This window comes from Sinorhizobium chiapasense (assembly GCF_045277575.1).
GTDB lineage: Bacteria > Pseudomonadota > Alphaproteobacteria > Rhizobiales > Rhizobiaceae > Ensifer > Ensifer chiapasense_A.
On sequence record NZ_CP144206.1, the window covers coordinates 1,487,244 to 1,543,227 of the forward strand.

54 protein-coding genes (2 of these 54 only partly in view) are annotated in these 55,984 nt (G+C 62.2%); 21 read left to right on the forward strand and 33 right to left on the reverse strand.

Annotated elements, in window-relative coordinates; all coding sequences use genetic code 11:
- The 4 genes in view from QM996_RS25650 to speB are tightly spaced (at most 4 nt apart) and all read right to left on the reverse strand, a layout consistent with a single transcriptional unit that may run on beyond the window.
- On the reverse strand, positions 1-64 hold the start of the coding sequence (locus QM996_RS25650; protein ID WP_334196737.1) for a polysaccharide deacetylase family protein. The gene continues 827 nt to the left of window position 1, outside the view; 64 of the gene's 891 nt are visible here — the first part of the coding sequence; its start codon is at positions 62-64; its stop codon lies beyond the left edge, outside the window.
- Positions 61-798, reverse strand: a complete 738-nt coding sequence (locus tag QM996_RS25655; RefSeq protein ID WP_334196738.1) for an SDR family NAD(P)-dependent oxidoreductase — start codon at positions 796-798, stop codon at positions 61-63. The genes QM996_RS25650 and QM996_RS25655 overlap by 4 nt, the downstream gene beginning before the upstream one ends.
- On the reverse strand, positions 795-1,577 hold the full coding sequence (locus QM996_RS25660; protein WP_334196739.1) for an SDR family NAD(P)-dependent oxidoreductase: 783 nt from the start codon (positions 1,575-1,577) through the stop codon (positions 795-797). The genes QM996_RS25655 and QM996_RS25660 overlap by 4 nt, the downstream gene beginning before the upstream one ends.
- A 4-nt stretch (positions 1,578-1,581) precedes the next feature.
- Positions 1,582-2,553, reverse strand: a complete 972-nt coding sequence (gene speB / locus QM996_RS25665; RefSeq protein ID WP_334196740.1) for an agmatinase — start codon at positions 2,551-2,553, stop codon at positions 1,582-1,584.
- A gap of 90 nt (positions 2,554-2,643) precedes the next feature.
- Here speB and QM996_RS25670 point away from each other — a divergent pair, with 90 nt between their 5' ends.
- Positions 2,644-3,576 (forward strand): LysR family transcriptional regulator, encoded by a 933-nt coding sequence (locus QM996_RS25670; protein ID WP_334196741.1) that lies wholly within the window; start codon positions 2,644-2,646, stop codon positions 3,574-3,576.
- 47 nt (positions 3,577-3,623) lie between these two features.
- On the opposite strand, the gene QM996_RS25675 is transcribed toward QM996_RS25670, so the two are convergent.
- On the reverse strand, positions 3,624-6,074 hold the full coding sequence (locus tag QM996_RS25675) for a GcvT family protein (RefSeq protein WP_334196742.1): 2,451 nt from the start codon (positions 6,072-6,074) through the stop codon (positions 3,624-3,626).
- 88 nt (positions 6,075-6,162) lie between these two features.
- Positions 6,163-6,945: a DeoR/GlpR family DNA-binding transcription regulator gene (locus tag QM996_RS25680; protein ID WP_173520048.1), complete on the reverse strand. Its 783-nt coding sequence runs from the start codon at positions 6,943-6,945 to the stop codon at positions 6,163-6,165.
- Between the two features lie 214 nt (positions 6,946-7,159).
- Between QM996_RS25680 and QM996_RS25685 the strand changes: the two genes are divergently transcribed.
- Complete coding sequence (locus tag QM996_RS25685) at positions 7,160-8,197, forward strand: GlxA family transcriptional regulator (protein WP_173520049.1); 1,038 nt, start codon at positions 7,160-7,162, stop codon at positions 8,195-8,197.
- 71 nt (positions 8,198-8,268) lie between these two features.
- Here QM996_RS25685 and QM996_RS25690 read toward each other — a convergent pair whose 3' ends face one another.
- The 7 genes from QM996_RS25690 to QM996_RS25720 all read right to left on the reverse strand — a co-directional run bounded on the left by QM996_RS25690 (position 8,269) and on the right by QM996_RS25720 (position 18,625).
- Positions 8,269-10,278, reverse strand: coding sequence for a putative 2-aminoethylphosphonate ABC transporter permease subunit (locus QM996_RS25690; RefSeq protein WP_334198671.1), 2,010 nt, complete (start codon positions 10,276-10,278; stop codon positions 8,269-8,271).
- A gap of 8 nt (positions 10,279-10,286) precedes the next feature.
- Positions 10,287-11,456, reverse strand: a complete 1,170-nt coding sequence (locus QM996_RS25695; RefSeq protein WP_334196743.1) for a putative 2-aminoethylphosphonate ABC transporter ATP-binding protein — start codon at positions 11,454-11,456, stop codon at positions 10,287-10,289.
- Positions 11,457-11,536: 80 nt separating this feature from the next.
- Entirely contained in the window at positions 11,537-12,547 is a 1,011-nt protein-coding gene (locus tag QM996_RS25700) for a putative 2-aminoethylphosphonate ABC transporter substrate-binding protein (RefSeq protein WP_246304709.1), read from the reverse strand.
- 375 nt (positions 12,548-12,922) lie between these two features.
- Positions 12,923-14,377, reverse strand: a complete 1,455-nt coding sequence (gene phnY, locus QM996_RS25705; RefSeq protein WP_334196744.1) for a phosphonoacetaldehyde dehydrogenase — start codon at positions 14,375-14,377, stop codon at positions 12,923-12,925.
- A 10-nt stretch (positions 14,378-14,387) separates the two neighbouring features.
- Entirely contained in the window at positions 14,388-15,650 is a 1,263-nt protein-coding gene (gene phnA, locus QM996_RS25710; protein ID WP_334196745.1) for a phosphonoacetate hydrolase, read from the reverse strand.
- 17 nt (positions 15,651-15,667) lie between these two features.
- Positions 15,668-16,870, reverse strand: a complete 1,203-nt coding sequence (locus QM996_RS25715) for a 2-aminoethylphosphonate--pyruvate transaminase (protein WP_173520054.1) — start codon at positions 16,868-16,870, stop codon at positions 15,668-15,670.
- Between the two features lie 102 nt (positions 16,871-16,972).
- Positions 16,973-18,625 carry a Na/Pi cotransporter family protein gene (locus QM996_RS25720; RefSeq protein WP_173520055.1) on the reverse strand — a complete coding sequence of 551 codons (1,653 nt, stop codon included), beginning with the start codon at positions 18,623-18,625 and terminating at the stop codon, positions 16,973-16,975.
- 118 nt (positions 18,626-18,743) lie between these two features.
- On the opposite strand from QM996_RS25720, the gene QM996_RS25725 reads away from it, so the two are divergent.
- Positions 18,744-19,619, forward strand: coding sequence for a LysR substrate-binding domain-containing protein (locus tag QM996_RS25725; protein ID WP_334196746.1), 876 nt, complete (start codon positions 18,744-18,746; stop codon positions 19,617-19,619).
- Positions 19,620-19,699: 80 nt separating this feature from the next.
- Here QM996_RS25725 and pta read toward each other — a convergent pair whose 3' ends face one another.
- The 8 genes from pta to tauA all read right to left on the reverse strand — a co-directional run bounded on the left by pta (position 19,700) and on the right by tauA (position 28,291).
- Positions 19,700-20,719: a phosphate acetyltransferase gene (gene pta / locus QM996_RS25730; protein WP_334196747.1), complete on the reverse strand. Its 1,020-nt coding sequence runs from the start codon at positions 20,717-20,719 to the stop codon at positions 19,700-19,702.
- Positions 20,719-21,756 carry a YeiH family protein gene (locus QM996_RS25735; RefSeq protein WP_334196748.1) on the reverse strand — a complete coding sequence of 346 codons (1,038 nt, stop codon included), beginning with the start codon at positions 21,754-21,756 and terminating at the stop codon, positions 20,719-20,721. The genes pta and QM996_RS25735 overlap by 1 nt, the downstream gene beginning before the upstream one ends.
- A gap of 71 nt (positions 21,757-21,827) precedes the next feature.
- Positions 21,828-23,603, reverse strand: coding sequence for a sulfoacetaldehyde acetyltransferase (xsc, locus tag QM996_RS25740; RefSeq protein WP_334196749.1), 1,776 nt, complete (start codon positions 23,601-23,603; stop codon positions 21,828-21,830).
- Between the two features lie 35 nt (positions 23,604-23,638).
- Complete coding sequence (locus QM996_RS25745) at positions 23,639-25,039, reverse strand: NAD(P)/FAD-dependent oxidoreductase (protein WP_334196750.1); 1,401 nt, start codon at positions 25,037-25,039, stop codon at positions 23,639-23,641.
- Positions 25,040-25,057: 18 nt separating this feature from the next.
- Positions 25,058-25,444 (reverse strand): nuclear transport factor 2 family protein, encoded by a 387-nt coding sequence (locus tag QM996_RS25750; protein ID WP_334196751.1) that lies wholly within the window; start codon positions 25,442-25,444, stop codon positions 25,058-25,060.
- A 111-nt stretch (positions 25,445-25,555) separates the two neighbouring features.
- Complete coding sequence (locus QM996_RS25755) at positions 25,556-26,383, reverse strand: ABC transporter permease subunit (RefSeq protein ID WP_334196752.1); 828 nt, start codon at positions 26,381-26,383, stop codon at positions 25,556-25,558.
- Entirely contained in the window at positions 26,376-27,188 is an 813-nt protein-coding gene (locus QM996_RS25760; RefSeq protein ID WP_334196753.1) for a taurine ABC transporter ATP-binding protein, read from the reverse strand. Before QM996_RS25760 ends, QM996_RS25755 begins: the two co-directional genes overlap by 8 nt.
- A gap of 86 nt (positions 27,189-27,274) precedes the next feature.
- Entirely contained in the window at positions 27,275-28,291 is a 1,017-nt protein-coding gene (gene tauA / locus QM996_RS25765) for a taurine ABC transporter substrate-binding protein (RefSeq protein ID WP_334196754.1), read from the reverse strand.
- A 143-nt stretch (positions 28,292-28,434) separates the two neighbouring features.
- On the opposite strand from tauA, the gene pdxR reads away from it, so the two are divergent.
- On the forward strand, positions 28,435-29,916 hold the full coding sequence (gene pdxR / locus QM996_RS25770) for a MocR-like pyridoxine biosynthesis transcription factor PdxR (protein ID WP_334198672.1): 1,482 nt from the start codon (positions 28,435-28,437) through the stop codon (positions 29,914-29,916).
- 148 nt (positions 29,917-30,064) lie between these two features.
- Complete coding sequence (locus QM996_RS25775; RefSeq protein ID WP_334196755.1) at positions 30,065-30,433, forward strand: hypothetical protein; 369 nt, start codon at positions 30,065-30,067, stop codon at positions 30,431-30,433.
- Between the two features lie 149 nt (positions 30,434-30,582).
- Here the strand turns inward: QM996_RS25775 and QM996_RS25780 are convergent, their stop codons facing one another.
- The 3 genes from QM996_RS25780 to QM996_RS25790 form a co-directional block, all read right to left on the reverse strand.
- A complete protein-coding gene (locus QM996_RS25780) occupies positions 30,583-30,846 on the reverse strand; it encodes a hypothetical protein (protein ID WP_334196756.1) in 264 nt (87 codons plus the stop codon).
- A 286-nt stretch (positions 30,847-31,132) separates the two neighbouring features.
- Positions 31,133-31,732, reverse strand: coding sequence for a general stress protein (locus tag QM996_RS25785; RefSeq protein WP_334196757.1), 600 nt, complete (start codon positions 31,730-31,732; stop codon positions 31,133-31,135).
- A 15-nt stretch (positions 31,733-31,747) separates the two neighbouring features.
- Positions 31,748-32,068: a PepSY domain-containing protein gene (locus QM996_RS25790; RefSeq protein WP_334196758.1), complete on the reverse strand. Its 321-nt coding sequence runs from the start codon at positions 32,066-32,068 to the stop codon at positions 31,748-31,750.
- A gap of 196 nt (positions 32,069-32,264) precedes the next feature.
- Between QM996_RS25790 and QM996_RS25795 the strand changes: the two genes are divergently transcribed.
- A complete protein-coding gene (locus QM996_RS25795; RefSeq protein WP_334198673.1) occupies positions 32,265-32,561 on the forward strand; it encodes a PRC-barrel domain-containing protein in 297 nt (98 codons plus the stop codon).
- Positions 32,562-32,654: 93 nt separating this feature from the next.
- Here QM996_RS25795 and QM996_RS25800 read toward each other — a convergent pair whose 3' ends face one another.
- Positions 32,655-33,152: a YciE/YciF ferroxidase family protein gene (locus QM996_RS25800; protein WP_334198674.1), complete on the reverse strand. Its 498-nt coding sequence runs from the start codon at positions 33,150-33,152 to the stop codon at positions 32,655-32,657.
- Between the two features lie 310 nt (positions 33,153-33,462).
- Here QM996_RS25800 and QM996_RS25805 point away from each other — a divergent pair, with 310 nt between their 5' ends.
- The 3 genes from QM996_RS25805 to QM996_RS25815 all read left to right on the forward strand — a co-directional run bounded on the left by QM996_RS25805 (position 33,463) and on the right by QM996_RS25815 (position 37,153).
- Positions 33,463-35,373 (forward strand): ABC transporter ATP-binding protein/permease, encoded by a 1,911-nt coding sequence (locus QM996_RS25805; RefSeq protein ID WP_500270390.1) that lies wholly within the window; start codon positions 33,463-33,465, stop codon positions 35,371-35,373.
- 113 nt (positions 35,374-35,486) lie between these two features.
- Positions 35,487-36,527, forward strand: a complete 1,041-nt coding sequence (locus QM996_RS25810) for a glutathione synthetase (RefSeq protein ID WP_334196760.1) — start codon at positions 35,487-35,489, stop codon at positions 36,525-36,527.
- Positions 36,528-36,685: 158 nt separating this feature from the next.
- Complete coding sequence (locus QM996_RS25815) at positions 36,686-37,153, forward strand: NUDIX hydrolase (protein WP_334196761.1); 468 nt, start codon at positions 36,686-36,688, stop codon at positions 37,151-37,153.
- Here the strand turns inward: QM996_RS25815 and QM996_RS25820 are convergent.
- Together QM996_RS25820 and QM996_RS25825 are read right to left on the reverse strand one after the other, a co-directional pair.
- A complete protein-coding gene (locus QM996_RS25820; RefSeq protein WP_334196762.1) occupies positions 37,150-37,344 on the reverse strand; it encodes a hypothetical protein in 195 nt (64 codons plus the stop codon). The two genes, QM996_RS25815 and QM996_RS25820, sit on opposite strands and share 4 nt — an antisense overlap.
- A gap of 149 nt (positions 37,345-37,493) precedes the next feature.
- Complete coding sequence (locus QM996_RS25825) at positions 37,494-38,777, reverse strand: DUF763 domain-containing protein (protein ID WP_334196763.1); 1,284 nt, start codon at positions 38,775-38,777, stop codon at positions 37,494-37,496.
- Positions 38,778-39,032: 255 nt separating this feature from the next.
- Between QM996_RS25825 and QM996_RS25830 the strand changes: the two genes are divergently transcribed.
- Positions 39,033-39,212, forward strand: coding sequence for a hypothetical protein (locus tag QM996_RS25830; RefSeq protein ID WP_500270391.1), 180 nt, complete (start codon positions 39,033-39,035; stop codon positions 39,210-39,212).
- A 351-nt stretch (positions 39,213-39,563) separates the two neighbouring features.
- On the opposite strand, the gene QM996_RS25835 is transcribed toward QM996_RS25830, so the two are convergent.
- The 4 genes from QM996_RS25835 to QM996_RS25850 all read right to left on the reverse strand — a co-directional run bounded on the left by QM996_RS25835 (position 39,564) and on the right by QM996_RS25850 (position 43,201).
- Positions 39,564-41,171, reverse strand: a complete 1,608-nt coding sequence (locus QM996_RS25835; protein WP_334196764.1) for a copper resistance CopC/CopD family protein — start codon at positions 41,169-41,171, stop codon at positions 39,564-39,566.
- Positions 41,172-41,215: 44 nt separating this feature from the next.
- Positions 41,216-41,746, reverse strand: coding sequence for a YcnI family copper-binding membrane protein (locus tag QM996_RS25840; RefSeq protein ID WP_334196765.1), 531 nt, complete (start codon positions 41,744-41,746; stop codon positions 41,216-41,218).
- 278 nt (positions 41,747-42,024) lie between these two features.
- The gene (locus tag QM996_RS25845) at positions 42,025-42,465 is read right to left on the reverse strand and encodes a hypothetical protein (RefSeq protein WP_334196766.1); all 441 of its coding nucleotides are present in this window, start codon (positions 42,463-42,465) and stop codon (positions 42,025-42,027) included.
- A gap of 175 nt (positions 42,466-42,640) precedes the next feature.
- On the reverse strand, positions 42,641-43,201 hold the full coding sequence (locus QM996_RS25850) for an NADPH-dependent FMN reductase (protein ID WP_334196767.1): 561 nt from the start codon (positions 43,199-43,201) through the stop codon (positions 42,641-42,643).
- Positions 43,202-43,682: 481 nt separating this feature from the next.
- Between QM996_RS25850 and QM996_RS25855 the strand changes: the two genes are divergently transcribed.
- From QM996_RS25855 to QM996_RS25890, 8 genes are all read left to right on the forward strand, one after another.
- On the forward strand, positions 43,683-45,026 hold the full coding sequence (locus QM996_RS25855; RefSeq protein WP_500270392.1) for an extracellular solute-binding protein: 1,344 nt from the start codon (positions 43,683-43,685) through the stop codon (positions 45,024-45,026).
- A 74-nt stretch (positions 45,027-45,100) separates the two neighbouring features.
- The gene (locus QM996_RS25860; RefSeq protein WP_334196768.1) at positions 45,101-45,991 is read left to right on the forward strand and encodes a carbohydrate ABC transporter permease; all 891 of its coding nucleotides are present in this window, start codon (positions 45,101-45,103) and stop codon (positions 45,989-45,991) included.
- Between the two features lie 7 nt (positions 45,992-45,998).
- Complete coding sequence (locus QM996_RS25865; protein ID WP_334196769.1) at positions 45,999-46,886, forward strand: ABC transporter permease subunit; 888 nt, start codon at positions 45,999-46,001, stop codon at positions 46,884-46,886.
- Positions 46,887-46,928: 42 nt separating this feature from the next.
- Entirely contained in the window at positions 46,929-48,050 is a 1,122-nt protein-coding gene (locus QM996_RS25870) for a sn-glycerol-3-phosphate import ATP-binding protein UgpC (protein WP_334196770.1), read from the forward strand.
- Positions 48,051-48,080: 30 nt separating this feature from the next.
- Positions 48,081-48,995 (forward strand): TIM barrel protein, encoded by a 915-nt coding sequence (locus QM996_RS25875; protein WP_334196771.1) that lies wholly within the window; start codon positions 48,081-48,083, stop codon positions 48,993-48,995.
- A gap of 431 nt (positions 48,996-49,426) precedes the next feature.
- A complete protein-coding gene (locus QM996_RS25880) occupies positions 49,427-50,998 on the forward strand; it encodes an AbgT family transporter (RefSeq protein WP_334196772.1) in 1,572 nt (523 codons plus the stop codon).
- Between the two features lie 6 nt (positions 50,999-51,004).
- Positions 51,005-51,679 carry an iron-sulfur cluster-binding protein gene (locus QM996_RS25885; protein WP_334196773.1) on the forward strand — a complete coding sequence of 225 codons (675 nt, stop codon included), beginning with the start codon at positions 51,005-51,007 and terminating at the stop codon, positions 51,677-51,679.
- A gap of 11 nt (positions 51,680-51,690) precedes the next feature.
- Complete coding sequence (locus tag QM996_RS25890) at positions 51,691-52,641, forward strand: beta/alpha barrel domain-containing protein (RefSeq protein WP_334196774.1); 951 nt, start codon at positions 51,691-51,693, stop codon at positions 52,639-52,641.
- Positions 52,642-52,683: 42 nt separating this feature from the next.
- Here QM996_RS25890 and QM996_RS25895 read toward each other — a convergent pair whose 3' ends face one another.
- Positions 52,684-53,079 carry an Lrp/AsnC family transcriptional regulator gene (locus QM996_RS25895; RefSeq protein WP_334196775.1) on the reverse strand — a complete coding sequence of 132 codons (396 nt, stop codon included), beginning with the start codon at positions 53,077-53,079 and terminating at the stop codon, positions 52,684-52,686.
- Positions 53,080-53,283: 204 nt separating this feature from the next.
- On the opposite strand from QM996_RS25895, the gene QM996_RS25900 reads away from it, so the two are divergent.
- The 3 genes from QM996_RS25900 (at position 53,284) to QM996_RS25910 (ending at position 55,561) form a co-directional block, all read left to right on the forward strand.
- Positions 53,284-53,604 (forward strand): DUF1330 domain-containing protein, encoded by a 321-nt coding sequence (locus tag QM996_RS25900; protein ID WP_334196776.1) that lies wholly within the window; start codon positions 53,284-53,286, stop codon positions 53,602-53,604.
- Between the two features lies 1 nt (position 53,605).
- The gene (locus tag QM996_RS25905) at positions 53,606-54,343 is read left to right on the forward strand and encodes an SDR family oxidoreductase (RefSeq protein ID WP_334196777.1); all 738 of its coding nucleotides are present in this window, start codon (positions 53,606-53,608) and stop codon (positions 54,341-54,343) included.
- 114 nt (positions 54,344-54,457) lie between these two features.
- Positions 54,458-55,561 carry an aminotransferase-like domain-containing protein gene (locus tag QM996_RS25910; RefSeq protein ID WP_500270393.1) on the forward strand — a complete coding sequence of 368 codons (1,104 nt, stop codon included), beginning with the start codon at positions 54,458-54,460 and terminating at the stop codon, positions 55,559-55,561.
- Positions 55,562-55,638: 77 nt separating this feature from the next.
- Here QM996_RS25910 and QM996_RS25915 read toward each other — a convergent pair whose 3' ends face one another.
- A protein-coding gene (locus QM996_RS25915; RefSeq protein WP_334198676.1) for an aspartate/glutamate racemase family protein crosses the window boundary here: on the reverse strand, positions 55,639-55,984 show its final stretch. 377 nt of this gene lie beyond the right edge of the window; 346 of the gene's 723 nt are visible here — the last part of the coding sequence; its start codon lies off the right edge, out of view; the stop codon is at positions 55,639-55,641.

Below are 55,984 nucleotides of genomic sequence, written 5' to 3' on the forward strand. Positions count from 1 at the left end.
TGTCGAAGGTGATAGAGGCGGCGCACTTGGCGCCATTCGGCCAAGGGATGGGGTTGCGGATCATGGCATGATGCTCCCGCCGTTGCTGCCGATCCCCTGACCGGTGAAGTAGCGTCCTCCGGCCCCGGCAAGGAACAGCGCGAGTTCACCGATTTCCTCCGGCTTGCCGAAGCGGGCAAGCGGGATCGCCAACTCCCGAGCACGCCATTCCGCGCTCATATGGGCGGCACCCAGCATGTCCGTATCGATCGGACCTGGGCAGATGGCGTTGACGAGGACGCGTGGCGCGAACTCCTTCGCCCAGGAACGCACCAGGCCGAGCACGCCGTGCTTCGAGGCGACATAGGGCGAGAATGTCTCGCGGCCATAATAGGCCATGTCGGAAGCGATCATGATCAGCCGGGCCGGCGCCTCGGCCGTTCCGTTCATCAGCCCGAGCGCCATTTTGCCGACGAGGAAGCTGCCGCGCAGGTTGACGGCGATTACCCGGTCGAAATCGGCAACCGGCGTTTCGAGCAGCGGCGCCTCGTGGATGACGCCGGCGCAGTGAACGACGACATCCAGTCCACCGAACGTCTGCCGCAGCGCCTCGCCGACGGCGGCGACGGCGCCTTCGTCAGAAACATCGCAGGCGAGCGTGAGCGCCTCGGCCGCTCCTGCCCGTGCGGCCGCCGCCGCGGTCTCCTCAGGTTTGCGGATGTCGGCAAGCGCAACGCGCGCGCCGGACGCGGCGAAAGCCAGCGCACATGCGGCGCCGATGCCACGATAGGCGCCGGTGATGAGAACACGCGTGCTCATGCCATCACCTCGCCGCGGTCGAGCATCAGTGCCTGGCCCGTCATATCCTTGGCGCCGTCAGAGGCGAGGAAGAGATAGGGAGCAGCCAGATCCTCCGGCTCGAGCAGCCCCGGCAGAACCTGTGCGCCGACGATCTCGGCCAGGAGATCTTCTTCGCAGCGCCCGGTACGCAACGACATGTTCCTGAGCGACAGCATCGCTGCTTCGGTGCGCACCCAGCCCGGGCAGACGGCGTTGACGCGGATCCCCTTGCCGGCGAGTTCCTTCGCCATCACGCGGGTAAAGCCGAGGTTGGCATGCTTGGAGGCGATATAGGCCGAGAACTCCGGCACCGCGACCCGGCTCCAGATCGACGCGGTGACGACAATGCGGCCGCCGGCCGCCATATGCGGCACCGCGTGGCGGGTGACGTAGAAGGTGCCGTTGGTGTTGATATCGGTGATGCGGCGGAACGTGTCCTCGACGGCATCACCTTCTTCGGTGAGTGGCGTGATGCGCTCCAGCCCGGCATTGTTGACGAGAACGTCGATCCGCCCAAGCGGCGCAAGTGTCGCCTTCACCGCGGCGCTGTCGGTGATGTCGCATTCGAGCGCGGCGATCCTGCGGCCGAAACGAGCCGACATTTCGCGGGCTGCCGCATGGATGCCGGCGCCGGAGGAGAGGATGGTCACTTCGGCTCCGACAGCAGCAAACCCCTCGGCCACGGCGCGGCCGATACCGCGGCTCGCGCCGGTCACCAGCACGTGTTCGCCGGAAAAATCGTAACGGATGCGCCCCATGGTCTCAGCCCCTCTTCGCGTGCATGACGCGGCCGATCAGGTTCATCAGCACCTGCGCGGCGAGGATCGACGTGGAACCGGAATGATCGTAGTCCGGCGCAACCTCGACCAGGTCGATACCGACAATCGTGCCGCGCTTGGCAAGTGCCGCAAGGATCTCCAGAACTTCGTAGTAGATGAAGCCGCCATGGGACGGCGTGCCGGTGCCGGGCGCGATCGAAGGATCGAAACCATCGATGTCGATGGTGACATAGTAGCGGACGCCCGACGGTACGCGCGCGACGACAGCTTCCGTTCCCAATGCGCGGATCTGGCGCACCGAGAGGATGTCCGAGCCCATGGCGCGGGCATCCTCATATCCCTCCTTCGCAGTCGAGGAGACGTTGCGGATGCCGAGTTGCGAAAGGCCGCTGACATAGGATTTCTCCGCCGCCCGGCGCATGGGGTTGCCGTGGCCGTAGCGAACCCCATGGCGCTCGTCGACGAAATCGAGATGCGCGTCGATCTGGACGATGTGGATCGGACCGTTCCGGGCGCAGTCCTCAGCGAACGCATTGATGCAAGGGATGTTGACGGAATGGTCGCCGCCCAGCACCACCGGCAACGCACCCGCGGCCAGGATCTTGCGCACCCCGAATTCGATATTGGCGTGGCTCTTCATCGTGTCGGTGTGCACGATGTCGGCGTCGCCGATATCGACGATCGAAACCTTGTCATTCGGCAAGTAGGTAGCGTCGTCTTCGTGGTCATAGGCGCCGCCGTGGCCAAAGGAAAACAAGGTCGAGGCCTCGCGGATGGCGCGCGGTCCGAAACGGGTGCCGGCACGCCATTGCGTGCCGCAGTCGAAGGGCGCACCCAGGATCGCGATGTCGGCGTTTATCGCGTCCCAATCCGGCTGATAGGGATATTTGCCGAAGGTGCAGATGCCGACGAAGGGCAGGTTCAGTCGACCGGAATCGTAGGAATTGCTCGCCATGTGTCTCCTCCACAGGTGAAGGAGTGTGCGGAAGGCCGATACCTTTAAAAATATCTATGATTGGATGTTTAGTTGTGACTTAATCAATGCATGATCAACAAGGTTCGTCACCGCGTTCTCAATCTGTCGCTCGGCGACACGGAGCTCAGGCTGCTGCGCGTCTTCGCCTCCGTCGTCCAGTATGGCGGCTTCTCTTCCGCGCAAACCGCGCTTGGAATGACGCAGGCAACGATCTCCACCCATATGCGCCATCTCGAGGATCGCCTGGGCTTGCGGCTCTGCAGCCGCGGGCGCAGCGGCTTCCTGCTGACGGACGAGGGGCGCCTCGTCTATGAGGCGACGCTGGAACTCTTCGGATCGCTGGAGAAGTTCCAAAGCCGGGTCGGCGAGGCGCAAGGTGAGCTGAGCGGCAGCCTGACCTTCGGCACCGTGGATGCCATGATCACCAACAGGGATCTCGATCTTCAGGGCGCCCTTGCCGCCTTCCATCGGCAGGCGCCGCGCGTGCATCTCGAAATCGACGTCGCCGCGCCGCAACTCCTGCAGCAGGGGCTGCTGAGTGGCGGCTATCAGATCGTGCTGATGCCATCGGTCGGTAGCGTCACGCCACATTTCCGTACCCAACCGGTCTTTTCCGAGGTTCAGAAACTCTATTGCGCGCAAGGCCACCCGCTCTTCGGCGTCGCGGATGGGGCAATCACGACGGAGCTTCTGGAGGCGCAGTCCTTCGCTGGCCGTACCTATATGCTGAACGAGACGATTTGCGGCGTGAACTTCCGCTGGGCGGCAGCCACGCCGCATATGGAGGGAACGCTGCTGCTTCTCCTCTCCGGCGCCTATATCGGCTTCCTGCCAGATCATTATGCCGAGGAATGGGTGCGCAGCGGTCGCCTTCGGCTGCTGGCGCCGGAGCGTATGGCCTTCGAGGACATGTTCCACATCGCTCACCCACGCAACAAACCGTCGCGCGCCGCCGAGACGCTGGCGCGCGCCATTGTCGAAAGTGTGCGCACCCATCGTTGACGGCGGCGGCCGCAGCCCACGCGAAGCGCCTGCGGCCGACACGATCATTAGCCCTTCACCCGGACCGCTTTCGGATCATAGGCTGCTGTAAGGTGCGCAGTGACCGGGAAACGGTCGCCGGCGAGCTCGACCTCGAAGCGGCCGGACTCCACGAAGGCCCGGTCGACACCAGCCGCATGCTCGATCAGTGCCAGCGCCACCGAGCGACCAAGGGTATGACCGTAGGCGGCCGAGCGCACCTCGCCAACGGGCTTCCCATCCCGAAGGATCAACTCGCCACCCCAGAGCATGGGCAAGGGATCATCCACGGTAAATTGAAGGATGCGGCGGGAGGGTGAGCCCTTCACCTTTGCGGCAAGATAGGCCTCCCGGCCGATGAAGCCCCCAGCCCTGTCGACAGCCACGGCGAAGGCGAGCCCCGCTTCGCAAGGATTGACGTCCGGCGTGAGTTCGCGGCTCCAGGCACGGTAGCCCTTCTCCAGCCGGAGCGCCTCCAAGGCATAGTAGCCGCAATCGGTGAGCCCGAAATCACGGCCCGCCGCGTGCAATGCCTCGTAGACGCCGACCGCGAATTCCGTCGGTACGATCAGTTCCCACCCGAGTTCGCCGACATAGGTCATGCGGTTGGCATAGGCGGTGGCGTAGCCGATATCGATTTCGCGGATCGTGGCGAAGGGAAAGCCCTCGTTCGAGAGATCCGCGGAGGTAAGGCGCGAGAGTACATCGCGCGACTTCGGCCCCATCAGGGCGAGAACCGCATAGGCGGAAGTGACATCGGTGAGCGTCACATGGGCCTCAGCGGCAACGTTCTTGCAGATCCAGTCCGCGTCATGCACCGCCTGCGCCGATCCGGTAATCAGCAGGAAGCGGTCGGCGGCAAGGCGCATCACCGTCAGGTCGCTCTCATATCCGCCTCGCTCATTCAGGAGGCCGGTATAGACGGAGCGGCCGATCTCCACGTCGACCTCGGCCGCACAGATGCGATTGAGTGACGTCACCGCATCGCGCCCCTGGACCAGCAGCTTGGCGAAGGAGGTCTGGTCGAAAATGCCGGCTGCCTCGCGCGTCGCTTTCATCTCGCGCTTTACCGCCTCGTGCCAATTCTGCCGGCCAAAGGCGTATTCCGTCACGGGTCTTTCACCCTCGGCGGCAAACCAGTTGGCTCGCTCCCATCCCATCTTCGAGCCGAAGCAGGCCCTCTTGGCGGCGAGCCGATCATAGAGCGGCGACCGGCGGAACGGACGCGCCGTATCCAACTCCCGGTTTGGCCAGGGCATCGCATAATGCAAGCCGAGTGTCTCCTTGACGCGATCGTGCAGCCAGCGCGGGTTGTTGTTGAAGCTCGCGAAGCGGCGGATATCGACGGGCCAGAGATCCATCGTCGGGGCGCGGTTGACGATCCACTCCGCGAGCGCTCGCCCTGCCCCGCCGGCGCTGGCGATGCCCATCGAATTGAAGCCGGCGCCGACAAAGAAGTTTCTCAGTTCGGGCGCCTCGCCCAGAATGAAATTGTTGTCCGGGGTGAAGCTCTCCGGGCCATTGTAGAACTTCTTCACCTCCGAGGTCGCCAGCTGCGGCACGCGCTGCAGCGCGTTGTGCATGAGGATTTCGAACTGGTCCCAATCATCCGGCAGCAGAGCGAACTCGAAATCGTCGGGAATGCCCGCCATGCCCCAGGGTTTGGCCTCCGGCTCGAACCCGCCCATGACCAGACCGCCGACCTCTTCCTTGAAGTAGATGTAACCATCGGGATCGCGCATGACCGGCAGATCGGGATGCACGCCGTCAATCCGGCCTGTGACGATGTACATGTGTTCGGCCGAGTGCAGCGGCACGGTAACGCCGCACATCTGGCCGACCTTGCGCGCCCATTGGCCCGCGCAGTTGACGACGATCTCGGCGGTGATGGCCCCACGGTCGGTTTCCACGGCCGTGACGGCGCCGTTGCGGACGGAAATGCCGGTGACCCGAACGCGTTCGAAAATGCGCGCACCGCGACTGCGTGCGCCTTTGGCGAGCGATTGCGTGAGATCGGTCGGATTGGCCTTGCCGTCGCCCGGCAGCCAGACGGCGCCGACGAGGTCGTCGATCGCCATGACCGGCCACAGATCCTGCGCCTCCCTCGGCGAGATCACCTCGATCTCAACGCCCTGCGCGCGTGCTGAAGCAGCGGTGCGTTTCAGCACCGTCATGCGTTCCGCCGAGCGCGCGACGGAGAGGGAGCCGCAATTCTTCCAGCCCGTAGCAAGCCCCGTCTCCGCTTCCAGCTCGCTATAGAGCTTGGTCGAATATTTGATGAGACCCGTCATATTGGCCTGGCTGCGCAATTGCCCGACCAGGCCCGCCGCGTGCCAGGTGGTGCCGCCGCTCAGTTGCCCCTGCTCCAGAAGGATGACATCCCGCCAGCCGAGCTTGGTCAGATGATAGGCGACCGAGCAACCGATAATACCGCCACCGACGATGACGACCTGGGCTTGTGTTGGAAATTCCTGCGCCATGAAACGACCCTCCCGAAACCATGGAAGGCCATACGGTAACAAAACGCCGCCAAAGAACAAGACAAAATGTTACAAAAGATTACATCTTCTATTCTGCGACGATCAGAACCGGCCCCTTGCGCTCCAGTGCCTCACGGATCGCCTCCGGCGGACGACGATCAACGATCACCCCGGCGGCAGCCTCGAACCGCGGGATGCGCAGCGGCGTCAGCCGTCCGAACTTGGAACTGTCGAGCACGAAATAGGCCTTGGCAGCCGTCGCCACCATCCGGGAGCGCTGCTCGGCGCCACTGCGGGTAAAGTCGGTCACCTCGCCATCCGGCGACAGTCCGCCACCGCCAAGGAACGCAACGTCGACGCGGAAGTGAGCGATGGCTTCGAGCGCATCGACGCCGACAGCCGCCTCCTCGTCCGGATCGATTTCGCCGCCAAGCATATGCACGCGGACCCGGGGTTGCCGGCACATCAGCAACGCGATCGACAACGAAGTCGTGCAAATCGTCAGGTTTTTCCGCCCAGACAGCGCATGGGCGACCGCCAGCGTCGTCGTGCCGGAGTCAAGGAAGACGACCATGCCGTCGCGCACCAAGCCAGCGGCAGCACGACCGATCGCCGCCTTCGCCCCGGCATTTTCCTCCCGGCGCTCGACGAACGCCGCTTCCGTCGGCTCAAAGAGGGTGGCGCCGCCATGCACGAGATCGAGCTGGCCGCGATCGGCAAGAAGCTTCAGATCCCGGCGGATCGTCTGACGCGAAACATCGAAGAAATCGGCAAGCTCGGTGATTCCAACCGTGCCGTCCTGAGCAAGGCGTCGCAGGATTTCGCCGTGACGGCGTGGTGCAAGGGCTCGGGCGCTTTGCGAGTCTGACATATGGCTATCTGTGTTCATTTTTGTCGTTTTGGCAAGCCGGGCGGCAACATCGCTGCCACTGCGGGATCATTCTCGCTCATTACCAGCAGAAGTTCACGCAGTTTTGCCGATATCTCGACAAGAATACGCTTGGAGATGTCCTTATATGTTGCATAATGTAACCATTCCTTTCACTCACGTTCCAACCCGTCGCTTCGCGATCAGGAAGGTGACAATGCAACAGGCCAGCATGGGCGCCCGCCACTTCATCTTCTATCTGCTCGACGGTTTTGCCCTGCACGGCTTTTCCGCGGCGATCGAGGCGCTGCGCCTCGCCAACGATGTGGCAGGTCGGCCAGTGTACGGATGGCAATCTGTAACGGCGGATGGTCATCCCGCGGTCTCGTCCTGCGGCACACGCATTGCTGCGACGGGATCGCTGGTGGACGAGCGTGGTCGTATGCATCGCGGCGGAGAACCGCCGTTCGTCGTCGTCTGTGGCGGCCGCGCAAAGCCGCCGGATGACAGGGCGCTGGACGCATGGCTTCGGCTTTGCGCGCGGAGCCACCGGCCACTCGCCGCGCTTGCCGGCGGTGTCTACTGCCTGGCTCGCGCCGGCCTGCTCGACGAGCGCCGTTGCGCCGTCCACTGGGAACATTTCCCGGATTTTTCGGAGCGGTACGTCGCGGCCAAGGCGCACCAAACTGCGTTTGAGATCGACGGCAGCATTTACACCTGTGCCGGCGGCAACGCACCGTTCGACATGTTCCTGCGCATCATCGAAACGGACCTCGGTCGGGACGTGACCAACCGCATCTGCGAGACAGCACTTTGCGAACGGCTTCGCGAGACGGGCGAACGCCAGCGGCTTCCGTTGCAGGCACGCCTCGGCATCGACAACCCATTGCTGATCCGGATTATCGAGCAGATGCAGGCAAACCTCGCCGAGCCACTGAAACTTGCCGACATGTCGCCGGCAACCGGCCTTTCCCGACGCCAGATGGAGCGCCTGTTTCGAAGGGAAATGGGGCGCACGCCAGCGCGCTACTATCTCGAGCTGCGGCTGGAGCGCGCCCATCTCCTTCTGCTCACCTCGTCGCTTCCCGTCATCGAGATCGCCGTCGCCTGCGGCTTCTCCACCGCCTCGCATTTTTCCCGCACCTATCGGGAGCGCTACGGCATCACGCCGCTGCGCACGCGTATCGCCGAAATGGAGCGGCTTCATAAAGGTGGTGGGTTGAGGATGGAGAAGGAAGAGCGTCGGGTGGCCTGAAAGGCGCCACGTCCATGGCGCCTTCCTTCGGGATAAAGTCTTGTTGGAGCGGGGCTACCCGCCGCGATTGGCTATCGCCAAGCCTGGGTGCGGGCCAGCAGACCGCGGGCGATCAGCGCGTGAACGAGCTTGGCAACGACGTTCGTGTAGAAGATCATCATGCCCATGGCGGCGGCCGGCGCGATGTCGCCCGCATCGTCCATGTTCAGCACCGCAACTGAGGCAAGCTTGGTGTCCGTCGCATAGAGAAAGACGACCGCCGAGACCGTCGTCATCGCATTGACGAAGAGATAGATCGCGATGTTGAGGATCGCCGGAAGGCAGACCGGCACGGTCACGCGGAACAACAGCCGATGGAACGGCTGCTTGAGGGAGGCGGCGACGGATTCGAATTCCGGATCCATCTGCTTTAGCGCGGTCAATGCCGTCAGATGCGCGACGGTATAGAAATGCGTCACCGTCGACACGACGAGGATCGTCATCGTGCCATAGATCGCGTGCAGCGGATTGGCCGGGTTGTTGAAGAAGAAGATGTAGGCAAGGCCGAGCACCATGCCGGGCACGGCCATCGGCATCATTGCCAGGAAATGAAAGAGGCCACGGCCGAAGCGGAAGCCATCGGCCTTCTCGACCATATAGGCGCCGGCAAAGACGACGACCGAGCCGAAGAGCGCCGTGAGAAGCGCGAGCCGGATCGAATTGCCATAGGCCGCCCAGCCGCCACCGTCCATCAGGTCGAAGGCAAAGTTCTTCGTCGTCAGCGTCAGGTCATAGGGCCAGAACTTAACGACGGCCGCGATCTGGCACATGGCGATCATGCCGAGAATGAACAGGCTGACGAGGCAGGCGAAGGCAAGGCAGAGCCCATCCATGCGCATGTTGGGCTTCGGCGAATAGGGTACCGCGCGCGCCGAGAGAAGTGCCACTTGCCGCTTCTGCATATGTTGATCGACGACAAAGGCAAGCACGGCTGGCACGAGCAGGATGACGGAAACGACCGCGCCCATCTCGAAATTCTGCTGGCCGATCACCTGCTTGTAGATATCGACGGCAAGCATGCCGTATTGTCCGCCGATCACCTTGGGCAGGCCGAAATCCGTGATGACCAGCGTAAAGACGACGAAGGCCGCCGACACGATGCCATAGCGCGCGCCGGGCACTGTGACGGTGGTGAAGGTGCGCCACTTGCTGGCTTTGAGAGAAGCGGCCGCCTCGTAGTGTCGGGCATCGGCGACGGAAAGCGCCGTCAGGATGATCAGGAAGGCGTGCGGCAAGGTGAAGAAGATCGAGCCGATGACGATGCCGATCGGCCCGTAGATCGAATAGCCGAGCAGCCAATCCCTGAAGATGCCCTGATTGCCGAAGAGATAGACCAGCGCTATGCCCGGCAACAGCGACGGCACCAAGATCGGGATCGTCAGGATGCCGCGAAACAGGCTCTTCAGCGGCATGCAGCTTCGCGTCAGCCCATAGGCGAGCGCAAAAGCGATCGAGACCGTGAACACGGTGCTGATCGCCGCCATCAGCACCGAATTGTAGATCGACCGGGCAAGGGCCGGTGTCGAGAAATAGGTCGCGAAGTTCTCGAAGCCGAGGCTGCGCGTCGGCCGCAGCACGACACGCCGGAACGTGCCGGAATCGTATTCGCGCCATTCCGTCCCCTTCTCCAGGGTGGAGCCGACGAGGAAGGCTGCATCATCCGTGGTACCGCGAATGCGGTAGTGAACGGGACTGCGGAACTTGAACTCCGGAAAGAACTTCGTGGCGGCAAGCCGCCCGTCGGAACTGCTGGAAAGTTCGCTCTCCGCCACTGCTTCGAGCTGCCGGTTGAGGTCCGCGGCACTGACGACCGGTCCCCAGTTCGCGACCGTCTCGTCGCTCACCTGAAACTCGAATGCCGCAAGGTCGAACCGGTGCGTGGACAGCGACTTCGACAGCATGACGAAGAGCGGCGCCCCGAGCGCCACGATCAGGTAAAGCCCGATGACCGCCATGAAGCCGAGCTTGATGCGGTCGTCGCCGGAGGCTTCCTGCCGGAGCCGCTTGCCGATAACGGGAAGATGAGGCGCTTCGAGGACCATGTTCATCGTCAGGCCCCCCTCGGATAGAGCAGCAGGCGCTCCCGCGGGATCTCCACCTGGATGGCACCGCCCGTTTCGATCCTGAGGCGCCTGACGGCGTTGACGGAAAAATCGGCGACGAGCGTGCGCTCGCCGAGGCGAGGTGCCGTCAGGCGCGTGCGCCAGAACATGCCGAGGAATTCCATTTCCCGCACCTCCGCATCGATCAGGTTCTGCGGCGTTGCCGGCCGGTCGCTGGCGTTGGCGGCATGCGCATCGGCACCATGCGGGATGATGTCGACGGGACGCACGACAGCCGTGGCCGCATGACCGGCCGAAAAATCCTCGGTCGAGCAGCAGAAGGCCGAATGGCCGATCTCGACCTCACCGTCGCGTAGCACGCTCGCGGGAAACTGATTGGTCTCGCCGATGAAGTCGGCGACGAACAGCGTTTCGGGATGGCGATAGATTTCGGTGGGCGGGCCGACCTGTTCGATGACGCCGTGGTTCATGACGACGATCCGGTCCGCCATGGCGAGCGCCTCCTCCTGGTCGTGCGTGACCATGATGGTCGTCACGCCGAGTTTGCGCTGCAGTGCCTTGATCTCGTGACGGAGGTGCACACGGACCTTTGCGTCGAGCGCGGAGAGCGGCTCGTCGAGCAGCAAGAGCCCGGGTGAGATGGCGATCGCGCGGGCAAGCGCGATGCGTTGCTGCTGGCCGCCGGAAAGTTGCGCCGGATACTTCTTGCCGTGGGCCGAAAGGCCGACCATTTCCAGCAGTTCAGCGACACGGGCCGCCACCCCCGCTTTCGATCGGCCGGTGTTTTCCAGGCCAAAGGCGATGTTCTGTTCGATCGTCAGGTTCGGGAAGAGCGCGTAGGACTGGAAGACGATGCCGTAGTCCCGGCTGGAGGCCGGCAGGGTCGAGATATTGCGCCCATCCTGCAGGATGACGCCCCGAGTCTGCAGATCGAGGCCGGCAATTGCCCTCAACAACGTTGTCTTGCCGCAGCCGGACGGGCCGAGGAAACAGATGAATTCGCCCCGCGCGATGCTGAGCGATATGTCGCGCAGCGCAATGAAGTCGCCATAGGTCTTCCACAAATCCGAGATCTGCAGATAGGGGGCCGGTTCCGCATGATCGGCGGGGCGCTGACGGCTGGTGGACATCGGTTCGATCGACAGGGCATGCCTCATCTGCAAGCTCCGCTGCTTGAGGGATTTCGGGAGAATGCGGGTGGGCGCAGCGCCAAGGCGCTACGCCCGGCCGATCAGGCTCAGCTTTTCGGTTCCGACTTGGCGTCGTAACGCTTCTGCCATTCCTTCAGGATCGCCGCCCGATGGTTGGCGGCCCATTCGAAGTCGTTGTCGATCATCTTCGAGGCGATGTCGGACGGCAGGTGCTCGACCTGCTTGGCGACACCCGGATAGGCAACGACGGCATAGCCGGCATTGTACATCTCGTTGGCTTCCTTGGTGACCGACCAGTCGACGAGCGTCTTGGCGGCTTCAAGATTTGCCGTACCGGCAATGATCGCCGTCGCCTCAGCCTCCCAGCCCGAACCTTCCGAAGGAAAGATGATGTCGATCGGCGCACCAGCGCTCCTGGCCTTGGCGCCCGGGAACTCGAAGGAAACGCCGATCACCGCTTCGCCGGCGCCGGCCATCTTGCAAGGCTTGGAGCCGGAATGGGTATAGGCAGAGATGTTCTCGTGGAGCTTGTCCATGAAGCCCCAGGCCTTCTCCTCGCCCCACATCTGCATCCAGCCCGAGACGTCGAGGAACCCGGTGCCAGACGACGCCGGATTCGGCATCACGATGTGGCCCTTGTATTCCGGCTTTGTCAGGTCGTCCCAGCTTGTCGGCGCCTTGAGGCCGAGCTTTTCGCCCTCGACCGTGTTGTAGCAGAGTGCTGCGACATAGGCGTCCATGCCGACCCAGCTCGGCGGCTTATCCTTGTCGACGAATTTCTTGTCGAGTACCTCGACACCCTTGGGCTGGTAAGGCTCCAGCATGCCCTCCGTTTTCAGGAGCAGCAGCGATGTGGCGGCCAGGCCCCAGACGACGTCGGCCTGCGGATTGTCCTTTTCGGCCAAAAGCTTGGCCGTCATGACGCCGGTGGAGTCGCGCACCCAGTTGATCTTGATGTCCGGATGGGCCTTCTCGAAGGTCGCCTTGTAACGGTCGAGGTCCACGGCTTCGATCGCCGTGTAGACGGTCAGTTGGGTTTCAGCGGCAGCGATGGCAGGAAGCACAGCGGAAGCGGCGCCGGCAAGCACAAGGAGCATGCGTCTGTTCATGATTGAAGTTCTCCTCTGAAGTCCTGGAAAAACCGGGGAAGCGCGGCGGGCAATCTTGATGCTGCCCTGTTGTGATCGGCTTCGGGAAACATTCTGCGCAGCGGTTTCCGGTAAGTAAAATTTATTATTCTTATCGTTCAGTAGATAAAAACTATGGATGCCATGCCGCGAAACCAGGCATATCGACAGGCAAACGGTCACATCTTCGGCAACCTTCAATAGAACTTCGGAAAGACTGCAAATTCCCGAGGCAGATCTGCGATTGCACCCGGAAAAGGCTGTCAAAGCATCAGGCGGCACAACAAAAAAGGGAGCCGCCACGGCAGCTCCCAGAAGGGTGATTGCGCGGGGGAAACGCTCAGATCACCATGGCAGGGAGAAGGTCTTGACGTTGGTAAAGCTCTTCATCGCCTCGATGACACCTTCCTTGTAGCCGTTGCCCGAATCCTTGATGCCGCCGAAGGGGCTCATCTCGATGCGGTAGCCCGGCACTTCCCAGATGTTGACCGTGCCGACCTTCAGCCCGGCGATGTATTTCTGCATGCGCCGGAAGTCGTTGGTGCAGACGCCGGAGGAAAGGCCGAAGGCCGTCGAATTCGACAGGGCGATCAGCGCGTCGTCGTCATCGGGCGCGCGCACGATCGGGATGATCGGCGCGAAGGTTTCCTCCATCACCAGTTCGCTCGAGTGCGCGACCCGGTCGACCACGATCGGCGGCAGCAGGGCACCCTGTCGGCCGGGGTTGTAGAGGATCTCCGCTCCCTCTTCGGCCGCCTGGTGCACGCGCCGCTCGAAGATTTCGGCCGCGCGCGCATGCACGACCGTGCCGAGTTCCGTCGCGCGGTCCATCGGATCGCCGAACTTGAGCTTCTTCGCCCGCTCCAGCACCAGCGGCACGAAGCGGTCGGCAACGCTCTCCTGGCAGAGAATGCGCTTCACCGCCGTGCAACGCTGGCCGGAATTCTTCGTCGCGCCGGCAACGGCGAGATCCGCTGCTTTGGCGAGATCGGCGTCCGACAGATCGTTGAGGATGATCAGCGGGTCGTTGCCGCCGAGTTCCAGCACCTGCCGCTTGTAATGCGCGTGCGCCGCAATCAGCTTTCCGACCGGCACGCTGCCCGTGAAGGTGATCAGGTCGAAGTTCGGGTTGGTGATCATCTCCATGCCGATATCGGCCGGCCAACCGGTCACGACCGAGAGCATCTCCGGCGGCAGGCCGGCTTCGTAGAGAATGTCGGCGAAGACGAGCGCCGTCATCGGCGTCAGTTCGGTCGGTTTCAACACCACGCAATTGTTCGTCGCAACGGCCGGCGCCACCTTGTGTGCCACCATGTTGAGCGGGTGGTTGAAGGGCGTGATCGCCGAAATGGCGGTCAGCGGTTCGCGGGTGGTGAAGATCTTGCGCGCCTTGCCGTGCGGGGTGAGGTCGCAGGAGAAGATTTCGCCATCGTCATGGATGCACATCTGACCGGACAGCGTCAGCACGTCGAAGGCGCGGCCGACCTCGTAAAGCGAATCCTGCTTCGAAATGCCGAGCTCCAGAGTGATCAGGTCGGAGATCTCCTCCTTGCGCGCGACGAGCAGCTCCGCCGCCTTCAGCAGGATGCGCTGACGCTCGTAGCGCGTCAGCTTCGGCTGGTAGGCGGCCGCGATCTCGAAGGCCTTGCGGGCGTGCTCGGCGTTGCCCGCCGGCACGGTGCCGATCACGGCATCGTTCCAAGGGTAACGCACCTCGATGCGCCCCTCGGTCTCGACCGCCTTGCCGGCGATCCGCATCGGCTCGTGGCGAATTGCGAATGTCGTTTCCACCTTGGTCATCGCTCCCTCCCTAATGTGCGGCTTGCGCGGCTGCGACGAGCGCATAGAAGAAGGCATCGAAATTGCGCAACGTGCCGGCCGCCGAAAGCTCGGGCAGCTTGCGGTTGGCGATGAAGGGGACCTCCTGCTCGGTCAGGCCACCGTGCGAGCGCAATGGCTCGTTCAGCGCGGCAAGGTCGTGACGGTGCTCGCTGGTGCCGAGCGTCTTGTTTTCGGTCGAGATCAGCACGAGATCGCCGATGCGGTCGTCGGGCAGGTCGAAACGCACGCAGGCTTCCGGACGGAAGAGCACGACGTCGATGCCGTCGGTCGCCTGCAGGCGCTCGATGATCTCTTCCTTGTCCGTCCCTTCAGGCAGATAGGCCGTGGCGAACGAGCCGAGCGCGCCGTGATGGACGACATAGGGGTCGGTGATCGGCAGGATCACCCGCGCGGCGTCCTTGCCGAGCCATTCGTCGAGCAGGTCCTGAACGTAGACGACATCCGGCGAACCATCGGCCTTGTGCTTCGGCTTCATGCCGTGATCGGCGGTGACGATGATTGCCGCACCCAGCGCGTCGAGTTCGGTCAGGTACTTGTCGAACATCTCGTAGAAGGCGTTCGCCTGCGGCACCCCCGGCGCGTATTTGTGCTGCACGTAGTCGGTCGTCGTCAGGTACATGACATCCGGCCGGAATTCCTTGAGCAGCTTGACGCCGGCGGCGAAGACGAACTCGGAAAGATCCGCCGAATAGACTTCCGGCACCGGCCGGCCGAGCCAGGCCGAAGCATTGTCGAGGCCGTTTTCCGCCCTGGTCGTCTTGTCGGATTTTTCCGACGAGAAGCAGATCGCCCTGCCCTCGTCGAAGGTGAGGCCATGGCCGAGAAGCGCCCGCAACTTGTCCTTCGCCGTCACGACCGCGACCTTTGCACCGGCATCGTAGAACGCCTTGAAGATGGTCGGCGCGCGCAGGAAGCGCGGGTCGTTCATCATCACTTCCTTGCCGGTCTGCGGTTCGTAGAGATAGTTGCCGCAGATGCCGTGGATCGCCGGCGGTCGACCGGTGGCGATGGACAGGTTGTTGGGGTTGGTGAAGCTCGGGATAACGCTGAGCGCGGTACGCTCCGTTCCGGTCTTGCGGATGCGCTCGAGCGTCGGCATCAGCCCGGCCTTGATGGCTTCGTCGAGATAGGCCGGTTCGCAGCCATCGAGGCAGATGGCGATGGCCGGAACCTTCGGCCAGGGATAGGTGCGGCGGTTGGCGGTGACGGTGATCTTGGACATCTGGTTCATGGGAGTTTCCTCTGTGTTCAGGCAGCGAGGCGGCGGCGTTCCTCAAGGGCAACGGCCGGCGGGGCGGCGCTGTCGACGCCCATTTCGGTCAGGGATTCGCGGGCAGCCGCGACCACGCAGCGCATGACATGCTCGTCCATGCGGCCGATGCAGCCCACACGGAAGCTGTCGACGACGGTCAACTTGCCCGGATAGATGATGAACCCCTTCTCCTTCATCAGGTCGTAGAAACGATCGAAGGCGAAGGCCGGATGGGCCGGGCTGAAGAAGGTGACGATGATCGGCGACAGCCACTGGTCGGCAAGCAGCGTCTCGAACCCGGTCTCACGCATTCCGGCGACCATGACGTCGCGGTTGCGGGCATAGCGGGCTCCGCGGCCGGCGACACCGCCCTCTTCCCGGTGCAGCCGCAGCGCTTCCAGGAAAGCCGCGACCACATGGGTTGGCGGCGTGAAGCGCCACTGGCCGGTCTTGTTCATGTATTCCCATTGGGCATGTACATCGAGGCTCAGCGAATGGCTGAGACCCTTGGCGGCCTCCAGCTCGCTCTTGCGGGCGATGACGAAGCCGAAGCCGGGCACGCCCTCGATACATTTGTTGGCGGAGGAGACGATCGCCTCGTAGCGGAAATCGTTGACACCGGCCGGCACGGCGCCGAAGGCGCTCATGGAATCGACGAGCAGCTTGCGGCCGCGGGAGTAGACGGTGTCGGAGATCTCCTTCAGGGGATTGAGGATGCCCGAGCTGGTCTCGCAATGGACGACGACGACATGGGTGATCGCCGGATCGGCATCAAGCGCGGCGGCGACTTCGGGACCGCGCGGTGGCATGTAGTCGCCCTTGTCGATCGTCACGTGATCGCGACCGAGATAGGAGAGCGTCTGGGCGATGCGCTTGCCATAGGCGCCGTTCATCAGCACCAGTACCTTGCCGTCCTTCGGAACGAAACTGCCGAGCATCGCCTCGACCGAGAACGAGCCGCTGCCCTGCATCGGCACGCAATCGAACTCACCCTCGGTATCGCCGGCAATCTCAAGCAACTCGCCGCGAAGTCTGGCGGTCATCGCGCGGAAATCGCCGTCCCAGGACCCCCAATCCTTCAGCATCGCTTCCTTGACTTCATAGGCCGTGGTCAGCGGGCCGGGCGTCAGGAGATAGGGTTCGCCGAGTCTCGGCTTTTCCAGGGGCGCGATGGTTCTGTCAGAAGCGGTGTTTGGCATGGTCCGTCCTCGCAGTTGGCGTGTTCGAGAAAGACAATGCGGTGGAAACATGTATCTGTAAAATCGTTCTTTTGTATCAATATATAGACTGTACTTATACATCTAGGCTGCGGGAACCAGACGGCTTTCGAGCAGATCTCCGCTGTCGCGCAGACGCGGATAGGCCATGGCCGTCACCAGTGAATTGACCTCCTTCAGCGCCCGCACGATCTCCAGATGCATGTCGCTCGACAGGATGCTCGCCGCCACCCCTTGGCGAAGCCGCTCCAGATGGCTCTTGCTGCTCTCCTCGACGAGGCGGCGCACGTGTTCCTTTTGCCGGACCATCTCGCGGGCAATCACCGGGTCGGGGGAGACGAGAAGATTGGCCGCGAGCCTGACATTGGAAGATACGGCCGCGTGCAGCAGGGTGAGCTCGCGCCAGCCCGCCTGCGAGAAGGTGCCCGCGCCCTCCAGCCGCTCCTCTGCCATTTGCAGAAGGTTCTTCGCAACGACGTCGCCGGCATATTCGAGATGGATCGCCGCCTCCGTGAGCTCGATGCCGCGCCGGGATTGGTCTTCGGTGAGCACACCGCGGTTGACGGCGGCGATGTAGAGCTTGATCTCGCTATGCGCCCGGTGGATGTCGGCGTCGATGCCGCGCAGCGTCTTGACCGCCTCCGGCGTCGGCGACTGAATGACAGTCATGACCGGCTCCAGCATTCGCGCAATGAGATTGCCCATGTGCAGCACTTCGCGCGCCGCGGCCGCGAGCGCCTGCGCCGGCTTGTCGATCAGCGTGCGGTCGAGCGCGCTGACATGGACAGAGTGGTCGCCAGCACCGGCGGCGTCCGGCATGAGCAACTGAACGAGCCGCGCCATCGCGCCGCAGGAAACCATTCCGACGAGAACCAGGGTGGCGTTGAAGAATACATGCAGGTTGACGAGTTGGCCGGCCGCCGTATCACCCGGAAGCCAGGTGAAAGGGGCGTGCAACGAGAATAGGCCGAAGATCATTGCGCCGAACAGGGCGCGAAAGAGGAGGTTCCCAAGCGGCAGGCGCCGGCCCTCGACCGGCAGACCGCGCGTCAGCCATAGCGCGATCAACCCGCCGCCAATGTTGACGCCGAGAACCAAGGGTATGCCGACCTCGATGGGCACGATGCCTTTCGCGGCAAAGGTCAGGATCAGCAGGATCGCCGCCACGCTGGAATGCAGCGCCCAGGTAAAAAGCGCCGCAAGGATCATCACGGTCAGCGCGTCCCTGCCGATGAAAGCGACGATGGACGGCAGGAGCGGGCTTTGCGCGAGCGGCTGCGTCGCATGGCCGATCATCTGCAGCGACAGGAGCAGAAGGCCGATGCCGAGCACGGCGCGTCCGCCTTCAACAGCCTTGCGCGCCGAGGCCTTCAGATGCATGAGGCCGCCCACCGCAATCAAGAGCGGCGCCAGCCAATTGAGATCGAAGGACAGGATCTTGACGACGAGCGCCGAACCGAGATCGGCGCCGAGCAGCACCGCCAGGCCGGTATCAAGCGCCAGCGCGCCGCTGACGGCGAAGCCGGCGGCAAGCATGGCGACGGCCGTCGAGCTCTGCAAGGCAATGGCAACGGCGCAGCCGCAGGCGGCGGCGCGCGGCCGCCCACCAGCGCCGCCGACGGTGCGCGCGACGATGTCGCCCGCCGCCGCTTCAACGCCTTTCTTCACGAGACTGACGGCATAGAGCAGCAGGACGGTTGCGGCGGCGAGCTCGAGGGCGACAGCCGGCAGGTTCATGGGCGTGTTCCGGAAAGAGCAGCAATCCGAAAACTATCCTTTGCGACTTTACATAAATCAAATCGTTCGTTCTAATGAATCCATAGGTCAGATCTATCCTGAAGAGGCGTCCGCACGCATGCGCTATGTCCAGCTTCGCGCCTTCCACAATGTGGCAATCCATGGCGGCTTCTCGCGCGCTGCGGAAGCGCTGTTCCTCACCCAGCCTGCCATTTCGGACCAGGTGCGCAAGCTCGAGGAGGAGTACGACGTGCTGCTCTTCAACCGAAACAAGAAGCAGGTGACACTGACCCAGGCCGGCCAGAACCTCCTTGAAGTCACGCGCCGCATGTTCGACGTCGAGCAGCAGGCGCTGGACCTTCTTTCGGAATCGCGGGCGCTCAGGGCCGGCAAGCTTCGCATCGTCGCCGACGCTGCCCACCACCTGCTGCACATCCTTGCCGCCTTCCGGCGCACCTACCCGACAGTGCAGGTCTCGATCGATTCCGGCAATACCGAGACGGTCATCACCAGTCTGCACGCCTACGAGGCGGATATTGGCGTTCTCGGCGAAATCCCGCAATCGAGCGATTTCGACATCCTGAAACTCAATTCCACGCCAATCATCGCCTTTGCCAGCTTCAACTATTCGCTGGACAATCGGAAGAAGATCACCTTCGCCGAGCTCGTGAAACACCCGCTCGTCATGCGCGAGCAAGGCTCGAAAACCCGGCAAAAGCTGGAGGCCATGGCGGCACGATGCGGCGTGCAGCTGACGCCGCTGATCGAGGCCGAAGGCCGTGAGGCCGTTCGCGAGATCGTGGCGGCCGGCGGCGGCGTCGGTTTCGTCTCCTCCGCTGAGTTTGGCCAGGACGCCCGCCTCGTTCCCATCGAAATCGACGCGCCCGAGATGCTGATGGACGAAGCGCTGATCTGCCTGCGCGAGCGCAGCAACGGCAAGCTCGTCAGCGCCTTCTTCGACATTGCGCGCAAACTTGCGCACACGCCGACGTGAGCCGCGAGGGATCAAAGACACAAAGGTGTCGCTGCAGCGCTTTGACTTGCCGCATGCTTTGTCCCTTTGACCCGCTGTCATTAAAGGGGACGTGCAGTCGGCCGCCGGTTTGACGCCTGAACGACGGTCACGGCGATCATGTGGAAGACGTCGTCGACAGTACAGCCACGCGAAAGGTCGTTGGCGGGCTTGGCGAGCCCTTGCAGGATCGGGCCGATGGCGGTGGCGCCGCCGATGCGCTGAGCGATCTTGTAACCGATATTCGCCGCATCGAGATTGGGGAAGACGAAGACATTGGCCTCACCATGCAGTGCCGAGTTGGGTGCCTTGGCGGCACTCACCGCCTCGACGAAGGCGCTGTCGAACTGCAATTCCCCATCGATGACAAGGCCGGGTGCCGCGGCATGGGCAAGCCTCGTCGCCTCCACCACTTTGGAAACGCGCTCGTGCGCAGCACTGCCCGCAGTCGAAAACGAGAGCATCGCCACCTTCGCAGGCTTGCCGGAGAGCGCCTCGAAGGACTGCGCCGAAGTCACGGCGATGTCGGCGAGGCCTGCAGCATCGGGATCCACCACCAAACCGCAATCGGCAAAGACGAAAGCGCCCTTCTTCGCGTGATGCGGCGCACAGAGCATCATCAGGAAGAAGCTCGAAACGAGACTGACGTGTGGCGCGCGGCCGATGGTCTGGAGCGCGGCGCGCACCGTGTCGGCGGTGGTCGCAACCGCGCCGCCAACTGTGCCGTCGGCCGCATCTTCCCGCACCATCATGGCAGCAAAGACGAGCGGCGAACGCACCGCCTCCCCCGCTGCTGCCTCATCCACACCCTTGTTCCGTCGCAGTTCATGGTAAGCCGCAGCAAGGCGCCGGGTAAGCGGTGACGAGGCCGGATCCTCGATGCGGACTTCGCCCGGCCCCGCACCGGCGGCCTCCAGCCGCTCTTCGACAAGCTTGCGACTGCCGACGAGCGTGATTTTGGCAAGACCGGCACGAACGGCCCTGAGGCCCCCCTCGACGATGCGCGGGTCTTCTCCCTCGGCAAGCACGATGTGGCGCGGCGCGGCCTTCGCGGCTTCGAGAATGCGATCGAGCGGTTTCATCAGGCCTGCCCCAGATAGTGAATGCCGACGAGGATGAAGAGAGCGATGAAGATGGTTTCGGCAACGATTAGCGCGACCGCATCGCCGCCGACGTCGAGCACGCGGCGAAGCGAAGTGCGCATGCCGACGGCGACGATGCCGGCGAGCAGCGCCCAGCGCGAAGTCTCCATCCCGGCCTTTGCGACCATTTCCGGCACGAAGCCGAAGGAGTTCAGCGCCGCAAAGATCAGGAAGGCGACGACGAAGCCGGGCAGCAGCGGGGGGCGCTTGCCAGTCTCGCCTTCGGGCTGCGGCACGTTGCGCAGCACCATCGAGAAGGTCAGCACGACCGGCGCCAGCATGGTGACGCGGATCAGTTTGACGAGGGTGGCCGTCTCGCCCGCCTCCGGCGAGACCGAGAAGCCGGCGCCGACGACCTGGGCGACATCATGGATCGTGCCGCCGAAAAAGATGCCCGTCGCCCGGGCATCGAGCCCCACGGTCTGGGCGATGATCGGATAGGCAATCATCGCAAGGGTGGAGAGGACCGTGACCGAGAGCACGGTGAAGATCAGATTGCGCTCGGAAAACTCGTTCTTCGGCAGCACGGCGGCGATCGCCATTGCCGCCGACGCGCCGCAGATGGCGACGGAACCGCTGGTGATGAGCGCCAACCGCCAGCCGCGGCCGAGCAGCTTCGCGGCGATCAAGCCGAAACCGATCGTCGCGGCGATGGCAGAAACGAGCAGCAGGATCGTGCTGGCGCCGAGCCCGATCAGGAGGTCGACGCTGATGCGCATACCGAGCAGCGCCACGCCGATGCGCAGCACTTTCTTGGCGCAGAAATCGATGCCGGCGACGCAACGTCCCTCCTCCGAGAGAAAATGAAAGGCGATGCCGAGCAGCAGCGCCATCAGCATGGCTGGCGCACCGTAGTGGTCGGAGAGGAACTGCGCGGCGACGGCAACCGCCGCGGTGACGGCGAAGCCTGGCCAATAGGTCGAAAATCCGGAGGGCATGCTGCGGAAACGTTCGTGGACGGAGGCGGTGAAAGTCATGTTTGCGTTCCGGTCGCTTGCGGGAAGCTTCGCCTGCCCGGGCTGACCGGGCAGGCATGGTCTGTGAACGGTCACGCCCGCTTCTGCGGACGCATGTCGGCGCGGTCGATACCGGCCACCGGCACCGGCTTTTTCATCGCGTCGCGGCGGAAAGGCTCGCCAAGTTCCTGGTTGAGGATGACTTCGATGAAAGTCGTCACGCCGTTCTTCTGGTCGGTGATCGCGGTTGAAAGCGCCTCGGTGAGTGCCGCCGTGGTATCGACGGCGACGCCCTTCAGGCCGCAGCCCTCGGCGACTTTCGCGTAGGAGAGATTGGGATTGAGCTCGGTGCCGACGAAATTGTTGGCATACCAGAGCGTCGTGTTGCGCTTTTCCGCGCCCCATTGGTAGTTGCGGAAGATCACCATGGTGATGGCCGGCCAACCCTCGCGGCCGATCGACCCCATCTCGTTCATCGAGATGCCGAAGGCCCCGTCGCCGGCAAAGCCGACTACCGGCACGTCCGGGCAACCGATCTTGGCGCCGACGATCGACGGGAAGCCGTAACCGCAGGGCCCGAACATGCCAGGTGCGAGATATTTCCGGCCGGCCTCGAAGGTCGGATAGGCGTTACCGATCGCGCAATTGTTGCCGATGTCGGTGGAGATGATTGCCTCCTTCGGAAGGGCCACCTGGATCGCCCGCCAGGCCTGGCGTGGCGACATGCGGTTCGGCTCGCGCGAACGCGCGGTCTCGTTCCACTCCGTGCCCGGATCGTCGTCCTCGTGGTCCATGGAGGAGAGCTGCTGCTGCCAGGCCGAACGGGTCTGGTGGATCGCAGCCTTGCGCTCATCGCGGCCGGCATCACCGGCCGACGGCGAGAGCTGCTCGAGGATCTGGCGGGCGACCTGCTTGGCGTCGCCGCAGATGCCGACCGTCACCTTCTTGGTAAGGCCGATCCGGTCGGCATTGATGTCGACCTGGATGATCGAAGCATTCTTCGGCCAATAGTCGATGCCGTAGCCCGGAAGCGTCGAGAAGGGATTGAGCCGGGTGCCGAGCGCCAGCACGACGTCGGCCTTGGAGATCAGCTCCATCGCCGCCTTCGAGCCGTTATAGCCGAGCGGACCGACCGACAGGCGATGGCTGCCGGGGAAGGCGTCATTGTGCTGGTAACCGCAGCAAACCGGTGCATCGAGCCGCTCGGCAAGCTTCATGGAATCACCAATGGCATTGCCTATGACGACGCCGGCGCCATTGAGGATGACCGGGAATTTTGCCCCCGACAGCAGCTTTGCGGCCTCTGCGATCGCCTGCGGCCCACCGGCCGGACGTTCGAAACGGACAATTGCCGGCAGGTCGACGTCGATGACCTGGGTCCAGTAGTCGCGCGGGATATTGATCTGCGCAGGCGCACAGCCGCGCCAAGCCTTTTCGATGACCCGGTTCAACACCTCGGGAATGCGGGAGGGATCGCGCACTTCTTCCTGATAGCAGACCATTTCCTCGAACATCGCCATCTGGTCGACTTCCTGGAAACCGCCCTGGCCAATCGTCTTGTTGGCCGCCTGCGGCGTCACCATCAAGAGCGGCGTGTGGTTCCAGTAGGCGGTCTTGATCGCAGTGATGAAACCGGTGACGCCCGGGCCGTTCTGGCCGATCGCGACCGACATCGTACCGGTGGCACGGCTGAAGCCGTCCGCCATCATGCCGGCATTGGTCTCGTGGGCGCAGTCCCAGAACTTGATGCCGGCCTTGGGGAACAGGTCCGACACCGGCATCATGGCCGAGCCGATAATGCCGAAGGCATGTTCGAGGCCATGCATCTGCAAGACTTTGACGAAGGCTTCCTCGGTGGTCATTTTCATGGGGTAGTTCCTTTCCTGGGAATTATTTCAAAGAGTTAGAGGATCTCATCGCGGAGGTAGTACCAGCGGTACATTCCCCATTGGCCAAGCCTGCGGAACGGAGTCAGCAGCCCGTGGCTCGGCAAGGGCGAGGTGAAGATGGGAAGGTCGAGAGCGCCGCCCTTGCCGGCGACCATCTGCGCCATCCGACGCCCGGCCTGGGCGGAATACATCACGCCGTTGCCGCCATAGCCCATCGCGTAGAACAGGCGCTGCGCCGGATCCGGCTGGAAGATCCGCGGCATCATGTCGTGGCTGACATCCACCCAGCCCCACCAGGAGTAGTCGATGTCGATGCCGCGGAGCGCCGGAAACTTGCGGTAGAGACCGGCGAGCAGCAGTTCGAGATGCTTCGGATTGCCGGCATCACGCCCGGTGATGGCGCTGCGGCTGCCGATCTGCACCCGGCCATCGGGCAGCATGCGGTAGTAGTGGCGGAGTGTGCGCGTGTCGGTGAGCGGTATGCGCGCCTTGAAATTCAGTGCCTGCTGCTCGCCTTCAGTCAACGGCCGCGTAACGATCGAGTTTGACAGGATCGGCATCAGCCGGTGGCGCGTGAGCGCATTCATGCCGGGCGACGTGTAGCCCGCTGTTGCAATGCAGACGGCGCGGGCACGAACCGTGCCGCCTGGCGTCGTCAGGTAGTGCACACCACCCTTCGCCGTGCAGGACAGCACCGGACTCGAGATATGAACCTTTGCGCCAAGCCGCCGCGCCAGCTTCAGATAGCCGAAGGCGAGCTTTGCCGCATGAATGCCCATGCCGTCGGGCTCATACATCGCCCCGCGCGCTTCCTCGTCCCGGACGAAATCGCGATGGATCTCCTCGCGCGAGACCATGCGAGCGCGATAGCCGAACGTGTCGTTGAGGACGCGAACCTCGCTTTCGAGCGCCGGCAGCATCTTGTCGCGGTGGGCGATATAGAGATGGCCGCCATCCTGCGGATCGCAGTCGATCTCCGGCTCCCGGACGAGCGCCCGGAAGAGGTCGAAACCTTCGGCGATCTCGGCATGCATCTTTCTGGCGACATCCACGCCCCAGCGCGCAATCCATTGCGAGCGTTTCAGGCGGCCGGCGGAAATCTGCGCCTGCCCGCCATTGCGGGTGCTGCAGCCCCAGGCAACGCCATTGGCCTCCAGCACCGTCGCCTTGATGCCGTGCTCGCGTGCCAGATGGATGGCACAGGAGAGGCCAGTATAGCCCGAACCTATGATGGCGACGTCGACATCGATGTCCCGCGTGACGGGACCATCATCCTCGGGTTCGGGCCCGGCGGTACCAATCCAGTAGGTCGGCGCATAGTCCTTGCCCGTACCGGGGCTGCGGGCATGGTTGGGATCATAGGCCGGATCAAACGGCTGCCTTGCGGGCTTGAGAGGGGTGGCGCGCAGTTGCATGGCTCTTGCTCCAGGCCATCAGTAGCGGGGTTGCAGGACCGGGCGGTTCTTGCGGAACGCCTGCTTGCGCACGATCTTGCCGTTGCGAAAAGTGAAGAGGTCACAGCCTTCCGCCTCGATGCGGCTGCCATCGGCGACCGTGCCCGAGAACGTCCATTCGGACACGCCGCGATCGCCCTCCACGAAATGGCTGTGATTGCCCCACTCGGCGTCCGGCATCGATTTCCAGACGCCGCTGAAAGCGTCGGCAATCGCTCCGGTGCCGACGAAGCGGGTGCCGTGAACCTCCGGGCCGCCGACCGCATTGAATACACAGTCCTCGGCGAAGAAGCGCATGACCCCATCGATGTCGTGCCGGTTGAAGGCATCGAACAAGGTTTTGAGATCGGCTGCAGAGAGTGTCATGGTCCTGTCCTTTGGCTTGGTCCGCAAGGCATGGCTTCGCCGGAGACGGGAAATGCCGTCTTCAAAAGGCCGCCAGGCCGAATTCAGATGAAGTGTCGAAGTTGCCGCCGGTTACAGGCGGCCCTTCCAGGGGATCAGCACCTTTTCGAGGTAGCGGATCAAAAGATCGAAGGTGAAGGCGAAGATGCCGATGATGAAGATGCCCATGATCACGGTATCGCTTTCGAGGTTTTCGGCGGCATTGAGGACCATGAAGCCAAGACCTCGGTTGGCAGCAACCATTTCCGCTGCCACCAGGGTGGTCCAGCCGACGCCGATGCCGATGCGCATGCCGGTGAAGATCTCTGGCAAGGCGGCCTTCATGATCACCTGGCTGATCACCTGTCCACGCGTGGCGCCCATCGCATAGGCCGCGTGGATCTGCTCGGTCGAGACCGAACGCACCCCTGCCCTCGCTGCAATCGCCATCGGCGCGAAGATCGCCAGATAGATCAGGAACACCTTCGGGAACTCGCCGATGCCAAGCCAGATGATCACCAGCGGCAGGTAGGCAAGCGGCGGCAGCGGCCGGTAAAATTCGATGATCGGATCGAAGAGGCCGCGCACGACGCGATTGACGCCCATCAGGATGCCGATCGGCACCGCCGTCACCAGCGCCAGCAGGAAGGCACCGAAGACGCGGCCGATACTGGCGAGCGTATGCTCTATCAGCGTCGAGTTCGAAACGCCGTCGGTCAGCGCCAGCATGAACTTGTCCCAGACGGCCAGCGGCGACGGCAGGAAGAGCGGCTTGACCCAGCCGGATTCGGTGACGGTGAACCAGAGGGCGACGAGAACGATCGTCGTTGCGAAACTGATCAGGCCGCTGCTTCCGTCACCCGGAGCACCGAAGATTTTGCCAGCCTTGGCGGGCTTGGCCCGTGTCACTCTATCAAGCATGGGCCACCTCCGGGTTGCCGGACGCACGTTCGTCGCCATAGATGATGCCGAGCACTTCCTCGCGCATGCGGATGAATTCCGGGCTGGACTTGATCGCACGCGCATTGCCTTCGGCGAGGAAGCGTTTGTTGAAGTTGAGCTCGTAGGTGTGGGTGATGCGGCCCGGCCGCGGCGACATGACGATCAGCCGCGAGCCGAGGAACAGCGCCTCTTCGACGCTGTGGGTGATGAAGAAGAACATCTTGTTGGTGAGCTGCCAGACCTTGAGCAGCAGTTCCTGGATGGTCTCACGCGTCAGCGCGTCGAGTGCTGCCATCGGTTCGTCCATCAACAGCATGGCGGGATCGCAGGTCAGTGCCCGCGCAATGCCGACGCGCTGCTGCATGCCACCCGACAGGTGATAGATCATGTGGTGATGGAAGTCCTGCAAACCGACCAGAGCGAGGTTCCTGGTGGCAAGTTCTCGCCTTGTCGCCTTGTCGACACCGCGCAGCTTGAGCCCGAATTCGGTGTTCTCGATCACGTTGAGCCACGGCAGAAGAGCGTGTTTCTGGAAGACCACGCCGCGCTCGGCGCCCGGCCCGTTGACCTGGTGATTGCCAAGCGTGATGTCGCCCTCCGAGGGGGCCATGAAGCCCGCCATCAGATTGAGCAAGGTGGTTTTTCCGCAGCCGGAAGCACCCAATGCAACGACGAAGTCGCCGCTGTTGATGGTAAGGTTTACACCTTTCAAGGCGATGATCGCCTGGTCCGAGTACAGGCCCGGATAGGTCAGACTGATGTTCCTGACGCTCAGTGTTTCCATGAGAAATGCCTCCCTGCACCTCGGTCACGGTCTCGATGATGAACGCACCGGCCGCTCCCCACGGCCGGCGCAACAGGCAGAATGCGTTATTGCGCGGCAGTCTTGGCGAAGTTCGCGTTGACGTAGGGCGCATAGTCGTCCAGCGAATTGCCGATCTGCTTCTGTTCGACCAGGAATTTTGCGCTCTCGCTGAGCGCGCGTGTCGCACCGCCGCCGAGCCAGACCTCGGAGGCCTGCTCACCCGCATTCGGGAAAGAGAGGAGGCGCAGGGCTTCCACGGTGCTCGGGCCATCGCCGCCGATCAGCTTGACGATACCCTGGACCTCGGCGGACTCCTCCGTCCAGGCGGCCTTGTTGGCATTGTAGTCGGCATAGGCCTGCGCCAGGACCTTCGTGAAGGCCTCCATCAGCTTCGGGTTCTCCTCCGCCCAGCTTTTGTCGACCACCAGTCCGTCGAAGGTCGGCACACTCGCCGCACCGATCACCTCGGAATCGGAGATCGTCTTGCCGGTCTTCTGGATTTCGGAAAGCGCCGGCGGCCAGACATAGGCGGCATCGATATCGCCGCGCTGCCAGGCGGCAACGATCTGCGGCGGCTTCAGGTTGAGGATTTCCACCTCGCGGGGATCGACGTTCCAGACCTTGTTCATGCCGACAAGCAGATGGAAGTGCGAGGTTGAAACGAAGGGGACTGCGACTTTCTTGCCCTTGAGGTCGGCCGGCGTTTCGATGCCCGAGCCGTCACGCGCAACGAGCGCTTCCGACTGGCCGATGTTGTCGAGGATCCAGAAGAGCTGCAGGTCGACGCCGCGTGTGGCGGCCGCCGCCGTGCCGGTCGACCCGAGAACGCCGATCGGCACGTCGCCGGAAGCCAGCGCCGTCGTGATGTCGCCGGCCGAGCTGAACTGACGCCAGTCGATCGAATAGCCGGCCTCCTTGGCGGCCGCATCAAAGCGGCCATCGGCGATCGCGGCGACGAAGGGGCCAACGATCTGCTGGTAGCCGACGACAAGCTTCGTCTCCGCATAAGCTGCGCTCGATGCGGCAAGGCTCGCGACGATGCTGGCCGCTGCTGCTAACCGCTTGAAATGTCCATGTCGCATTCTTCGTTCTCCTCTTTGATTATTGATTGACCGGTTTTTCCGGTCTTGCTGACGACGATAAGGCCGAGGCTCGGCTTGCGTTATATCCAGTTTGGAAGTTGAATAGATCCAGATTGACCTCGCTGAGGGCCGCCTTTGTGCGCATGAGCGTTTCCGAAACGATTTTCTTCATCGAGCGCGAAAGCGGGATCGGCTTGCAGGCGCAATTGCGCGAGACGGTGGTTTCGGCAGTGCTCGCCGGCCGGGTGCAGCCCGGCGCGCACCTGCCCTCGACACGCAAGCTCGCTGACTATCTGCGCATCTCACGCATCACGGTAACCCTTGCCTACCAGGAACTGATCTCTCAGGGGTATGTCGAAGCCGCCAGCCGCAGCTCCTATCGCATCACCGACAATCCGCCAGGCAGGGACGTGGACGACAATCTCCCGTCCGGCGGTTCCGCCCCGGTGGACTGGAGCAGCAAGATCAAGATGAGCTTCGGCGTCGTGCGCCAGATCCCGAAGCCGCTGGATTGGCGCCGCTATCCCTTCCCCTTCCTCTATGGCCAGATGGATCCGACGCTCTTCGACCTCAACGCATGGCGTGATTGCGCCCGCCGGGCGCTCGCCCGTGAGGACTTCGTCCTGATGGCGAGCGACTTTGCCGCCGCCGATGACGTGCGGCTCGTCAATTACATCTGCTCGCGCACGTTGCCGCGACGCGGCATCCATGCCACTCCGGACGAAATTCTCGTCACCGTCGGCGCCCAGAATGCGCTCTGGATCGTGACCCGATTGATCTTGGACAAGGCTTCCGCCGCGGTCTGCGAAAACCCATGTCACCCGGATATCAGCGCCTCGCTGCTGCTGAGCGGCGCTGATGTCACGACCGTCGACGTCGATGGAGAGGGCCTTTCGCCGGATGCCCTGCCGGAGAACGTCGACGCCGTGTTCGTCACGCCGAGCCACCATTCACCGACGGGCGCGACGATGCCGGTCGATCGGCGCGCGCGGCTGCTGCAGGCCGCCGAAGAGAAGGACTTCGTCATCGTCGAAGACGATTACGAGTTCGAGATCAGCTATCTGGCACCGCCCTCGCCGGCACTGAAGGCCCTCGATCCGACCGGGCGCGTGTTCTACATCGGCAGCTTCTCGAAATCGCTGTTTCCAGGACTCCGGCTCGGCTACCTCGTCGCACCGGCCCCCTTCATCCGCGAGGCCCGCGCGCTCCGCTCGCTGATGCTGCGCCATCCGCCCGGCCACCTGCAGCGCACCGCCGCCTATTTCCTGGCGCTCGGCCACTATGACGCCGTGCTGCACCGCATGCGCACGGAGTACCACAAGCGCCACGTCCTCATGGCGGAGGCACTCCGCCGCGAAGGCTTGACGATCGCGGGTTCGTCGGCCTTCGGCGGGACGTCTTTCTGGATGAAGGGACCGGAAGGTCTCGACGCCGATCGACTTGTGAACGAACTGCGCCAGGATGGCGTGCTCGTCGAATCCGGCTCCCCCTTCTTCCCCAGAAGTGACGAGCCCTGTCACTACTTCCGCATGGGCTATTCGTCCATTCCGAGCGCGAGTATCCCGGAAGGTGTTACCCGTGTTCGCGCCCGCATCGATCTCCTTTCAGGTCAGCGACGATTGTAGAAAATCGGATCGGCGGACGTGAACGGAATATGGCCGCGCTTGCCGAGGCGGATTCCCAGTCGGAACCATTGAAGATGACCTCGGTTGTATCCTTGGCCCCTCTCCTCGTCGGGTAGCGGGCGCAGAGGATACATATGGAGGTAGACAAATGGTTGAGCATTTGGACGAGCGCGGCGAACCGGAATCTGCAACGCATGGCGCGGAGCGAACCCAGTTTTCGTCACGCGAGGCCAGGCAGGCAGGACTGGGCACGCGCGTCTTTCTGGTGCTCGCCACCAGTCTGGCTTTGGCGCTGGCCGCATGGGGCCTCGTGGAATGGGGCCAAGGCGGTGACTCTGATCAAACCGGCTCGGTTGAACGCACTGAGCCCGCCTCTTCGGATCAGCGGCCGGAAGCCGAACAACGCCCGAGCACCGAGAGCCCGCAAGGCCTGGCACCCACGGATCGCAACCCAACCCCACAATCCGGTACAGGCGCACCAAGTACCAAGAGCGCGCCCGATGACACCAGCAGGTGACGGGAAAGCCAGCGTTTGATGTTGGAGGGAGTAGATACAGCCGACGGTGAATAATGCGCCGGGCATCGACGAGTTACGCAAAATCTGCAGGCGCGTTTGGCCAGGTCACAGTCGGAAGGGCAGTCCTCACTCGTCCTCACTGGCGGGGATCAAGGCCGGCCCACGAATTTGTTGAACCTGCTCAGGCTGCCATCCGCCGTTTTGTCCTGGCGGAGAAACAGCAGCTTATTGTGATCGAAGATGCGGAAAAACTCATCCCACGAGATCGGCTCCAGGTTCGGCTCTGCTTCACCGAAATCGATCCGCAATATTCCGCCATCGAGGGCACCTTTTACCCGGGCGGGTCTTCCCTTGCGCGCTTCGGCCCAATGGCGAATTTCATCGTGGTTGTCGGTGATTTGCGCCTCGCTCATGCATTCGCTCCTTGCGCTCAGTCGTTTTGGACACCGTATCGAACCGCTTCCACGCACGTTTGTTCCCCGCGCGCGCCGCCGCTACGGACGCCACCGAAGGCACGGGGATCGGATGCGAGCGTCTATCTTCGCGCGCAAAGCCGTGGTCCTCGACATGATCGGCGCCCTCGGGTTGGCCCCTATTGCAGGCCACATTCCACGCTCCGCTGCCCCGCGGCGGAGCGCTTCGGCACCGAAAAATTGCCGCGCACTTTTGCGCGACATTCTTTAATGGCGGCTGGTGGATCTAAAGGCCCGAACGCAACCGATCGCGATGCATTCCGATTTCGGTCTGTGTCAGCGGCTCGCCTCGTTCATCGAAGCGGCGCCAACCGGTGGATTCGTAGGCCGCGCGACGTTCGGCCAGATCGACAGCCCTGTTGCGAAAGATCATCCGCGCATGCTCGGCCAGAGGTTCGCTCAGCGACCGCGCGGTCACGAGTGCGCCGCCACGGCGGACGCCCTCGGCATACACGTTCGCGTCCGCTTCATCGATGCCAGATTCCGTCAGTGCGCCGATCACGCCGCCCACGGCACCGCCGGCAATGGCGCCGGTTGCGACGCCCGCAGCCGTTGCAGCAAGCCACCCCGCCGCGACAATCGGACCGATACCGGGAACCGCCATAAGGCCGAGGCCCGTCAACAGGCCGACCGCGCCTCCACTGGTGGCGCCGATGGCCGCGCCGGCTCCGGCGCCCTCGGCAGCGCCGCTCTCCGGAGAATGGCGGCCGCCGACGTTGTTGGCGATAATGCCGATATTTTCCGGAGGAATTCCCGCCTGCTCCAGTTCACTGACCGCGGACTGCGCCTCCGCATAGTCGTCGAACAAACCACTTACGGTTTTCATGTCGAGATCTCCTCACTATTTCGATTGAGACGTCACGTTGCCCTGATAGTCGAGGGCGACCTCAACGGGCTTTCCGCCCTTTGTCGCCGCAGCCCGCCAGATACCCTGGTTGTCCAGTTTCAAGCCCTGTACCGAAGCGTAGCCAGCGTTTTCGATGCGATCCTTGGCCTGAGCTTCGGTGAAGCTGCTGGCGCCGGCCACTGGTGCTGTCGGATTGTTCGAGCCCGGGGTCGCAATGGCGGGCGTCTCCCCGTCTGGATTGGGCGTCGTTTGCGCGAAGGCCGGCATTGCGACAACGCCGAAGAGCGCTGCCATTGCGAGAGTGGTGCGTTTCATGGAGTACCTCTTACCGGGTCCCAATCGGCCCGTGGCGCTCTAACCTGGGGATACTCTGCAAGTTCCGAGAAACATCCGAATGCTGACGGCTATCGACCTGCATCCTGATGCCGACGATAGCTGCCAGCCGTGGTTTAAGTGGAACAGTTTCGTCCAGTGCCGGTTCTTTTCGGTTCATTTCAAAGGAGCAACGAAAATGGATCATGCCAATCACGTACGCCTCGAGCCCACGGAACTTACACCTGCTGTCCTTGAAGGTGCGACAGTATACGGAGCAGATGACGATAAGGTCGGCACCGTTGATCACGTCCACGGCGCCGGCGCCGCCGGCACCGTTATCATCGACGTCGGCGGCTTCCTCGGCATCGGCGCAAAGCCGGTTGCTGTACCCACTGCCGACCTCGATTTCATGCGGGATGAAAACGGTGAGGTTCATGCCGTGACGGCCTGGACCAAGGATCAACTCAAGGCGATGCCCGAGCATCGTGATTGACCGTGGCGGCCCGGCCTCGTGCCGGGCCTCTTCTCGCCCACCGCCTGCCTTGACGCGAAGGGCGAACCTGCGCCCTCCGCCCCTCGACTGCGGTCAAGCCGCAACCTTTGCCTTGATGTTGGCGGCAGACAGAGCAATTTTGGTGAGTGCCTTGTCGGTGGCGCCTTCTTCTTGAAGGGTTTGATCGAGCAGCGGCACCGCTTTCTCCAATCCGAGTTGCTTGGCCCAGGTCTTCAGGGTGCCGTAGCGCGCGATCTCATAGTGTTCGACCGCCTGAGCCGTGGAGATGAGGCCGGCATCGAGAGCCGGGCTCCCTTTGAATTCCTCGATGATTTCCTCGCCTTCGGCGATGATCCCCTGAATAGCCTCGCAGGTCTTTCCCTGCGCGCGTTTGCCGATGATCTCAAAGACTTGTTGCAAGCGCTCGACGTGGCCCTCCGTTTCGTCTCGATGCTTCTGGAATGCCGCTTTGCTATCGGGCAATTGCGCCGCACGCGCCATCTTCGGCAGCGCTTTCAGTATCTGCCGCTCCGCATAGTAGATATCCTTAAGGCCGTCATAAAACAGCGCCTCGAGTGTCTTCTCCGGCATAACAAACTCCTGTGCCATCTGTTGGAACGCCTCCAACATCTGAGGCGATGAAAGGTTCCGGAGGGCGCCGAAGCAGGCAGCCGGAGTACAGAGCATACCCAGGCCCGTCCCTTCCACAGGCTGGGCGTGAACGGGCGGAATTGATCCGTAACGACATTTTCGATCACCGACACTTAAGCCTCGGAGATAAAAGGATCTCTGCAATTGCCAGAAGCCTGGCCCGCTGCTGCAATATTCCTCGGATTTGACAAGTCGGATTTGACAAGCCCGATCCTCGCCCCAGTTCATGGAGATGGCTTTAAGTGAGGTCGTGCGCAGCAACGCACAGCGAACAGCAGCACTGGTCAGATGGACCTTCGGCCGGGAGCGACGGCGCCGGACCAGTCCTGTTTCTTCAATGCGCAGCTTTTGGGGTCTGTTGCTGGCCTACTGGCTCTCCGAGCGTTGGCGCGAGGCCTGGGGCTTAACGCTTCTTATCCTGCTGCTCACCGGCTTGTCGGCTCAAGCAAGCGTATGGTTCGCCTTGACCTCCGGCGAACTCGTCAATCGGATCGCTAATTTTCACCATCCTACCGTGCCGACGACGCCCTGGTCGCTCCTGACCACCGCAGCCACGCTTGCCGCGATCGCGATTACCAGGGACGCAGGATTCACTGCGGTCCGTCACTTCTTTACGACCACACTCCACCGGAAATGGCGCCAATGGCTGGACGATCGCTTCAACCAGGCGCTGCTCGATTCCAACCACACCCATTTCCACCTCCTGCAAAACGGGTTTGGCGCCGCAAGCGAGGCGGAAGCTTCATCGCCCGACAATATCGATCAGAGGATACAGGAAGCCATAAAGGGCATGACGGGCGGTGCAATCGGCCTGGGCGTGGGCATAGCCGGCGTCGTTCTATCGCTTGGATTCGTCGGGCTAAAACTGATCGAGACGTCGAGCACCGTCAGAGGGCTTGATCCGCTGGGCAGCTACGGCAGCGCCTGTTTGACACTGCTGGCAATCGCGATCTACGTGCCGCTGAATACGTTCCTCGCAGCCAAGCTCGGTGGTGTCCTGCAGGGTCTCTCGATACGCATCCAATCGGCAGAAGGCAGTTATCGCAGCGAATTGAACCAGTTGTTGCACCGCAGTTTTCATGTTGCGGTTATTAATGGCGAACCGGCCCAGAAGGCGGTCAACCGGCGCCGATATCGCGAGATCGATCGCACCTGGGCAAGCCTCAATCGCGTGACCGCCGGGTTCATGGGTTTCGAGCTGGTGCACAATTTCATCGGCTCACGCATTGTCGCCTACGCACCAGGGCTGCTCCCTTACGTCGATAAAACGATCAGCCTGCAGGCCTATGTCACCGGCGCCGAGCTGGCGACGGCGCTGATCAACGAATGCTCGTGGTTCATCCACGCGATGCCCGACATCGCGACGCTAAGGGCCGATGCACGTCGGATCACCGAACTTGCGCAAGCGATAGAAGCCGTGCAGCAGCCACAGGACTACTATGCTCGTAGTGGCCCTTCGGTGTTCGAATACAAGACCCAGGATCCCGGGCGGGGCCTGACCATCCATGCGGTCGAGCTCCTGCATGCCGGCGACGACAACCCTTTTCTGATTGCCGACAAGCTGCATTTCCTTCCGGGAGAGTGGACGTTGGTGGTTGGTGAATCCGGAAGTGGCAAGACGTCGCTGCTCAAGGCGATAAACGGTCTTTGGGCGCATGGTCGCGGCACGATCACGATGCCGGAGACGGTACGAAGCCTCTACGCCGCCCAGGACGTCAAGCTCCAGGGCGTTTGCCTGAAGGACCTCGTTTGTTTGCCGGATGAGGCTGAGACCCACACCGACGCCGCTGTCGTGGCGGCGTTGGAAGAGGCGGGGCTCGAAGAATTTGCCGGCGAGCTTTCGCAGGACGGTCGCGATGGGCAGACCTGGGACAAACTTCTTTCCGGAGGCGAGAAGCAGAAACTCGTCCTGGCGAAAATCGTCTTGTTAAGGCCGGGCCTGCTCTTCCTCGACGAGGCGACCGGCGCCCTGGATAGCCAGGCGGTTCAGGCATTTCATCAATCGATCAAGGATCATTGCCCAGAGGCGACGGTAATCGCCATCATGCATGATACCTCGTCGATCCAATCAGAGGGTGACGCCGATTTCTTCGACAGCGTGCTGACCATCGACAACGGCATCGCGAAGAAAACGCCGATAGCTGCCTGGCGCGATACGTAGGAGCAGGCTGTCTTGGTGCAGTGTCGTCCCGCTCTATTTCTTCAGTCATGCGCGCTGCACCAGGCGCTAGCGCGAACGGGACCAAATTCCTCCATCCGAAGCTAGGAGCCCCAATGCGAATCGCTCTCCTTGTCAACGCACTCGAAACCGAAGAGCCAGCCTTTACGACCACCGCGTTGGCGCTTGCCGCGCTCGCCCGCGGGCATGAGGTCCTTTATGTCACGCCCGGTGATTTTATCCTGCGCCCGGACGATACGTTGATGATACGGGCGGCCGGCTTCGTCGGAACACGGCCAAAGAAACCGGAGACGCTTTTGCGCGCACTCACGGACGGAGACAGGGCCGTCGTCAATATTGAAGACGTGGATGTTCTGTTTCTGCGCAACGACCCATCGGAGGATGCGGATAGCCGTCCTTGGGCATCGCACGCCGGGGCGAATTTCGGTCGTCTCGCCACAGAGCGCGGTACGATCGTCGTCAACGATCCCTGCGGCTTGGCATTGGCACAAGACAAGCTCTATTTTCAGGATTTCCCGGTGGCCGTTCGCCCGACAACTCTGATCTCCAAGGACATCGATGAAATTCGCGCGTTCATCGACGGCTACTCCGAGGGAGTGATCATCAAACCGTTACAGGGATCTGGCGGTAGAAATGTTTTCAGGGTCGCGTCCAGCACGGAAGGCAACCTTACTCAAATTGTCGAGGCCGTCGGCGTCGTCGGCTATCTGATCGTGCAAAGCTACCTTCCGAAAGCATCGGAAGGCGACACGCGGTTGTTCCTGATGAACGGACGGCCGCTCCAGAGGGACGGCGTCTATGCTGCGTTCAGACGCGTGCCGCCCAAGGGAGATGTGCGGTCCAACGTCCACGCCAACGGCACTCCAAAGGCGGCCCACGTCACGAAAGAAATGCTGGCGATCGCCGAAACACTACGCCCGAAACTGGTTGAGGACGGCATGTTCCTGGTCGGCCTTGATATCGTCGGCGACAAGCTTCTCGAAATCAACGTATTCACGCCTGGCGGCCTCCAGACCATCCGCGATCTCCACGACATTGATTTCTGCGACGAGATCTTGGATTCACTGGAAAACAAGGTCGAGATCAAGAAGACCTATCGGGGATCGCTCAGCAACCGGATCCTGTCAACGCTTTGAATCGGTCCGTCATCCGTCCGGCGTTCCACTTTCGTGTAATGTGTTGCGCGTGATTTATTGGCGGAACAGAACCGGCGATCTGGTTGTTATCCTCTAGCTTCGAGTGGCAGACAGAAAGCCCGCCTGCCGCAGAGGGCAACAAAGGAGATAGCGTTTCTGTGAATTTTCTACATCAAATTGCCTCTGACGTGCAGTTGATGCTTCGCCGGCCGCCACGCATGCAATACGCGGCCTTGTGTTATCGCCGTAAAGACAACGCACTCGAAATCCTTCTCATCACCAGCCGGGACACCGGCCGCTGGGTCATTCCGAAGGGCTGGCCGATGAAGGGAAGGCGCGCGCATGAGGTCGCGGCAAAAGAGGCCTATGAGGAGGCAGGCGTCAAAGGCACTTGCCAGAGGTTCCCGTTCGGCCACTACTTCTACAAAAAGCGACTGGACCACGGGCTCAAGATTTCCTGCCGGGTTCAGCTCCACCTCCTCGAAGTCGGGCGCATGCGCCGGAAATTCCCCGAGAAGGGGGAGCGAAAGCTCGCCTGGTTCGACTATCGGGAAGCGGCAAAGCGTGTCGCCGAGCCTTCGCTGCGGGACCAGATGCTCCGCTTCGGGCAGCAATGCGCTTCTTAGTGGACGCTGGCGATCTTGACGGCGCTGGCGAAATCTTCCGCCACCAGTTCACTGATCGCGATCAACACCTCTTCCACCGAAAACCCGGAGTCGATCGTCTCGCGGATCAAAAGCTGAAGATCAAGCTCAACGACGTCACGGCAATCCTCGAGCCGTTCCTCAGATACCGTAATGCTCTGCAGTTCTTCCATCGCGAGACTCCTCTTGGCGTGGATTCTGCTGGCTCGCCCTCGCAAGCTTCCTTCCAACCCTTGGGAGGAGGTTTGAGTTCCGGCGAGAACCTCTCGAAGAGATCAAAGAAAGAGATTCGCTGCAACGCCTTGCTGTCGCACAGAGCCGTCTACCGGTCGCGGCGACCCCAACGAGGCGACCGCTCCACGTCCTCCAATGGTCCTGCCGGTCCTTCCCAGCCAAACACACTGCGGCCGCCGAACTCTTGCGATTGGCGAAACTCGCCGGCCACGATTTCCTTAAGATCCGGGCCGGTCACATATTTCTCGACCTGGCGAGCCTGATCGTCCAGGCGTTTGAGAACCTGCATCTCTTCGTCGCGACCGAGCTTCGCCTTTGACACGGCCGACTTCATCACCCGGATCGTCTCGTCATAGACTTTCAGGGGCACCGGAAATGGGTGGCGATCCTTGCCTCCATGGGCAAGTGAGAAGCGCGCCGGATCGGCGAAGCGGCATGGCGCGCCGTGTACGACTTCGGCCACCATCGCCAACGCCTTGACGGTCCGCGCCCCAACGCCCGGCACCAGCAGGAGATGTTCGAAATCCTCTGGACCGCGGTCGGCAGCGGCCGCGAGCGTGGCGTGCAGACGTTTCATGTTGACGTCTTCCTGGCGCACGTCGTGATGCGCAGGCATGATCAGATGCGGCAGCATCGGCTGTGCGCTTTGCCTGGCCTTGCGCCCGGGCTCGATAGCCACGACCTCCCGGACAATCCGATCCGGTCCGAGCGAAGCCAGCAGATCGAGCTGGCTGTCGCGCGAGGCCGCTGCGCGGCGATCGGCAAGATTGACGATCTCGCCCTGCCGCGCACCCTCGATCGCCGTATGAGGCGAATCCACGAAGCTGGTAATGCCCTCCGACAGCCAGTGGTAGCGCCGGGCCTGGCGCTTTTCGCCGTTCATGCCCTGTTGCACGACGACCCATTTGCCGTCGTCGGTAACGATAAAACCGTGCAGGTAAAGGTCGAAGCCATCCTGCACAGCCGCGCTGTCGACCTTTGCGACGAGGCGGCTGGTGGTCGCAAGGCCGCTTCCGTCAAGACCCACGCGCTCGCCGATCGCAATCAACTCGCCGGGCGTCTCCCGAGAATTCCGCCCTCGCCCGCCGCAGACATGAATGCCGAGTTCGCCGGACAGAGGCGACAAACCACGCTTCAGGGCGCCGATGACGCTGGTGGTGATGCCGGAAGAGTGCCAGTCCATACCCATGACGCATCCGAAAGACTGAAACCAGAACGGATGCGCCAGCCGGCGAAGAAATTCGTCTCGACCGTATTCGATGACGATCGCCTGGGTGATGATCGCGCCAAGTTTCGTCATGCGCTCGCCAAGCCACCGGGGAACCCGGCCACCGTGAAGCGGAAGATCGGCGCTGCCTGCTCTTTGGACCATTCGGCCTTATACACCGGCAGCTGATCCTGTCACACAGGAAAGTTCTCCAAACGTTCTCATCGGCATCGGCGGATGGCGAGACCACCACCTCGGTCGGGAACCTTAGGCATCCTCGCAGGTTCTAATATAACCCTGCAGGCCCATGACAGATCAGCACTGACCATGGGCGTAAGACAGCATCAGAGCAGTCCCAAAAGTCCCTTCGGACAGCTCTGATGTTGTTGAGGGATAGGGCGGCCACGCAAGGACTTCGAGATGAACCATAAGCACAGATACGACAAGCCGCGGAGGTCTTCGACAGAACTGCCAATTGGCTTGATGCTGCTCGCTATCTTGGGGATTGCCGCATATCTGTTCGTCGCCGGTGCGTTCTCCGGCAAAAGCCAGAATGTCGCCGTCTATCTCCCGCAGACGGCAGCATCGGATCCACGGTAAACACGTCAGACGTCGATCCGCGTCGCTTGGTCATTGCCGGGATCCAATGCGGGTTCTTGGGACAGCTGACGCCTCGGCCCTTCCGCACTGACCGACAATGGACGGCTAGAAGCGGGCGCGCAGAAAGTTCAATTGGGCGTTCAGCCAATACCCGACCCGTCTGGTCGCGGAGTGAATTTCATGCCCAAGCTCCTGGGTGTAGCGGCCTTCACACAGGGTCGTGTCCGCCACCCACAATCCGCCAGCCAAAATTGCCATCAGCAGGAAACCGCGCATGGCGGCGCAGTATGCACATTCAATATTTCTAAAATATTAACAAGACATCGTTCGGCCGGCGGCTCGGCCGCCCGCTCATGGCTCAATGCTAATCTCGCCGCTCAGCGTTACCTTCTCGAAGTCACTGACAAGAATATCGACGCGCACCTGCCAGAGACCCGGCAAAGGAATGGCCATGCGGTCGATCACCCAATCCGCTTCGCCCCGCCGTACCGCTGCGCGCTTGAACGGCTCGATACCGGCATCAAGCTTGGCAAGGATGAGCGTCATCTCCTTGGCTGCAAGCGGTTCAAGTTCACTCGTGAGAACGGTGATCGATACGTCGACCTCGCCCACCCGCCCCGGCAAGACCTCAACGAGGACCATCGCCTTGTCCGTGTGGATATGAAGGCTTGCGGCTTGGGCCGGCGAGGCCATAAGAGCGCGCGGCGGCGGCGTAAAGCGCCAGCAAGACACGGCGCCGAAAATCAGGAAAACGACAAGCGTCTCCGCAGCGATCGAGCGGACCAGATGCTTCGCTGATGCCCGATCTCCAGCGATGACAGGCTCCGTCAGGCGCCAGCGGTTCGCGACCGCCAGCAGGAACAATCCGGCCAGCAAGGCCATCTTGACCATAAAGACCTCACCATAGGCGGTTTCCAGCAGCGCTCGCGGCCTCTCCACCTGCACGATGGTCAAGACGACACCAGCCGCAACAAGCCCGACGAGCACGTAAGGGATGGACGCCGAGAACCGACGCAGCGCCCGGAGGGCCATTGGCTCACCGCGCCGCAGCGCCAGACCCAGGGGAGCCAGCGCTCCAACCCAGAGACTTATCGTAGCGGCGTGCAGGAAGACGACCGGGCGCATCAGCCATTGTGGCTCGGCCGTAGAAGCGTGGCCGCTCAGCGACAAGGCGGCCGATGACACGATCAGCGCCGCCAGAGATGACAGCCGGGCAAACCGCCCCCTACCGCTAAGCGCGATCGCGGCCACGCCAAAAGCAACGAGCGCCGCTATCCCTGTCGCCCCGAAGCTCGTTGCCATCGCCATGGACCAAACGGCCGGCTCGACAATGTGCGTCAGGGGAAGTCCCAGCGCATCGAGCCCCTGAAAGCCCATGGCGGCAAGCGCGCCAAGGAACCCTGTGCCGAGTGCGACCGCAATGACGTTTCGTCCTGAGCGGGTGCTGCAGGGCAGCCAGTAGAGCGAAAACACGCCGCCAACGCCGATGAACAGGCCCACATAAAGTGCGAGTTTCGATAACAGGATGCCGACGCGTACGGCCCAGTCGATCTTGTCTCCCATAACGGGCGGTGTGGCGCTCGTCGCGCCGACCGAAAAGACGACCGATCCACCGATCGGATGACCGTCGGCGGAGGTCACACGCCAGCTGAGCACATACGTGCCTCGCCCAAGGTCAGTCGGTGCTGCGATCTCGATGGTCCGATCTTTGAGCTCGAACCGTTCCAGGGGGAGCACCGTCCCATCCGGCCTGACGAGTTTCAATTGCAATGGCGAAACCGGTTCGCTGAACGTCAACACGTAGACAGGCGGCGCGGTATCGGCGACCGCGCCGTCCGCCGGCTCGCTTGAATTGAGCGCCGCATGGCCGAACGCCACGGTCGCTTGCATGAGGAGCCCGCACAGCGCGATTGCCATCAGCCTCGCCAGGCGGGAGAAGCTCCGTGGTACGAACGCCATGCGTGCTCTCCGGTCAGCTAACCTTTGGGGTCAAGTCGATCCGGTCAGTGCCCGCTCTTTTTTTCGAGGAGCTTGATGCCGGGTGCCGGATATTCGAGATCGTCACTCGACTTACCTTCTGCCGGGATTTCGATCCAGCGCTCGGTCGCACCATCAGGGCACTCCTGCACCAGCGGCACATAGAGCGTCTTGCCGACCGGCAGGCTTTCGGCCAGAAAACCGCGGAAGACGAACTCCTCATACTCGTCGTCGGCCAGGCTGCCACCCTTCCAGACGATCTCCTTCACGCCCTCCTTCACCGGCGTGCCGAAGTAATCGTAGGATTTCTCGTAGGCTCCCTTGATCTTCTCCAGTGTCCAGCCTGGTTTCGGCATCGGCTTTGCAGCGATCATACCTTCCGGGATCTGAACGCGCAGAGCGATCGTCGGCTTGCCCTCGCAGCCGTGCGGGACGCGAATGACCGCCTTGTAGGACGCGCCGACATGCGCCTCCGTCACTTCAAGCGTGGCGTGGGCGAAGGCTGCCGTAGCGCTTACCGCGATGAAGGCAGTGGTGGTGATCAGTTTCAACAACATATAGCTATTCCTTTGAGGCTATTGGCTCGGGGTCGGGTCACGGGAAAGCCTCCCGCGTGCTTCAGGGATTGGATGCGGTGATCCGGAAAAAGTTACAGCACTCGCAAAGCGCGGTCGGCGCGGCGGTTCCCCTGTCGGCTCAATACCGATCTTCAGACAGCCTCGGGCCACGTGAAAAGGGGGCCGCCAGGATGGACCGAAGATCGTCGCGATGGTGCCGGCGGACGCCAGGGAGAAAGATCCCTGCGTCAGAGATAGGAAGGCGGGAACGCAACCGATCAGGCACGCAGTCGTGGGGGCGCGCGTGGATATCCGAGGCGATGATCGACCGTCGGTGACAGGTCTGCCGCGGGCCAAGGCCGTTGCACCGCGGATGCGACTTGAAGGGTAAGGGGTCCTCCAAGCTGCGGAGTAGCCGCCAGGAACTGCGAGGACACGCAACATCCGAGAAGGCAGCAATCGGCGGCGGTCCTATGGTCGCTGTCGTGATTATTGGTGTTGGGGTGATCCGCGCTGACGCAGAGTGCATTGCCGAAAGCGTCGATTTGCGAGAAGGCGGGCATCACGCTCGCGGCAAATGCGCCGACGATAGATTGCAGCACGAACAGGCAGGCAGCGATGAACACCAGTCGCAGACCGTTGCGTCGCCTCACCACAATCAAACTCCTTCTGCGCTGTTTTTCGGGAGTGTCCAGAGCCACCGCATAACTATCGGTCACGCGCGTCCTCGTCCTTGCTCCATAGCAAGTATGAAGGCACAAGCATATCGGAAGCTAAGCGGACCCCATTCTCCGAATTCGTCGGGTGACGGCTCGCAAAGAGCATCGAACCGGCTGCTCATCAGCCAGGCTATGGCCCGCCCTTCGAGGCGCGGATCGCTCCCGCAACCATAGGCTACGACAGATTCCCGCCTTGAGCGGTTTCACGCTCGGCCACGCAGAACGATGCAAACGCCTGAAGGTAGGCTTGTACCTTCGAGCGGTTCTCGGATGTCTCGACGGCCCGGAACACGTCAGCCGGCTCCATTTTCATCAGGTGGAGACGGAGAAAGATATCCGTCGTGAAACGGTCGCTGACGGTCGCAAGGACCGTGCGCAGACTGGCCAGCATGTCGTCTCCCCGATGGGAGGCGTGCAGCAGGGCAATCGGCTTGCTGATGATTTCTTCTCCGGACACAAGCCAGTCGATCGCATTCTTGAGGCCGCCGGGAATGGAGCGCACGTATTCCGGGCTTGCAATGATCAGGCCGTCACTCTCTGCGATGGCGTCTATAAAGTCTCGCACCATCTGCGGCAGAGGCCGGCTCTCGAGGTCCGGCGAAAAGACCGGCAATTCTCCCAGGCGATCGAAGACTGAAATATCGATGTTCGCCGGCGAAATCGAACGGACGGCGCGCAGCATGGCCGTATTGGTGGAATTGATCCGGGCGCTGCCTGATATCGCGAGAATCTTCATGGGGAGAAGAGTGGTCGATTGGACATGGTTGTCAACGCGTGCGGCCTACCCCATCAGCTGAGCTCCTGCACGGGCGGCGCCGGCAGACGACAAACGCATTAGATGAGTAGCGCAAGAAAGTTTAACTTCTAATACGCATAGAACGATAGGAGAACGTCGCAGGTACGAAAGCGGTCGCCTACCATTCGTATTAGATATCCCTGGGAGCAATCGGATGGGCGTGAGAAACGATCTGGCTCAGTCGCCGTCGACGCGCAACGCCGTTACAGCCGGCGGCATCCGGCGCCAGGTAAACGACGGCCGCCTGCAAAATAGACGCGGCGCAACCATGGCGCGCACCGCGTCTTGGCGGCGTAATCAAACTTTCATTTTTCCATCATGCAGATTGGGAAGGACTGTCACACTCAGCTGTTAGCAAGCGCCCGGCTTCATTCGTGCCACCGATCCTGGTGTCCGCCAATCTGCAAGGAGCGTTTTGCAAATGAGAGTCTCCGTCACTACGTCCGTATTCATCGGCCTGATGGCAAGCGTCGCGTTTGGCGCGTCGGCGGCAGCAGCCGAAAAAACGAAATTCGAATTCTGGTACGGCCTTTCGGGCGACCTTGGCGAACGTGTCCAGGATGCCTGCAAGAAGTTCAACGACAGCCAATCCGAGTTCGAGATCGTCTGCACTTCGCAAAACGGTTACGACACGACGCTGCAAAACACGATTGCCGCCTACCGCGCCAAGAAGCAGCCGGCGATCACCCAGATCTATGATGCCGGCACGCTCGACATGATGCTGTCCGGCGCATTCGTGCCCGCCAAGAAGCTGATGGCCGACAATGGCTACACGATCGACTGGAACAATTATTTCGGCGGCATCGCCAACTATTATGCAACGGCAAAGGGCGAGCTGAATTCCTTCCCGTTCAATTCCTCGACGGCCATGTTCTATTACAACGTCGACGCCTTCCAGAAGGCCGGCATCGACTTCAAGCCGGACACCTGGGAGCAGGTCGAGGAAGCGGCGCGCAAGCTGAAGGCAGCTGGCTACGAATGCCCGCTCGCATTCAACTTCGACACATGGCCGCTGATGGAGCAGTTCTCGGCCATCCACAACCAGCCGATTGCGACCAAGGCGAACGGCTATAACGGACTGGACGCTGAGCTCGTCGTCAACAAGACCAAGTTCGTCGACCACGTGAAGTTCTTCAAGAAGATGGCTGACGAGAAGCTCTTCGTGGTCAAGACCAAGCAGCTCGGCATGGACATCGTCCCCGCCTTCACGTCCCAGACCTGCCAGATGATCCAGACCTCAATCGCCGACCATGGCACGATCGGCAAGACCCTTCCCGAGGGTGTGAAATGGGAAGTCGCCATGTTGCCCGTATGGAAGGGCACCGAACGCCAGAACTCGCTCGTCGGCGGCGCATCGCTCTGGGTGCTCGCCGGTCGTCCGGAAGCGGAATACAAGGGTGCTGCCGCCTTTCTCAACTATCTCGCGACGCCGGAAATGGCCGAATGGTGGTCGACGGTGACGGGCTACATCCCGGTGACCAAGACCGGCTTCGACGCCATGAAGGCCAATGGCTTCTACGACAAGGCACCGTACAAGGGGCGTGAGCTCGCCATCCAGAGCCTCTCCTTCACTCCGACTTCGGAAAACACCCGCGGCATTCGCCTCGGTGGCTTCACGCAGATCCGCAAGGAATTCGCGACCGCCCTCGAAGCGATCTTCATGCAGAACGCAGACGTGCAGGCCGAGCTCGACAAGACGGTGGAACGCAGCAACGCCGTTCTGCGTCGCTTCGAGAAGACCTACGCCGGACAGACGCTGAACTAAAAATCTGATCCGTCCGGAGCCTGCCGCAGCATCGGCGGGCTCCGATTTCTATTCTTGCGCATCGGAAATTCGACATGGACAAGCGTGCGGCCTTTCGCAGCTGGTGGCTGCCCAGCCTATTCGCCCTGCCGCAGATCAGTCTGATCCTGCTCTTTTTCTATTGGCCGGCGGTCGCCGTGCTGCGATGGGCCTTCACACTGGAGCCGCCATTCGGGGGCGCTGCGGATTTCGTCGGTTTCACCAACTTCCAGGATGTGTTCGCCGATCCGCTCTACTGGAACTCCGTTGGTGTCAGCCTGGCGTTCGCCCTTTGCGGCACACTTGCCACCATTTTCATCGGACTTGTTCTTGCCCTTGCGGTCGACCGGCAATTGCCGGGCTCCGCCCCGTTCCGGTTCCTCTACATTCTGCCCTACGCGATCGCCGGGCCTGCGGCCGGCATGGCCTTCCGTTTCATCCTGTCGCCCGAGCGCGGGCTGATGGCATCTGTCAACGCCGCCTTTCCGGACTTCTGGAACCCGGCCAAATACGGCAGCCACGCCCTCATCCTCGTCATCGTCGTCTTCGCCTGGAAATGGGCGGGCTATACCTTCATCTTCCTTCTCGCTGGCCTGCAGTCGGTGCCGCGCTCGCTCATCGAGGCTGCCGCGATGGACGGCAGCGGCCCGATCCGTCGCGCGGTCGATATCCAGATACCGCTACTCGCGCCAACGCTCTTCTTTCTGCTGGTCATCATGATGACCGAGGGTTTCGTCGGCGCCGATACCTACGGCATCGTCGCCCGTACGACCGATGGCGGCCCGAACCACGGCACGGACGTGATGGTCTACCGCATCGTCGAGGAGGCGTTCCGCGGCTTGAACTACTCCGGCGCGTCGGCCCAGAGCCTTGTGCTCATCGGTCTCATCATGATCTTCACCTTCATTCAGTTCCGCTTCATCGAGCGCCAGGTCCATTACAAGTGAGGCTCCCATGATCCAGCGGACCCCTTTTGCCAACGCGTTGACCTACGGCGTGATGATCTTCGGCTTCCTGCTGCTGATCGGCCCGTTCATCGTCATCCTGTCGGGCGCCAGCCAGACATTCCAGCAGGTCAACGCCATACCTTTCAGCTTCATGCCGCAGGATCGCCTGTTCGAGAACATGGGCGCCGCCTGGTCGCGCGCCAATCTCGGAACGGCGATGCTGAACAGCTTCGTCATGGCCAGCCTCGTCACGGTCGGCAAGGTGGCGCTGTCGGCGCTGACGGCCTTTGCCATCGTGTTCTTCCGAACGCCGCTGAAGGGCTTCTTCTTCTGGATGGTGTTCATCACCCTGATGCTGCCGCTCGAGGTGCGCGTTGTGCCGACCTATGCGGTCGCCGCCGATCTGTTCCAGCCTGTTCGACTTCTGATTTCCGCCGTCACCGGCTTCGATGTCTCGGTCGACTGGAACCTTCTCAATTCCTATGCCGGCCTCACATTGCCGTTGATCGCGACCGCGACCGGGACCTTCCTCTATCGCCAGTTCTACCTGACCCTGCCCGACGAACTGGCGGAGGCCGCGCGCATGGACGGGTCGGGCGCGATCCGCTTCTTCATCGATATGCTCTTGCCGCTCTCGCGCACCAACATGCTGGCGCTGACGACGATCATGTTCGTCTATGGGTGGAACCAGTATCTCTGGCCCCTCCTGATGGTGACGGACCCCCAATACAAGACCACGATGATGTCGCTGGTTGCGCTCCTTCCGGCCGACAATGGCACTCCGGACTGGAACGTGACGCTCGCCGGATCGCTGATCATCATGCTGCCCCCGCTCATCGTCGTTGCCGTCCTGCAGCGGTGGTTCGTGCGCGGCCTCGTGGCCACGGAAAAATGACCCCGCTTTCCCCAAACAGAACAGACAGAGAGGTCCGCGCTCATGGCTGACATCGCAATTCGCGCCGTGCGTAAATCCTACGGAAAGAACCCTACCCTGCATGGCATCGACCTCGCCTTCGCATCGGGAGAATTCGTCGTGATCCTCGGCCCTTCCGGCTGCGGAAAATCAACACTTCTGCGGATGATCGCAGGGTTGGAGGAGATCACTTCCGGTGAGATCGCGATCAACGGCAAGGTTGTGAACAAGCTCGAGCCGCGCGAGCGCGGCTGCGCCATGGTGTTCCAGAACTACGCCCTCTACCCGCACATGACCGTTGCAGCAAACATCGGCTACGCCCTCAAGGTGGCCGGCGTCCCGAAGGCGGAGCGCCTGCGCCGGATCGAGGAAACGGCGAAGATCGTCGGACTTTCCGATTATCTCGATCGCAAACCGGCAGCGCTTTCCGGTGGTCAGCGGCAGCGCGTCGCCATGGCGCGCGCGATCATTCGCGAACCGAATGTCTTTCTCTTCGACGAACCGCTGTCGAACCTGGACGCCAAGCTGCGCGTCACCATGCGGGCCGAGATCCGCAAGCTGCATCAGCGTCTCTCGGCGACGTCCATCTTCGTCACCCACGATCAGGTGGAAGCAATGACGCTGGCGGACAAGCTGGTCGTGATGAACAAAGGCGTGGTCGAACAGGTGGGCCAGCCGCTCGACATCTACCACCGTCCGGCAAGCATCTTCGTCGCATCCTTCATCGGCTCGCCGGCGATGAACCTTTTCGATGCCATTGTCGACGTCGACAATGCCTGTCTCACATTCGGCGGCACGAAGATGCCGATCGACAAAGGTCTTGCCACGCGACTGGGCGCAAGGCAGATCACGGTCGGTATTCGCCCGGAACAATGTATCGTTGCGCCTGAGGGCGTGTCGCTAAAGGTGGATTTCATCGAGGAGCTCGGCTCCGGCCGCGTCATCCACTCGGACCTGAACGGCTACCCTTTCGCCGCGAGCGTCGACGAGCATACGCGCGTGCGGCCCGGCGATCGTATCACCCTGGAACTGCCACCGGCGCACCTGCATCTCTTCGACCAGGAGACCGGCCGACGGATCGAGATCGATCTGGCGCCGCGCACCATCCGCAGCTCTGCCAGCCAACCGGCACTCCAAGCAGTCTGATCACACTTCAACACATCAGGAGACACCGTGATGAACGACATCATTTCCGCCGTAGGATTCTGCAACCGGACGGGCAAGGGCGATCTTTCGAGCCTTGATGCCTCCTTGCGTGAAGTTGCCGAGACGGGCGCTGACGCCTGCGAGATCGGAATCTATGGCGAAGAGATCGTCAGTGGCGGCCGCATCATCGAAGACCGCGTCCAGCGCGTCGCCGAGATCACCCAAAAGTACACCTTCAACAAGCTTTCGCTGCACGGCCAGATCGTATCCAACTTCATGGATCGCCAGCACCATCATCTGCAGAAGAAGGTCGTAAGGGCGATGCTCGAACTGTGCGACCGGCTCGGCGCGGGGATCCTCGTGCATCATTCCGGCGCAGCACAGCTTGCTCCCGGAGAGAACGCCGCGGATCTCGACAAGATGGAACGCGACGCCCTTGCAGAGATGGCGGAGATCGCAAAGGGATACGGGGTCCGCATCGCGCTCGAGAACATCTTCACGACGGAAAGCGGCCAGTATCGGCAAGCCCCGAGCCAGGTCGCAGAAACGGTGCGAGCGATCGGTTCCAGCAACGTCGTCGCGCTCATCGACTTCTCGCATGCCTATATCGAAGCCACGCATCGTGGGCTGGATTTCCGTGACGAGCTGCGGGCCATGGCCCCGGTGGCTGGCCACCTGCATGTGCACGACAGTTTCGGTCTGCCCTATTCCATGAACCGCTTCTATCATCCGGCCGAGGCAACGGCGCTCGGCATCGGCGACCTGCATCTGCCGATCGGCTGGGGCGACATTGCCTGGGACGACATCTTTTCCGAACTGACCTTCCTTCCGGATACGACGCTGATCATGGAAATCGGCGCGGAACGCTTTGCCGATCAGCAACCGACCTGCCTCGAGCGGGCAAGGCGCCTTGCCGCAGCGGTTGGACAGCGTTCCGCCGCATGATGTTTCCGGTTGCTCCACCGCACACGCGGTGGAGCAACCGGATCAAGGCGTGCATTGCGGCGACGCCTTGCGCTAAGACGGTCAATATGGGATGCGGCCAAAGCCGCCCACTTCGTCCGAGATCGAATTGCTGGCGAACACCGTGTCGGGACAAACCGCGAGGATTGCCTGCAATCCGAACATCTTCCCAGCTCAAGACGGCAATGCCGGTTGCGGCAAGCGGCCCCAATCCCTCGCCAGGCCGACCTGGCTCAGCCCGATCCCTGACCTGGCCGCCTGGATCGAAAGCCATCAACATTCTCGTTTGCGCACAATAATTAGAATATATGTATGCAAAATAATGCCAATCCTGTCGACATAACCTTCCCTTTCTCCAACACTTGCGAAATAACTTGGTCACCGAAGGCATTTCGAGGATGGGGTGGGACAGCATGGACGGGACGCTGGCACGGCGCGAGAGCAATTTATTCGACAGGCTCGAAGGCATCATCAACAGACTGCCCGAGCCCTTCACACTGCTGCTGGCGTTGGCGGCACTGACGGCACTGGCATCTTTCCCATTGGCACAAGCGGGCGTGTCGCTGGCTTTCTCGACGGTGGATCCGGCCACAGGCCAGGCCGTGGCGAAGACGGTTGCGATCGAGAACATCCTGACGGCATCCTACTTTGCCAACCTGATCGTCGAATTCCCGAAGCTGCTGGTCGGCTTCCCGCCGATCGCTCTGACGCTCGTCGTGATGATGGGCATTTCGGTTGCCGAACATTCCGGCTTCCTCTCCTCGGTCATTCGCGGGCTTTTGCGGCGGGTGCCGAAGTTCGCGATCATCAGCGTCGTCTCGTTCGTGGCGATCAATGGCGACCTCTTCGGCGACGCGGCGATGTTCGTGCTGATGCCGCTTGCGGCGACGCTCTTCTACCAGATGGGACTCAATCCCTGGCTCGGCATCATTCTGGTTTTCGTCGGCAACACCGCCGGATTTTCCGCTTCGCTCGTCATCAACCAGACGGATACGGTGCTCTCGGGCATCACCGCGAGCGTTCTGCCGCCACAGGCGGCGGCGACCGTCTCGCCGATCATGAACTGGTATTTCAACGCGTTCAGCGCCTTCACTGCGACCGCGGCGATGCTGTTCATCACTTACTTCTTCGTTCCGTCGAAGCTCGCGCCGAGCCGGGTGAGCGAACTGGAAATCGAAACGGAGGTCGTTGAGGAACCCGGCACAGCCCACGGCCGCGAAGGGCGGGGCCTTGTCGCAGCCGGCATCTTCACGGTGATCTATCTCGGACTCATCCTCGCCTCTCTCCTGCCGGAGGGCGGCGCACTGCGGGGCGAAGGCGGGCAGATCGTGCCGAAGTCACCCTTCATGGGCGGCATCGTCGTTCTGATCTCGCTCTATTTCGCGCTGTCGGGCATCGCCTACGGTTGGGCGTCCGGCCGACTGAAATCGCTCGGCGAGGCGGCGGAATGGATGAAGAACGGCATTTCGTCCATGTCCTATTTCCTCGTGGTTTCCGCGGCAGCGGTGATCTTCCTGAAGCTGTTCAACGACAGCCACATCGGCGAATATATCGGCAGCTACGGTGTCGTGATGCTGCAGGGCATGCAGGCGTCACCCGGTGTCGCTATCTTCCTCTTCCTGCTGCTGGTTTCGGTATCGAACCTCTTCATCATCTCCGGCAGCGTCCTGTGGATCATGTATGCGCCGATCTTCGTGCCGCTGATGCTGGCGCTTGGCTACAGTCCGGCAGCGACCCAGATGATCTATCGTATCGGCGATGCGCCGCTGAATGCGATCTGCCCGGTCAACCCCTTCCTGATCCTCGTGATCGGCCTGCTCAACAAGTGGCGGCCGAAGGGTACGGAGGCGGTAAAGGTCGGAACGCCGCTCATGCTGGCCATGCCCTACGCACTTGCCATTCTCGCGGTTCTCGTGCTGCAGCTCGTCTTCTGGGTTCTGTGGGACCTGCCGCCCGGTCCCGGCGCAACGCTGATGGCACGGTGAACCGCGATGCGCTTCCTGAGTGAAACCAAGGTCCTGGCCAGCCACGAGCTGCGGCGCGAAGGCGCGCGCCGTTGGCTAAGGCTGGAAATTTCCGGCCTTGCCGCGGTAAGCCCCGGAGAGACCGTGCTCTTCTCCGAGGAGCGGCACAGCCCTCGCTGCCGGATCGCGACGGTCGAGACGTTTTCGGACGGCCATGCCGCGCTGGTCGCAAAGTTCGAGGCCGATGACCTCGTGCCGGCGGTGGGTCGCGGCCTGACGGTCTGGTCGAACGAAAATCCCGCCGTTTCTGTCGGTGCAGGTTCGCTCATTGTCACCACGCCTGCCTTCCTCTACCGTGTCGCGCCCTTCGAGCAGCGCGGGGCGACGGTGCTCGTCGAGGATGACGGCGCGGACCTTTGGCAGGATTTGCGCCAGCGCGTAGGAGGCGGGCTCGCTTGGACCTCCATCTTCCTCGCGCTCGAACCGGCCCGACTTCAGGCCTTCGCCGCCGCATTCCCCGACGCCAACCCCTATCTCTTTGCCAACATGGACATGAGTTGCGGCATCGGGGCCTGCCGGAGCTGTCACGTGACCGTTTCGGACAACAAGGACGGCGAGGCGAGCTGTCGCGTCGGGCCCTGGTTCGCGCTGAAGCGGGTGAACCTCGTGCGCCTGCAATTTGCCTCCACCCCCTTCATTTGAGGATCGCCGCCATGGACCTTTCCGTAACCGTACCGATGGGCGTAGGCAGCGTGACCTTCAAAAACCCGGTCATGTCGGCCGCGGGCACCTTCGGCAACATCGTCGAGTATCTTGACGTCTTCGACATCACGCGACTCGGAGGCGTCGTCGCGAACTCCTTCCTTCCCTGGCAGGGCGAGCCGAACCGTTGCCGCCGCTTTGCGCATACGGAGAGCGGCTATCTCTCCGCCTTCGGCATCAACAACATGACGCTCGATCGCTTCATTGCCGAGGTGCTGCCGCGCCTGCCGGCGGAGGAGGTTCCGGTCTTCGTCAACATCAAGGCGCCGACGCGCGCGCAGCTCGTGGATATGATCCGCGCCTGCGTGGAAAGCGGCCGAATCGCCGGGGTCGAGGTCAATGGCAACTTCCCCTATGCCGGCCGTGACGAACCCTCCTACTGGGACAATCCCCAGCAGAACGAGGAGATGTTCCGCGCGCTTTCAGCCGCGACTGAGGGCAAGGTGCTGCTATGGTCGAAGGCGGCCACGTCCGCCAAGATGATCATCGAGGACTTCGTATCCGCCTCGGAAAGAGGCGGCGCGGATGGAACGGTGCTCTTCAATGCCATTCCCGGTGCGCGCATCGATATCGAAAGGCGCACCTTCGCATGCGGTTCCACGGGCTTTGGCGGTTACTCCGGTTCTGGCGTAAAGCCCTTCGCGCTGTGGCGCTGCGTGCAGGCGGTGAGCATCGCCACGCGTCCGGTGATCGGCGCGGGTGGCATCACGACGGCTGAGGATGTCGTTGAGTTCATCATGGCGGGGGCGCATCTCGTACAGATTGGCGCTGCCAGCATGAGCCGGCCGGATTATTTTCCTCGCCTGCTCGACGATCTCTATGCGCTTCTGGAGCGCCTCGGAGTGCGCTCGCTGGATGAAATCCGCGGATGTGCCCGAGCGGAGGCGGCCCCTGAGACTTGAGCCGCAGCACTCATGATAGCTGCCCCTTGCATGAAACCGCCCTCACCTGGCCGCCTTCCAGTAGGGATTATCGTGCTTCAGGATCACCATGGTCGTGGTTTCGGCGACGGCCGGGATCGACTGAAGCACGTCGCGAATGAACGTTCCAAGCGCATCGAGATCGCGCACCCAGATGCGCAGGACATAGTCGACATTGCCAGCCACCAGCAGGCATTCCGTGATCTCGGGGCGTTTGGCGATCGCTGAAAGGAACTGCTCCGTTCCCTCGGTCCCGTGGCGAGCCAGCCGCACTGAACACAGGACACTGACAGTCAAGCCGAGCGCCACCGGATCAATCCGGGCGGCGTAACCCTTGATGATCCCGGCGTCTTCCATACGCTTCACACGGCGGCCGCAGGGTGTGGCCGAAAGGCCGACACGCTCGGCAAGGTCCAACATCGAAATCCGCCCGTCCCGGCGCAAAACGTCGAGGATCCTATGATCAATCAGGTCAAGATCAGGCATGAGCGAAAAACTCTCAAAATATTCCTGTTTGTAGTGATATCACGCGCACATTGATGGGTGAACGTCCAAGATCGCCGAGTTGCACTAAGAATATCGGGCTACTGTCTCCTTGAACCTCGGAAAACGGGAGAAGCGACCGTGCCTGCCTATTTCGTATGCACCATGACCATTCACGACCCTGACACCTACCGCAAATACACCGCACTCACGCCGGCCACGCTAGCTCGCTATGACGGAAAATTCCTCACCCGTGGCGATGCGGTCGAGACGATCGAAGGCGGCCCGGCTTTTGCCGAGCGCATGGTTCTTCTGGAGTTCCCGGATCGGGAGACGGCGTTGGCCTGGTATCGTGATGCCGACTATCAGAGCGCGGCAGAGTTCCGACGACTGGCCTCCTCCGGGCGAATGCTGCTGCAGGTGTCGCGCGGCAACACCAAAGATCCGGACCCGAAAGTCTGACATGGATCTGCAGCTGAAGGGAAAATCCGCCCTCGTATTTGGCGGATCACGTGGATTGGGCCGAGCGGTCGCGGCGGAACTTGCGCGTGAAGGCGCTCAAGTCGTGATCGTGGCGAGAGACGAGACCTCGCTGCGACAAACGGCCGACGCGACGGGATGTCTGCCGCTCGCGGGCGACCTTTCCGCCCCTGAGGCGGGCGGGCAGTTGGTGGGGGCGGCGAGCACGCTTCTTGGCCGGCCGCTCGACATTCTGGTCACCAACACCGGAGGGCCGCCCACCGGCAGCTTCCAAGCCATAGATACCACGGCCTGGGCCAAAGGATTCCAGGGCCTGTGGATGAGCACAGTGGACAGCATTCAGGCCGCACTTCCGGCGATGAAAGCGAAACGTTGGGGGCGCATCCTGGCCGTGACTTCGGTTGCCGCAAAAGAACCGCAACCGGGTCTGGTGATATCGAATGGCCTCAGAGCCGGGCTCTTGGGGATGCTGAACACCTTGTCGCGCGAAGTCGCCGCTGACGGCATCACTGTCAACGCGCTACTGCCCGGCTACACCAACACAGACCGGATGGCCGAGTTGGGTGTAGACAACGCAACAATGGGCCCGAAGATTCCCGCTGGGCGGCTGGGCGAACCCGAGGAATTTGCGGCACTTGCCGCCTTTCTCGCCTCAACCCGTGCATCCTACATCACCGGCCAAGCCATCGCGGTCGATGGCGGCCTACTGCATTCGATCTGAGGAGCGACCATGGAGCATCCCGCCCGGCGTCCGAAATTTGCGAACTGGCTGGCTGAAAGCAACGACGTCACGCAGATGTTCCTGTCTGCCGGCCAGATCCCCGGCCTTATCAACATGGCAGGCGGCCTGCCCGATCCGACGACATGGCCGGTCTCCGATCTCTCGGCTTTGGCGGCGAGAGCCGTGGCGGATCACCCGCGCGAGGCGCTCGCCTATACCCCGATTGAAGGCCTGCCGGGGCTGCGCGACCTGATCGCGACGCGTTTCAGCGCGCCGGGGCTCCGCCTCACCCGCGAAAATGTGCTGATCACCACCGGTGGGATGCAGGCGCTGGATCTGATCGGCAAGGTGCTCTTGGACGAAGGCGGGCTGATCGCGGCGCAAACGCCTGCCTATCTGGGCGCGCTGGATGCCTGGAAGCCTCGCTACCCGACCTACCGCTCGATGCGGCTGGAAGCCGATGATTTCGACCCTATGACGGCGATGAGTGGCGCACAGTTCGCCTATATGGTGCCCAATTTCTCGAACCCCACAGGCAGGCTCGTGGGGGTCAAGGATCGTCGCGCGCTCGTCGCAGCAGCCGATGCCACCGGGACCTGGCTGGTCGAGGACGACCCTTATGGCACGCTCTACTACGACGGCGCTCCCTTGCCCCGGATGCTTACCCTTTCCGGCAAGGATGAGACGGTCTACGACGGTCCAGTCGTCTACCTCGGAACGCTGTCGAAGGAACTTGCACCCGGTTTTCGTATCGGCTGGACCATCGCTGCCCCCGACATGATCAAGGCTCTGGTCGGCGCCAAGCAGGCTTCGGACATGTGCAGCTCGGGTTTGTCGCAGCGTATTACCCAAGACGCTTTTGCGGCGGCTCTCCCCGAGCGCGTGCTGCCGGGCATCCTTGCGCTTTATCGCGCACGCCGCGATACCCTTTGCGCGTCCATGGAAAAACATTTGGGCGGATTGTTCGAATGGGAAAAACCGACGGGCGGCATGTTCGTTTGGGCTACGGCGCGCGATGCGGCGTTGAATACGGATGCTCTCTTGTGCGAGGCGGTCGCGCACGGTGTCTGCATCACGCCGTCAAGCGTCTTCGATCCCGAAGGCCGAAATCGCCGCTCGGTCCGTATCAATTTTACATTGAATGCTCCTGAGGAACTCGAAGAAGGGGTGCGCCGGCTTGCCGAAGCGACTCGCGCCACCATCGCCCGAGCAGCGTGATATGACGGCAGACGACCGCGTTTCGAACGTGCCGCTACAGTCGGTGCACAATCGATCGCCTGTGCCGGACGACCGGTTCAATGGGTGGTTACGACATCGCCCGACTTGTCGCGGGGATAGGCGTAGGCACCCGCCTTTGAGGTACGAAAGCCGCCACTTGCCAGTGCCTCGGCGAGCTTGACGGCAGCCACCACGCCGTCGATGACGGGCACCCCGGCTTCGCGGGAAAGCCACTCGCACAGCTCCGCCATGCCGGCGCAACCGAGAACTATGGCGTCGACACCATCCTCGCGTATCGCCGTGCGCGCTTCGTCGAGGAGCTTCGCGCGCGCATTTTTCGGGTCGGCCTCAAGCGCCAGGACCGGCAGATCGACCGCGCGCACGCGGCGGCAGCGTGAGGCCGCGCCATATTGCGCCACGAGA

Bases quoted from the DNA above. Each gene is read 5' to 3' on its own strand.
- tauA (WP_334196754.1), bottom strand. From the start codon at position 28,291: ATGCGACATGGACATTTCAAGCGGTTAGCAGCAGCGGCCAGCATCGTC.
- QM996_RS25715 (WP_173520054.1), bottom strand. From the start codon at position 16,870: ATGCCAAACACCGCTTCTGACAGAACCATCGCGCCCCTGGAAAAGCCG.
- QM996_RS25910 (WP_500270393.1), top strand. From the start codon at position 54,458: ATGGCAGGCGGCCTGCCCGATCCGACGACATGGCCGGTCTCCGATCTC.
- QM996_RS25875 (WP_334196771.1), top strand. From the start codon at position 48,081: ATGAACGACATCATTTCCGCCGTAGGATTCTGCAACCGGACGGGCAAG.
- QM996_RS25660 (WP_334196739.1), bottom strand. From the start codon at position 1,577: ATGGGGCGCATCCGTTACGATTTTTCCGGCGAACACGTGCTGGTGACC.
- QM996_RS25675 (WP_334196742.1), bottom strand. From the start codon at position 6,074: ATGGCGCAGGAATTTCCAACACAAGCCCAGGTCGTCATCGTCGGTGGC.
- QM996_RS25735 (WP_334196748.1), bottom strand. From the start codon at position 21,756: ATGACTTTCACCGCCTCCGTCCACGAACGTTTCCGCAGCATGCCCTCC.
- QM996_RS25790 (WP_334196758.1), bottom strand. From the start codon at position 32,068: ATGAAACGCACCACTCTCGCAATGGCAGCGCTCTTCGGCGTTGTCGCA.
- QM996_RS25720 (WP_173520055.1), bottom strand. From the start codon at position 18,625: ATGAACCTGCCGGCTGTCGCCCTCGAGCTCGCCGCCGCAACCGTCCTG.
- QM996_RS25810 (WP_334196760.1), top strand. From the start codon at position 35,487: ATGCGAATCGCTCTCCTTGTCAACGCACTCGAAACCGAAGAGCCAGCC.
- QM996_RS25695 (WP_334196743.1), bottom strand. From the start codon at position 11,456: ATGAGGCATGCCCTGTCGATCGAACCGATGTCCACCAGCCGTCAGCGC.
- xsc (WP_334196749.1), bottom strand. From the start codon at position 23,603: ATGAAAATGACCACCGAGGAAGCCTTCGTCAAAGTCTTGCAGATGCAT.
- phnA (WP_334196745.1), bottom strand. From the start codon at position 15,650: ATGAACCAGATGTCCAAGATCACCGTCACCGCCAACCGCCGCACCTAT.
- QM996_RS25905 (WP_334196777.1), top strand. From the start codon at position 53,606: ATGGATCTGCAGCTGAAGGGAAAATCCGCCCTCGTATTTGGCGGATCA.
- QM996_RS25780 (WP_334196756.1), bottom strand. From the start codon at position 30,846: ATGAGCGAGGCGCAAATCACCGACAACCACGATGAAATTCGCCATTGG.
- QM996_RS25870 (WP_334196770.1), top strand. From the start codon at position 46,929: ATGGCTGACATCGCAATTCGCGCCGTGCGTAAATCCTACGGAAAGAAC.
- QM996_RS25820 (WP_334196762.1), bottom strand. From the start codon at position 37,344: ATGGAAGAACTGCAGAGCATTACGGTATCTGAGGAACGGCTCGAGGAT.
- QM996_RS25685 (WP_173520049.1), top strand. From the start codon at position 7,160: ATGCAACAGGCCAGCATGGGCGCCCGCCACTTCATCTTCTATCTGCTC.
- QM996_RS25830 (WP_500270391.1), top strand. From the start codon at position 39,033: ATGAACCATAAGCACAGATACGACAAGCCGCGGAGGTCTTCGACAGAA.
- QM996_RS25655 (WP_334196738.1), bottom strand. From the start codon at position 798: ATGAGCACGCGTGTTCTCATCACCGGCGCCTATCGTGGCATCGGCGCC.
- QM996_RS25795 (WP_334198673.1), top strand. From the start codon at position 32,265: ATGGATCATGCCAATCACGTACGCCTCGAGCCCACGGAACTTACACCT.
- QM996_RS25750 (WP_334196751.1), bottom strand. From the start codon at position 25,444: ATGACACTCTCTGCAGCCGATCTCAAAACCTTGTTCGATGCCTTCAAC.
- QM996_RS25670 (WP_334196741.1), top strand. From the start codon at position 2,644: ATGATCAACAAGGTTCGTCACCGCGTTCTCAATCTGTCGCTCGGCGAC.
- QM996_RS25850 (WP_334196767.1), bottom strand. From the start codon at position 43,201: ATGAAGATTCTCGCGATATCAGGCAGCGCCCGGATCAATTCCACCAAT.
- pdxR (WP_334198672.1), top strand. From the start codon at position 28,435: ATGAGCGTTTCCGAAACGATTTTCTTCATCGAGCGCGAAAGCGGGATC.
- QM996_RS25860 (WP_334196768.1), top strand. From the start codon at position 45,101: ATGGACAAGCGTGCGGCCTTTCGCAGCTGGTGGCTGCCCAGCCTATTC.
- QM996_RS25700 (WP_246304709.1), bottom strand. From the start codon at position 12,547: ATGCTCCTTGTGCTTGCCGGCGCCGCTTCCGCTGTGCTTCCTGCCATC.
- QM996_RS25885 (WP_334196773.1), top strand. From the start codon at position 51,005: ATGCGCTTCCTGAGTGAAACCAAGGTCCTGGCCAGCCACGAGCTGCGG.
- speB (WP_334196740.1), bottom strand. From the start codon at position 2,553: ATGGCGAGCAATTCCTACGATTCCGGTCGACTGAACCTGCCCTTCGTC.
- QM996_RS25785 (WP_334196757.1), bottom strand. From the start codon at position 31,732: ATGAAAACCGTAAGTGGTTTGTTCGACGACTATGCGGAGGCGCAGTCC.
- pta (WP_334196747.1), bottom strand. From the start codon at position 20,719: ATGAAACCGCTCGATCGCATTCTCGAAGCCGCGAAGGCCGCGCCGCGC.
- QM996_RS25690 (WP_334198671.1), bottom strand. From the start codon at position 10,278: ATGGTCCTCGAAGCGCCTCATCTTCCCGTTATCGGCAAGCGGCTCCGG.
- phnY (WP_334196744.1), bottom strand. From the start codon at position 14,377: ATGACCAAGGTGGAAACGACATTCGCAATTCGCCACGAGCCGATGCGG.
- QM996_RS25825 (WP_334196763.1), bottom strand. From the start codon at position 38,777: ATGGTCCAAAGAGCAGGCAGCGCCGATCTTCCGCTTCACGGTGGCCGG.
- QM996_RS25895 (WP_334196775.1), bottom strand. From the start codon at position 53,079: ATGTTGGACCTTGCCGAGCGTGTCGGCCTTTCGGCCACACCCTGCGGC.
- QM996_RS25890 (WP_334196774.1), top strand. From the start codon at position 51,691: ATGGACCTTTCCGTAACCGTACCGATGGGCGTAGGCAGCGTGACCTTC.
- QM996_RS25745 (WP_334196750.1), bottom strand. From the start codon at position 25,039: ATGCAACTGCGCGCCACCCCTCTCAAGCCCGCAAGGCAGCCGTTTGAT.
- QM996_RS25800 (WP_334198674.1), bottom strand. From the start codon at position 33,152: ATGCCGGAGAAGACACTCGAGGCGCTGTTTTATGACGGCCTTAAGGAT.
- QM996_RS25865 (WP_334196769.1), top strand. From the start codon at position 45,999: ATGATCCAGCGGACCCCTTTTGCCAACGCGTTGACCTACGGCGTGATG.
- QM996_RS25760 (WP_334196753.1), bottom strand. From the start codon at position 27,188: ATGGAAACACTGAGCGTCAGGAACATCAGTCTGACCTATCCGGGCCTG.
- QM996_RS25835 (WP_334196764.1), bottom strand. From the start codon at position 41,171: ATGGCGTTCGTACCACGGAGCTTCTCCCGCCTGGCGAGGCTGATGGCA.
- QM996_RS25680 (WP_173520048.1), bottom strand. From the start codon at position 6,945: ATGTCAGACTCGCAAAGCGCCCGAGCCCTTGCACCACGCCGTCACGGC.
- QM996_RS25755 (WP_334196752.1), bottom strand. From the start codon at position 26,383: ATGCTTGATAGAGTGACACGGGCCAAGCCCGCCAAGGCTGGCAAAATC.
- QM996_RS25880 (WP_334196772.1), top strand. From the start codon at position 49,427: ATGGACGGGACGCTGGCACGGCGCGAGAGCAATTTATTCGACAGGCTC.
- QM996_RS25840 (WP_334196765.1), bottom strand. From the start codon at position 41,746: ATGTTGTTGAAACTGATCACCACCACTGCCTTCATCGCGGTAAGCGCT.
- QM996_RS25725 (WP_334196746.1), top strand. From the start codon at position 18,744: ATGCGCTATGTCCAGCTTCGCGCCTTCCACAATGTGGCAATCCATGGC.
- QM996_RS25855 (WP_500270392.1), top strand. From the start codon at position 43,683: ATGAGAGTCTCCGTCACTACGTCCGTATTCATCGGCCTGATGGCAAGC.
- QM996_RS25775 (WP_334196755.1), top strand. From the start codon at position 30,065: ATGGTTGAGCATTTGGACGAGCGCGGCGAACCGGAATCTGCAACGCAT.